The organism is Spirosoma panaciterrae DSM 21099 (assembly GCF_000374025.1).
In the GTDB taxonomy this organism is placed as follows: Bacteria; Bacteroidota; Bacteroidia; order Cytophagales; family Spirosomataceae; genus Spirosoma; species Spirosoma panaciterrae.
In genome coordinates this window covers 1-57,671 of record NZ_KB893192.1, presented here as the reverse complement: position 1 = coordinate 57,671, position 57,671 = coordinate 1, and the positions used below count along the sequence as shown (strand labels likewise).

Genomic DNA, 57,671 nt, shown 5'->3' with positions numbered 1-57,671 from the left:
CGACAATGGTATCGAAGGCTTTGTACGACAGACGTTCGGTAGGACTGATGAAATTGCCCGCCGAATTGTTGAGCAGCCCATCAATTGTACCAAACTTCTCAATCGTTTGTGCAAGAACGGCTTCAATGTCGGCCGTATTACGAACATCGCAGGGAACCGCCAGAACCTGACCGCCTGTCTCGTTCATTAATTCCTTTGCGGTTTCGTCGATAACCGACTGCCGACGGCTGCAAATAGTAACATTAGCACCAAGCTGGAGCAGATAGCGGCTAATGGACTTCCCAAGCCCTGTTCCTCCGCCCGTGACAATAATTGTTTTTCCTTTGAGCGCATCATCGCGCAGCATGCCTGTTGTCATAATGGTTGAATGAGTGAATGGTTGAATGAGTGAATGATAGAATAACTGATGCGAATAATTCAATCATTCAGTCATTCTATCATTCAATCATTAAACTAATAACCTCGGTCTATTTTTTTATTGAATTCGGCTTTCCTTTTTTCGTGGGTGGCTTGCATGGCTTCGGAAAAATCCGTCGACTGGAGCTGGCTGGAGTTCCAGACGGCCACATATTGTAAGCCGTCTTCGATGGATTTGTTGGCGCTGTAATTCAGTACCTGTTTGGCTCCCTGAACGGCCGACGCCGGATTGTCGGCTATTTGATGAGCCAGCTTGTCGGCGGCTTCAAAAAGCTGATCGGGCGTATCGTAAACATGATTGACCAGACCAATTCGTTCGGCAAAGGCCGAATCATAGTCGGCTCCGGTAAACGCCATTTCGCGGGTAAACCCCTGACCGATGATATGGGGAAGAAACTGTAGGCCACCGATGTCGGGCGTTATCGCCAGCTTAACTTCACGCAGGCTGAATTTGGCATTGCGGGCGCATAGCCGGATATCGGCCGCTGCAATCATATTTAGACCACCACCAATACACCAGCCATGCACAGCCGCAATAACGGGTTTGGGCGACTCGTACATTTTCTGAAAACCCGATTGCATTTGACGAATCTGCGCCATCAGGTCGGCACGTTGATGAGCCAGCACAGTCCCCGTAGTCATTTTGCCGATACGTGGAAGCATCTGGGTCACATTGAGGCCATAACTGAAATGGTCGCCACTGCCCCGGAAAAGTAGACAACGAACGGCGGGATTTCGGTTAAGTTCGTCCATGGCTTTGGGAAGCTCATCCCAAAACTCAGGGCCCATGGCATTGCCTTTGCCGGGGCCAAGTAAGGAAACGGTCATGACCCCATCGTTCTGGGCAAAGGATAACGACTGATACGGTTGTTCCATAGGGGTAAGGCTAAAGGGCTACTGCTGCGTTTACGACTGTCGCCATAAAAAGACTGAAAGTACCCATATTGAATTTAGTATGCACGCATACCGTTGGTGTAAAGGTAGTAGAAATCCTGAATGTAACGCAACGGTAATCCGTATTCGGTAAGCTACAATTTTGTTGATAAATCTCAGGACTGCCGTGAATCTTGTTGCCAGAAGAAGGCGCTTCCTTTTTGACTACCCGTTGCATGTTCTGTTTGCATACCTTTGCCGAATGAAATCAGTGGTTCATCTGTTTATGAGCGTTTACCTGTTGCTGCTATCGGTGCTACCCTGCGCCGATGCCTGCCAGTTGCTGCGCCCATTGAACACGACTACCCAGATTAGTGCTGATTCGCATGCGCATGACAGCGACCGGGCCGATGGGGATTTATGTTCCCCGTTCTGTAGCTGCGCCTGTTGTGGTACCCTGATGCATCAGCCACCCCAGTTTACGTTTAGCTTTACCCCTCCGCAGGCCGTTGCCCAAACCTGGCTAAGTCTGGAAACCCCCGCGCTGCCGACGGCCCCCCGTTCGACCTGGCAACCCCCTCAGCTCGACTAAAATAGGATTCGTATGTCCTTTTTTTTCGGTGCAACCCTGTTGCATCCGAATGCTTCTTCTCTGAGTTTTCCTCTTAGTCATGTATGCTTATGCTGGATGCTGTCATCCGCTTTTCTATTCAGAACAAGCTTATTATTGGCCTGTTTACACTGGCCTTAATCGTCTGGGGCGGTTACTCACTAAACCGACTCCCCATTGACGCCTTGCCTGATATTACCAACAATCAGGTCCAGATTATCACCCAAAGCCCTGCGCTGTCGGCCCTCGATGTGGAACGGCTTATCAGTTTTCCGATCGAGCAAACGATGGCTACAATTCCTGACCTTCTGGAAGTCCGTTCAATTTCCCGGTTTGGCTTATCAGTCGTCACTATCGTGCTTAACGATGACGTCGATATATACCTGGCCCGCCAGCAGGTATTTGAACGATTACAGCAGGCCCGCGCTCAGATTCCGCCCGGATCGGGTGAGCCGGAACTGGCTCCGGTAACTACGGGCCTGGGCGAGATCTATCAATATGTGCTACAGGCAAAACCCGGCTACGAAAACCGCTACCCGGCCATGGAACTCCGATCTATTCAGGACTGGATTGTGCGTCGACAATTATTAGGAACGCCAGGGGTTGCCGATGTCAGTAGTTTTGGGGGGCTGCTAAAACAGTATGAAGTGGCCATTGATCTTCAGCGGCTTCGGGCGGCTGGCGTAACGATGGATGAACTTTTCTCGGCCCTGGAAAAGAATAATCAGAACGCAGGTGGAGCCTATATCGACCGCCGGCCCAATGCCTATTTTATTCGGTCCGAAGGGCTGATCAATACCCTCCAGGACATAGGCAAGATTGTCGTTCGACGAACACCGACGGGCATTCCAATTCGGGTTCGGGATGTGGCCACCGTACAACTTGGCAGTGCTGTCCGTTACGGGGCTATGACCCGAACCGGATGGTCGGCACCTGAAAAGCCGGATCAGGATGGGGGGGAGGTTGTTGGGGCCATTGTGATGATGCTCAAGGGGGCCAATGCTTCAGAAGTGATTGCCAATGTAAAACAACGCATCGGGCAGATTAAAAAAACGTTGCCTGAGGGCGTCGAGATTCATGCCTTTCTGGATCGGACCAAGCTAGTGAAACGCGCTATCGGCACGGTAGAACGCAACCTGATCGAAGGCGCGTTGATCGTTGTTTTCGTGCTGGTATTGCTGCTGGGCAATTGGCGGGCGGGGCTGATCGTGGCATCCGTTATTCCGCTGGCGATGCTGTTTGCCGTTGCGCTCATGAATCTATTTGTTGTGTCGGGCAATCTGATGAGCCTGGGGGCTATTGATTTCGGGCTCATTGTGGATGGCGCTGTTATCATTGTCGAAGCGACGTTGCACCATCTGGCCAGGCGGGGTGGGAGAAGCGAGGTGTTGCTAACGCAAAAAAAAGCAGGTACTGAACTGCCTGCTCGCTCCCAAAAAGAGATGGATGAAGATGTATTCGAGTCGGCCAGCCGTATTCGTTCTTCTGCCGCTTTCGGAGAAATCATTATTCTGATTGTTTACCTCCCCATTCTGGCCCTGGTGGGCATTGAAGGTAAAATGTTCAGGCCGATGGCCCAGACTGTTGCTTTTGCCATTCTGGGAGCGTTTATCCTCTCGCTTACCTATGTGCCCATGATGTCGGCCCTGCTACTGAGCAAGAAGCTCGTTCGAAACAAAACCCGAACCATTTCGGATCGAATTATCGCCTTTTTTCAGCAATGGTATGAACCCGCTATCCGATGGACCCTCGGCCACAAAGGACTGGTCGTTGGCCTATCTGTGGGACTTTTTGTGGGCGCTTTGGTTGTCTTTAGTCAGTTGGGCGGTGAATTTATTCCGCAACTGGATGAAGGCGATTTTGCCGTAGAAACCCGGGTAATGACGGGTTCGTCGCTTGCTCAATCCAGCGATGCCGCACTACAGGCAGGGCGTATCTTAACCAGAAAATTCCCGGAAGTTGTAGAAGTGATCGGGAAAACCGGAGCTGGAGAAATTCCCACTGATCCGATGCCCATTGAAGCTACCGACCTGATGGTTATCCTCAAAGACCGGGATGAGTGGACGTCGGCCGAGAGCCGGGAGGAACTAGCCGATAAAATGAGCGATCAGTTGAAGCAGATTCCCGGTGTGAGTTTTGGTTTCCTGCAACCCATTCAGATGCGCTTTAGCGAATTGATTTCGGGCGTGAAGCAGGATGTGGCCCTTAAGCTCTATGGGGAAGACCTGCGTGTACTGGCTGATTACGCAGCTCGCATTGGGCGGGTAGTCAGTACCGTAAACGGCGTCAAAGATGTGTATGTTGAGCAGGTATCGGGTTTGCCGCAGATCGTGGTTCGCTATGACCGCGATGCACTTGCCCAGTTTGGTATTTCGGTAGAGGAAGCCAATCGGTGTCTGCAAGCGGCATTCGCTGGGGCTACAGCGGGGCAGGTGTATGAGGGCGAACGGCGTTATGATCTGGTGGTCCGTTTGCAACAGGCCAGTCGGCAGCGCTTGGAGGATGTACAGAACCTGCTGGTCACGTCGGTTGATGGCCAGGCCATTCCGCTCAGTCAACTGGCCAACGTACAATTTCAGAACAGTATCAACCAGGTTCAGCGTGAAGATGCCAAACGTCGGATTGTCGTTGCCTTCAATGTACGGGAGCGCGATGTCGAAAGTGTGGTCACGGAACTGCAACAAAAGCTCGATCAGCAGGTGACCCTTCCGCCCGGTTATTACCTCACCTACGGTGGTCAGTTTCAGAATCTTCAGGAGGCCAAAGATCGGCTTGGTATTGCCGTGCCGGTAGCGTTAGGCCTCATAGGGCTGCTGCTGTTCTTTACCTTCGGCTCCATTCGACAAAGTCTGTTGGTCTTCTCGGCCATTCCCTTAGCAGCTATTGGCGGTGTGTTTGCGCTGGCCTTGCGGGGCATGCCCTTTAGTATTTCGGCGGGGGTAGGGTTTATTGCGCTTTTCGGGGTGGCCGTTCTCAATGGTATCGTGCTCATTGGTGAGTTTAATCACCTGAAAGCAGAAACCGATTTGTCGTTGCAGGAGCGTATTGTGCAGGGAACGGCGACCCGATTGCGTCCGGTGTTGATGACGGCCCTGGTCGCTTCGCTGGGGTTCCTGCCGATGGCACTGGCTAAAACGGCTGGAGCCGAAGTGCAACGCCCTCTGGCAACCGTGGTTATTGGGGGCCTGGTTTCGGCTACATTATTGACTCTCTTGGTGCTACCCTGTCTGTATGGATGGGAGCAATCAGGGTTTAGGCAAAAAAAGAAAAAAGTACTGGTCACACCGACTGGTAAACTGGCCGGATGGCTGCTGGCCGGCACACTGGGTATGGCGGTATCTGGTGTGGCTCAGGCGCAGGTTCCTCAACGGCCAGTCCACGCACTGTCGCTGGAAGAGGCTCTGCGGCTGGCGACGGCCCAAAACGGAACCGCCCGGATCAATGCCCTCAACATTGCCCAACAGCAGACCGGCCGACGGGTCGCCCACGATATAGGTCCGACCAGCCTTTCCTGGATGGGTGGGCAATACAACGGGATCAACTTCGACAATAACGTTACGCTTTCTCAGAGTTTGCCTAATCCAAAACTCGTTCGTCAGCTCGGACGGCTGGCCGATGCCAACGTGGCGGGCAGCGAAAGTCTGGCCCGAGTGACCCAAAATGAACTGCGGGCTCAGGTGAAATCGGCCTATTACGATCTGTTGTATCTGGCTGAACGGCGACGGTTGCTCAGAACGCAGGATAGTCTGCTCATTGCCTTTCGGGCGGCAACAGAGTTGCGGTTGCGGACAGGTGAAGGCACTGCTGTAGAAGTGGCAACAGCCACCAACCAGTTAGGCGAAATCGAGAACGCATTGACACAGACCGAAGCCGATCAACAAATTGTGCTTAGTAGGCTCCAGACGCTGCTGAATACGAATGCGCCCATTCAGCTAGCGGACTCCCTGCTGACACGCCGATCGCTACCACCTCAACTCGATTCGTCTACGCTGGCTCAAACGCCGGAGCTAGCTCTGCTTCGCCAGCAGCTCAATATAGCTGCTCGCCAAACCGATGTAGAAAAAGCCCGGTTGCTGCCCAGTTTCTCGCTCGGCTATTTCAACCAGTCTCTGATTGGCACCTATGTAGTCGACAACCAGGAAGTGACGTATGGAGGGGGCAAACGATTTCAGGGCGTGACTGCCGGGATTGCCTATCCCCTGTTTAGTCGTCCTCAGCGGGCCCGAATTGAAGCGGCCCGGCTGGGGCAGCAGTTGGGCGAAGCGACGCTGGCCTTGACGCAGCGTAACCTGCAGGGCGAACTTCAGGCCACGATTCAGGATGTCCGCAAACGGCAAAGCAGTCTGACCTACTATGAGCAGACGGGGTTGCCGACTGCCCGACTGTTGGCAGAGAAAGCAAGTCTGGCTTTTCGGGCCGGTGAAATCGATTACCTCCAGTATTCGCAGGCACTTACCCAGTCGTATCAATCCCGGGCCAATTATGTCGTTGTGCTTGGTCAGTATAATCAATCCATCATTCGCCTGGAACAACTTCTGGGCTTACCATAACGCTAATCATGAGACAAATCGTGTGGAGTCTGGGTTTGCTTTGGCTGATAAATGCCTGTTCTGGTGACCCACAATCGGCTGACCAGCAAAAGGCAGAGGCTAAGAAACCCGCAGAAGCGGCTCACCAGGAAGCCCCAGCTGAACTGGTGGAGCTAACCAGCGACCAACTGCGGATTGGGGATGTGCAGGTAGGAACCATTGACTATCGGAATTTGGGTCAGGAACTCCTGGTGAATGGACGACTGGTTGCACCAGCGCAAAGCCAGGTCGCTATTACAGGGCTTCAGGGCGGATTTATTCGGAAGTTGCCTTTATTACCTGGTCAGCCTGTTCGCAAAGGACAACTACTGGCCCGAATCGAAAATCCCGACCTGGTAGGAGTTCAGCAGGAGTATGCCGAAAACCAGAGCCGCCTGACGTACCTTGATGCTGAATACATCCGCCAGAAAGAGCTAAGTGAGCAGAACGTGAGCGCGTTGAAGGTCTTTCAGCAAATAACTGCCGAACGGGCCCAGGTACGCGCCCGACTAAATGGCCTGACCGAACGGCTGCGGCTGGTTGGTCTTTCGCCCCAGGCGGCCCTAAACGGCACCTTTACCGCTTCTTACGCCGTGACGGCTCCCATTACGGGGGTTGTGACCGATATATCGGCAACCATCGGTCAGTATGTACAACCCACCGACGTGATTGCCCGGATTATCAGTACCCAGGGAATTTATGCCGAACTAACGGTTTTTGAAAAGGATTTGCCTCAGCTTCGGGTAGGTCAGTCGGTTAGTTTACGGCTGACCAGCGAAGCCTCCAGAGAGCATACAGCGAAAATCAGTTACATCAATCCCACCATTGATGCCGACCGCTCTGTACGGGTCATTGCCCAACTTGGGCAGACGGATAGTCGGCTGGTTCCCAATACGTTTCTGAAGGCAACGCTCGACCTGGGGGATAGCCGGGTCCCGGCCTTGCCCGAGGAGGCCATTGTATCGACGGAAGGGAAAGACTACATTTTTGTGGTCACGACGGAAAAGATGCCCGACCATCACGGACAACATCCAGATGAAACGGAACAGGTCGGCACCACGTTTCGGCGTATTCCTGTTCGGCGGGGTGTGAGCGAGGGTGGATATTCGCAGGTGACTCTACCGAACCAAATCAATCTTCGACAGGCACGGGTTGTTGTTAAAGGGGCTTACGCTGTTCTGTCGCAGTTAACTGCAGCTAGCGGGGAAGAAGAAGGCCATGCCCATTGACCCACATCTACTAAAAAGTTTGCCTTTCTGAAGTGTAAATAGTTACCTACAAATGGATTAGCACAACGATTTTATGCAAAAACTTCAAATCGATTTAAACATTGTCCTGCCTGAAGTCCCGGATGAGAAAGACCAGTGCGTGGAACGCTTGATGGGACTGCTGGAGGACCGGCCGGGTATTGAGAAAGTTCATGTACGAGCGGCTACCCAAACGCATCCCGACCAGCTTTGTATTCATTATGATTCACAGACGATTAGTCTGAATAGAGTACAGCAATTTGCTAAACAGGCCGGCGCCAGAATTACCAGCCAATACGGGCATTTTGTGGGAACACTACAAGGTGTTCGCCATGCGCGGCACGCTCGAATCGTAACAGGCCAAATCCAGCGCTGGCCCGGTGTTGTAGAGGTGTCTGTCTCCGCATCGGGAGCGATTCATCTGGAATTTGACCGGAAGAAGACCCAACTGGCGACCATTCTGAATAAACTTGGGGAAAACAAAACGCCCGCATCACCTGGATCGGAGACTGAACCAGACATCGACGCGCAACCTGAATCCTCAATCGATAAAGCCCATACCTCGTCAGCTCACAATACTGAACCTGCCCATGACCATAGGGAAGGAGAGGAGCATAAGCGTCATCAACATGCTGAAGGCGATGGACACGATCATGAGCATGGCGGCATCTTTGGCCCAAATACCGAACTGATCTTTGCCATTCTGTGTGCCGTATTCCTCGGAGTGGGGTTCGGGCTTTCCTTTGTGAGCGGGATTCCGGGCTGGGTGAGTCTGACGTTGTACGGATTTGCCTATTTCTGCGGAGGTTTCTTTACGGCTAAAGAAGCAGTTGAAGCGATTCGGAATGGCCAGTTCGAGATCGACTTTCTGATGCTGGTGGCGGCCGCTGGGGCGGGTGTGCTGGGCGAATGGGCCGAAGGGGCCTTGTTGCTGGCCTTGTTTAGCCTGGGACACGCTCTGGAGCACTATGCCATGAACCGCGCTCGTAAGTCGATTTCTGCTCTGGCCGATTTAAGTGCCAAAACAGCGACCGTTCGGCGGGGTAATTCGACGGAAGAAGTAGACGTAGCCGAGCTAAAGATAGGGGACGTAATCCTTGTTAAGCCAAACAGTAAAATTGCTGCTGATGGTGTCGTCATCAAAGGGGGCGGCCCTGTGAATCAGGCGCCCATTACGGGCGAAAGTGTACCCGTGGATAAGCAGCCAATGGCTGACCCAGATGCCGATCCCAGTCGGGCCAAGCCCGAAAATAAAGTGTTTGCGGGAACCATCAACGGGACGTCGGTGCTGGAAATCAAAGTCACTAAAGCGGCCAGTGATTCAACTCTGGCCCGGCTGATCAAACTGGTGAACGAAGCCGAGTCCCAGCAATCGCCTACTCAGCAATTTACAGATCGTTTCGAACGGTGGTTCGTTCCGGCGGTATTGATTTTGGTGGTGACTCTTTGTTTTGCTTACTTGGTGATTGATGAGCCGTTTGCCAAAAGTTTCTACCGGGCTATGGCTGTGCTGGTTGCCGCCAGTCCCTGTGCGTTGGCCATTTCAACCCCATCGGCGGTACTGAGTGGGGTTGCACGGGCAGCCCGCGATGGGGTGTTGGTAAAAGGTGGGCGACCGCTCGAAGATCTGGGGGAACTGACAGCCGTGGCGTTTGACAAAACGGGTACGTTGACCGAGGGTAAGCCCAGACTGGCTCAGGTGGTTACGCTGGAGGCTTCTGAGGCCGAACTACTACCCGTGGCCATTGCTGTCGAACGACTTAGTGATCACCCGCTGGCACAGGCCATCGTTAAGGATGGCACCGATCGGTTGGGCCAGAAAAGTATACCGGAAGCCACGGATCTGAAAGCTCTGACGGGGCGGGGAGTACAGGCGACTGTCGATGGGAAACCCGTGTACATAGGCAATAAAGCTCTGTTCGACGAGCAGAACACATTGACCGATGCTGTTCGTCAGAAAGCCGATGAACTGGAAGCAAACGGACATACAGCCATGATCGTTCGGCAGGGTAAGTCGTTTCTGGGTATTCTGGGCGTGATGGATACTCCACGAAAGGAGGCCCGGCAGACACTGAGCGAACTAAAAGAACTGGGTATCCAGCGCATGATTATGCTGACAGGCGATAACCAGCGGGTAGCCGATGCCATTGCCAGCGAAGTCGGGCTGACGGATGCACTGGGCGATTTGTTGCCCGAAGCCAAAGTGCAGGCTGTTCAGAAACTTCGTCAGGGCGAAGGTAAAGTCGCTATGGTGGGCGATGGCGTGAATGATGCCCCCGCTATGGCCAAGAGCACGGTCGGTATCGCTATGGGGGCCGCCGGTTCGGATGTGGCCCTGGAAACGGCCGACATTGCCCTGATGGGCGATCAGTTGGATAAACTTCCCTTCGCGATTGGACTGAGCCGGGCAGCCCGGCGCATCATTCGCCAGAATCTGTACATCAGCCTGGGCATGGTGGCCATACTGATTCCACTGACTATTCTGGGTATCGCCCGGATCGGTCCTGCCGTGATCGCCCACGAAGGTTCCACACTGCTGGTCGTCTTCAACGCGCTGCGACTGTTGGCTTATACCCGTAAAACCCACAGTTAGTAGCATTGACCAGACAGAAGTTGATCTGCCCGGTGCCTTGTGAAGAATCTAGCCAGTAACCTGAATGGAATAAGGGCCATTGTAAATCAGTTTGCCATCCAGACGAATGTTTTTGACGGAGGTATTCTGGCTAATGGTGACCGTATGGCCAGCGTTTACTTTTACATACTCATTGGCAAACGGAACCCGCCCAACGGTCCATATCGATTTGTCCTGCCAGTTGCCCGAAGCCACGGTTTCAACAGTATCTGAGAAAAGCGAGATAGTGGGAAACGGATGGAACAGTAACGAGTTTGTGGTGGCAGAAGCGGTGCCAAACCAGTCGTTGAGAATGTCGGTATATACCCGCCGGAAGTCGATCTGCATCGTGATTTCCTTGTTGCCAGCCTGCCCTGTCAGGTTGGCAAGGTCGGGATTCTGGCCAAAGGTGCGGTGCTTGAGGTTGCTGCCGAAAACGAACATCGGAGCCGCCACACCGTGATCGGTTCCCCGTGAGTTGTTGGAATTGGCGCGTCGGCCGAACTCAGAAAACGTCATGCCCACCACTTTGTCTTCAGTGCCCTGCAACTTTAGATCCTGCTGAAAGGCACTGATGGCCGTCGACACTTTGCCCAGTAAGTCGGCATGGGTGCCGATGAGCACATTGGTGGGGTCTACCTGCGTTGAATGGGTATCGAATCCACTGAGCGAAACAAAATAGATTTTCGTTTTCAGGCCACCGTGGATCAGCCGGGCTACGATTTTTAACTGGTCGGCCAGCGAGTTTTTGGCTGATGCATCCGGGTACGTGGCCATATTCTGACCCGCATCGGCGGCTGCCTTGATTTCGGTGGCATAGCCCACTGACAAAATCTGTTGCTGCCGAATAAAGGCAATCAACTCACCGGCATCGCAGCAGGGTAAATCGCCCGGTGATGTGGCACTCCCTGAGCCGACCAACTGGTAAAAACTGTTTGGATCGCTGAGGGCAATACCCATGGACTGCTGACTGCCCAGCAGGGCCGTTGAGGTCAGATAGCCGATCTGAATAGCCAACGGATCTTCCATCTGTGGGTTTGGATAACCGACCGGGTAGCCTGGATAACGATTTTCGAGATAACGACCCGCCCAGCCCGAATCCGACGTCGCATTGGCGTCGACGGCAGTCATCCAGATGTCGGTAGCGCGGTAATGCGACTGATCGGGATTAGGGTACGAAACCGAGTGGATGATGGACAGTTTACCGTTGTTGTATAGATCGCGCATGCCCGTCATGGCCGGATGAAGGCCCGTAGCCGGATTACCATCCAGAGCCAGCACTGCATTTTCGGGGATGGCGATATTACTGCGAAGACCTGTGTAGAGCGAATACTGATCCCGTGGAATCACGGTATTCAGCCCATCATTTCCGCCGTTAAGGTAAACGATCACCAGCACCCGGTCGGTAGCCAGCGCGGCTGTATTCAATAGGGATTGAACTAGGGCCGATTGGCTGGTCATGGCTTTCAGCCCAAATCCATCCAGCATTACTGGCACCAGGCTCGCTGAGGCTGCTGCCAAAAAATCTCTACGTTTCATTCGCTAAAGAGTGAAAGGGCAGATGCGTGCAAGAGTGGCTGATGCGTTTTGTTCGCTCATTCACTCGTTCTCGCATTCGCTCTTTAAAACAGTTGATATTCAGCCATGCGGAGCATGTATTTCATTAGGTTCTGTAATCGGTATAGCACTGCATTTTTTCGGTTGGTATTCGTTGGGGTTGAGCGATAGTTATTCCACTCAACCGTCCAGGATGTACGCGGAATGCCTTGCATCATAATCGTGTCGATCAAGAAGCTGGTCTGTGACGGAAAAAGGTCAATGGCAAACAGGTTTTTGGAAAAAGCGGCCTGGACATCTACGCAGGGAATAGCGGGGCTTCCGGCCACATCCGAAAAATTGGGTTGGAGTGACGTGACCCAACCCAACAGGTCGATGCCCATTTTATAGTTCGGTTTTACCTGAAGCCAGCGCCAGATATACGCATCGGTGTAATCACTCCGGAGCGCCAGTGTGGTCGTATTGATCCAGATTCGCGAATACCCCGTTTGATAGTATGCGTCATAGCCAAAAACGGAGGGTTGATCGACCAGAGCCATCTGCATATCCCGCATCCGCCAGAACATGAAATCGCAATACACCTTGAAGGCCGCGTAATCGGTGGTCATGTCCGGTACGGGCTGGTTGAAAAACCGCATGGCTCCAATGGCCAGATCGACGGGCGATTTCACCAGGGCTCCCCGGTTGGCATCGTCGAAAAAGATCTGACTGGTTAGCAACTTGACGATGACGGGTTGAATGGCATAGTTGTTGGAGGGGCTGGCAAAAAACTGCGCCAGCGGAATAACGACGTTATCCTCGATGGCTTGGGTAACGTTGGGATTGACATACCACCGATACAATTTCCGACAGATGAACCGGGACGTTTGAGGATGATTGAGCAGCATCGTTACCAGATCGGCCAGTTCATCGTCGCCCGCCGATGTTGTCGATCGACCCGAAATGGTGGTATTGTTGTAAGAAGCCGAAAAGGTTTTGTTGGTTTTGTCGTGTTTCGAGAGGGTAAACGTAGTACCGAAACTGGTCGAGCCATTTACCCAATAATTGGTGTATTTCCAGCCAGTGAGCACCCGGGCGGCAGCCTTTACATCGTCTTCGGTATAATTTTTATTCCCGGCGAAATCAAATGCGCCTACCGTAAACAGTTCCTGAAGTTCTCGGGCATAGTTTTCGTTGGGCTTACCAACTTCGTTTTCATTGCCGTTGAGGTAGCGCAGCATGGCGGGGTCTTTACTGATCTGGGTGACCAGCGTACGGAAGTTTCCCAAAGCATTATTGCGCAGCAGCAGCATATACTGATTGACAAAGCGGTAGTCGTCGACAACTTCGCGGGTCGTAACAAAATGGTTTTGCCAGAACAGGGTTAGTTTATCAAGCAGACTCGGTGGCGCTGTTTGGGAAGCCATCAGGCCCAGCCACCAATACCGTAAATAATGGCCAAAATCGAAGTTCCGGTCACCGTTGAACGGCTTATCGAGATACGTCTGACCAGCGGTTGCCTGATTACTATCCAGATCGACGGGGGGCGGTGGCGAGTAGTTTGCGTTGCTGATAAGCTGCTGAACCGCCTGCGTAGCCGTTAAGCCCGTAAAACTGGTTATTTCAGTTTGCGTTGGCCCGAAGGTTGCCCGCCGAAGCAAGTGGGCAGCCGTTCCGGCGGTAAGCAGTGTGGTATAGATATCCAAATAAGGCATTCAATACGAGTACGTTACGGTCAAAGACAATTTGAACAAGACTTTAAGCGAGTTTTTCATTGTCTGGCAAACATCAAGTTTACTGATTTGTTGATAAATAAACAATACATCAGAGGGTTGAAACGAGGTCTGCCTTAACAGATATGGTACTCGGCCATCCGAAGCATATATTTCATTAAATTTTCTAAACGGGAACGAACCTCATACCGGGCTCCTCCGTCGTTAGGATTGGTTCGGTACGCATTCCACTGGAATGTCCAGGATGTACGTGGCAGTCCCTGCATCATAATGGTATCGATCAAAAAGTCGATTTGGGTTTGTAGTAAGTCAATGGCGAACAGGTTTTTAGAAAAGCCAGCCTGTACATCGGCACAGGAAATGGCGGGGGTTCCGGCCACATCCGCAAAGTTGGGCTGTAGCGACGTGGCCCAGGCCAGTACATCGATTCCCATCAGATAGGTTGGTTCGACCTGAAGATACCTCAATACATACGCATCGGTGTACTCATAGCGATAGCCGATGGTAGTGGTGTTGATCCAGATTCTGGTATAGCCCGTATCGTAATAAGGTTCATAGCCAAACACCGAGGGTTGGTCGAGCAAGGGCATCAGCATGTCCTGCATCCGGTAGAACATAAAATCAGTGTAGTTCCGAAAACCGACATAATGCGTTGGTAGCGCCGGAACAGGCTGATTGAACAGACGCATTGACCCAACAGCCAGATCGACCGGAGATTTTACCAGCGCACCGATGTTGGCCGTATCGAAAAAGACCTGACTCGTCAGTAACTTCTCGATGACGGGTTGTATCGCAAAATTATTGGTGACAAAAAGCTGGGCGAGCGGAATAATGACATCATCTTCAATCGTTTGTGTGACGTTCGGGTTGACGTACCACCGATATAGTTTTCGGCAAATGAACCGGGCGGAGGCCGGATGGCTCAACAGCATGGTGACCAGATCACTGAGTTCGGCATCCCCTGCCGTAACTGTAGGGGATGGATTGGTCGATCGACCGACAATGACCGTATTGTTATAACTGGCCGAAAAGGTTTTGTTCGTAGTGTCGTGGTTAGTCAGATTGAAGAGGGTGGTAAAGCTGGTCGAATTGTCGACTTCGTAGTTGGTGTACTCCCAGCCAGTCAATACCTTCGCGGCAGCTTTTACATCGTCTTCAGTGTAGTTTTTATTCCCGGCGAAATCAAAAACGCCAACGGTAAACAGTTCCTGAAGCTCGCGGGCATAGTTCTCATTGGGATGACCTACGATGTTCTCGTTTCCATTGAGGTAGCGCAACATGGCAGGGTCTTTGGTAACCTGAACGACCAGATTCTGAAAGTTGCCTAGGGCATTATTGCGCAGCAACAGCAAATACTGATTTAGAAACCGATAATCGCCAACGGTCGACCGGGTGGTTACGAAATGATTTTGCCAGAACAGAGTCAGCTTGTCGAGCAGGCTGAGTGGGGCCGTTTGGGAGGCCATCAGCCCTAGCCACCAGCAGCTCAGATAGTGACCAAAATCGAAATTTCGGTTGTGGTTAAACGGTTTGTCCAGATACGTTTGTCCGGCAGTAGGCTGATTCTCGTCCAGATCGACTGGCGGAGCGGGCGAATAGTTAGCATTGGCAATAAGCAACTGTACCGCCTGCGTAGCCGTCAGGCCGGTGAAGCTGGTAATTTCAGTCTGGGTTGGTCCAAAGGTTGCCCGTCGGAGCAAATGTGCGGCTGTTTTAGCCGTAAGCGGAGTTGTGTATGTCGCCAGAGAAGGCATCTAATCCATCTGTTCCAGTGAAAAACTAGCAAAGTGGGTTAGGAGGAAAAACAATTCAGAGGCCTATGGTAAAAGAACCAACGGAATCCAGCATTTTCGATAACAAAAAATGAGCCGTTTTTGCAGTTTGGTATCATTAGTCAACGGTATTCGTTTCACCGTTTACCGTTTATTTTAAAATAACCTGTTATGCATTTCGATACACTTGCCCTCCGCGCGACCCATCAGCCCGATTCAGTAACCGGGGTAGTGGTTCCCCCCATTCATTTGTCGACAACCTACGCCCGGAACGAAGCCAACGAGTTGCCCGCCAATTACATCTATACCCGCCCGAACAACCCGACTCGGGAAGCCCTGGAAAACGCGCTCGCGACGCTTGAGGGGGGCTCTGTCGGTATGGCGTTTGGATCGGGTCAGGCTGCCACAATGACCTTATTTCAGGCACTCAGCCCAGGCGATCATGTGCTGTTATCGACCGATGCGTATTATGGTACGCCAGCCCTGCTCGAGCAGGTATTCCATCCGTGGGGGCTTACCTATACGCGTGTGGACATGCGCGATCTGGAGTCGGTACGGGCTTGGATTCATCAAAATACCCGCCTGGTCTGGTGCGAAACCCCTTCCAATCCCATGCTCGATATTGCTGATTTACAGGCGATTAGTCAGTTGGCTCACGAAGCTGGGGCGATTTGTGTATGCGACAATACCTGGGCTACTCCTGTGCTGCAACGGCCGTTCGAGCAAGGCTGTGATGTCGTGATGCACTCGACCACCAAGTATCTGAGCGGTCATAGCGACGTGCTGGGGGGGGCGTTGATTTTTAAGGAAAATAACGAATTTACCCAGCGAGTACGGCTGTTGCAGGGGTTATCGGGAGCCGTACCATCCCCCTTCGATTGCTGGCTGGTTAGCCGGGGCATCAAAACCCTGGGTGTACGGGTGCGAGCCCAGAGCGCCACAGCGCAGCAGATCGCGGAATTTCTGGCCACGCATCCGGCTGTGGAGAAAGTACATTACCCCGGCCTGGCGACCCATCCGCAAAGGGCTGTTATTCAGCAGCAGATGAAAGGCTACGGGGCCATGCTATCGGTGCAGGTAAAAGGGGGGGCTGAAGAAGCACTTCGTTTTATAGGTAAGCTACATCTGTTCACACGGGCAACCAGCCTGGGTGGGGTCGAATCGCTGATCGAACATCGGGCTACGGCCGAAGGGCCCAACTCAATAACGCCTAAAAATCTATTGCGTATTTCGGTCGGTCTGGAACATGCCGACGATTTGATTGCCGATCTGGAGCAGGCGCTGAACTAACGCTTACCGGCGCTTTCTTGGAACGGGTTTGCTCTCAGGATTCCAATAATACATTCGGTTTTTAGGGTTCAGGTTTTTGAGCTGGATGGTGTAGTTGGCCGACGAATCCGGCACTTTTATCGGCATATTATCCAGCGTGGCCCGTACTACATTTTTGGGGTCCATGGGGTGTCTGTAAAAGGAATTATTCGGCTGTACATTGGGCATGAGATCTGGTGGAAATACCGACGGTACCGAATCGTTTCGAATGCTTGTAGAAGGAACCTGAGCTACCGCACAGGTTAGGGTGAACAGGGTGAAGAGGCAGACCAGTTTCATAGTCGATATCCTTTTGATTGATAAGCTATTGAACAGACTCATCTTGTAACAAAAACGTTGCAATGTATTACAAAAAAAGACGACGAACTAAAGAAACAGTGTCGGGGTTCTCATAGCGAATTGTATCCGTTTACAACGATGAAAATAGCACTTATAGCTACCTCATCGCGCAAGAACAGTAACTCATTGCGCTTTGTGACCTACCTTCGCCATCTGTTGGCCGAAGAAGGGCATCATGAGGTTTCGATTATAGATTTTGTGGAGTACGACATACCATTTGTAGGCCAGGGCGCTGTCAGAAAAGATGCGCTGACACCCTTTCAGGACGAATTGATTAGCAACTGGGAAGCGGCCGATCTGGTGATTTTTGCCATGCCTGAATACAACTGGACGGCACCGCCACAGGCAACCAACACGATTCATCAGTTGGGTGGGCCGGCTTTTAAGCACCTGTTCGACAATAAAGTGTTTGCGATGGCAGGCGTTTCGAACGGACGTGGAGGCCGACAACCAGCGCTGGACATGACCACGGTGGTGAACAAGATCATCAGCTTCACCAACAGCTATTCGATTGTATCGCCCAAGTTATACGAGTCGCATGAAACAGCGATCAACCTGGACGAACACGGCCATTTTGTCGGGCATGAGGTATATGAGCGGACGGTGCGGGCCTTTGTCGATTATACGCTGAATGTAGCCCAACGATGGACGAGTCCGAGTTTAATTGAGAAATAAAACGACGAGCCGCTGAGATAATCCCAGCGGCTCGTTTGCTGAATAGCCGTTCCCATTACCAGGAAGGCATTTTTGAGACCACTTCACTCTACGGCTACCCGCATCAGCGATTGGCGTGATTCCGCCATTGCCTTCAGCATATAAGTGCCCGTCGAAAGGCCATCGATGGGCCATTCGACCCATTTTTTACCAGTGAAAGCCGGTATTTGATACGCCCGAACCGCTCGCCCTGCTGCATCGAGCAGATGAACCTGAATAGCGGATCGTTCCAACTGCTCAATCTCCAGACGCAAAACATTGACGACAGGATTAGGCACTATGCGTATCGTGAATCCAGGATTTGGTTCGTCCACGGCCGTTAATACGAAATTGAAGGATTCGGATGGTGGAGAAGCACAACCATTGACCGTAACAATTACGGTATATAAACCACTCGCATAAGGAACCAGGGTAGCACTGGTGGCATTGGAAATGGCTGTGGCCGAATTCGTTCCCGTTTGCAGATACCATTGTATCCCACTCGTTTGATTGACAACTAGGCTGCTATTGGCAATCTGGCTAATGATCGGTTTGGCAGGCGTCGGATTCTGTGATTTTATCGTGACAAATAACGTCGACGTTGTGCAGCGGTTGCTATCCCGTACGCTGACGGTATAAGTCCCTTCGGGTAAATTTAGCTGGGTTGCCGTATAGGGCTTTAAGGTGTCCAGGCGTTCCGTTGTCCAGAAATACGTAAACGGTTTGGTTCCTCCGGCCACCTGTACAGTGGCTTCGCCGTTTCGCAGGCCGGGACAACTTACGTTTTTAAGCGTACCTGTCGATAGGGTCAAGGCTCCACCATCGGTAACAATGGCCGTCGTAGTATCACTACAGCCACCATCGTCCACTACCCGAACCCGATAGGGGCTGGGTGTAAGGTTGTTAATCTGACTGCTGGCCTGGAAAGCCTGGCCGAGTATCTGGAAGCGTAGTCCCGTTCCCGTTCCACCTGTAGCGGCTAGTTTAACCCCTCCTGTAGGGCAGGTGCAGCACGTAGCGGGGATAGGGGTAGCCTGAATTTTTAGCGGGGTAACATTGCCAATCGTTACCGATACGATACCTGTACAGCCATTCGCGTCGGTGCCTACCACCGTATACGTACCAACTGTAAGCCCCGTCAGGACACTCGTATTCTGAGGGACCGAATTGCTGGTGGCCTGGTAAAGAACGGTTCCGGTACCCCCTGATGGGGTTATGGCAATAGCGCCCGTATTGGGGCCTGAACAGAGCACGGGTCTCGCTGTGGCTTTCAGAACGAGCGGGGCGGGCTGGGGTACCGCTACACTTTGCTTACCCTTGCATCCATTAGCATCCATCACGGTTATTTCGTAGCTGGTGGCCGATAAACCTGTAAACTGGGTACCCGATTGAAATGCCCCGTTGCCAAGTTGATATTGGTAAGGCGACAGACCTCCCGTTGCCGAAACACTGATGGTGCCATCTGCTGAGCCGGTGCAGCGTGTGGGTATGGGTGTTATAGTGATGGAAAAAGGAGCAGGCTGGCCAATATAAACGGGCTTGTACAGTACACAGTTGTTTTTGTCCGATACGATCAGCGTATAGGTAGAGTCTGCTTTAAGCCCATAGAACGCATTGCTTTCCTGTGGGGGAGTGCCCTGGAGCGCGTAGCGATAATCGCCTACGCCCCCGGCTGCTACGGCTACCAGTTGACCATCCCGGCTACCGACACATTTGGCGTTGACCACCATAACGGTTGCCGTAATAGGCGGGGGCTGTGGCAATTCGGCGGTTGTTTTCAGCATACAGCCTGCCGAGTCCTTAACCACAACCGGATAACTCCCCGCTTTGAAGGGACCAAAGGCATTGAACGTCTGGAAAGGGAACTCACCAAGTTGATATTGCAAAAGCCCGACACCGCCACTGCCATTGATTACGATGCCTCCATCCAGCAGATTGTTGCAGGAGGGCGGACGGTAATCAAATGAAATGACGATAGGCCGATAAACCCGCACGGTTCCTACGGCACTGGTTGAGGTTACGGCGGTGGTACTGCCCGTACCTGCTACCTGACAAACGGCGGTGTATGACGTGGTTTGTTGGGGGGTAACGATGATCGTGCTCCCGGTTTGCGTTGTCGACCAGCGGATGGTACCTCCCGTAGGACAGCCTGATGCCGTGAGGGTAGTACTGGTACCCGCGCAAACCGATGCGGTTCCGCTTACCGTCACGACCAGATCGGTTGGAGCGTTTGTAGTGGTTAATTCATCGGCCCAGGCAGGCAGCCAGAAAATAAGGCCTATGAGCGTGCATAGGAGAATTTGGCCCGGACGTGCTAAAAAGGAGGAAAAAGGCTGTATAGAACGGATCATAACTAGGTAGTCATAGCCTGACAAACAAAGATAATCTGTTCAGTTACGAAACTCGTACCGAGGGACAAGTATTCAGAGGGAATTCAATGCAATTTATCCTGCTGAAGCTCCCCGATAATTTCAGTAGTTATAGAGTTGAAGACAATAGCGGCAGATACCACGTTGGGCATACTGTACGAATGCTAGTAAAAGAGTCCCCAATCATCGGGGGCATCATTATCCTTGTCAAAACTGTTTACCCATTCGACAAAAAGAATACGGAACTGCTCGATTTCATCCCGAAGCAGGTTTAAATAAGCGGTTGCGGCTAATTTTTCAGCTTTACAGTAAGAGGTCTGTGCCAATAGCTCGCGGGCGTGCATTTTGATGATGACGGCATTTTCCATGCGGAGCGTGTACAAATCGCCCCCTTCTGCCCCAACAATTTTAGGAGCCAGCATCATCGCATTGGCCAGCATCTGTTCATGCATCATCAGCACATCATCCTCTTTATTGATGGTTTCCACAATAGCCTGAGTGAGTTCCATCAACTCGTTGGCTTTCCGCAGAATCGGCAGATTCTTGATGCGTCGGTTTTCGGCTTCCATTTCGGCACGAGCCTCTTCCGGGTCATAATCCTCATCGAAGCCATCCCAGTCCAGAAAGCTATCGTCGTCGTCTTCGTCGTCAAAGTTCATTGCAAAATGGGCAAAGGGAATATCACCTTCCGCTTGCCAAAGTAACACAAACGTTTCCCAAAAACAAACCTTTTTTCCTAAAAACCCTTTGAACAACAGCCAATTTTCATGCGTAATCTACTGTATATATACATTCTACGAATTCAGTGCCTTTGGTTTATAAAGGGTTAATTTCTGGAAAATATAAGGCTGAACCGTGTCCACCAGATTGGGCGAAACAACAACGTACGTCGCCATTCTGCCTAATTTTAAAGAAAAACCAACGGCTAAATCGAACAAAAATTGGGGTAACCTGTATATTTGTCGGGTTTACGATTAGGTTTTCCCACTGTATAGAATGACGTATTGCTTAGGTGTTAAGGTGGCGTCGGGCCTGGTTGCCATCGCCGACAGACGATTGACTTCGGGTACGGAGGTCTCCTCGAACCGAAAAATCTCAGTTCATGAAGTTGAGAATCACTCCCTGTTTATCATGACTTCAGGACTGCGCTCTGTCCGAGATAAAGCCATTACCTACTTTAGTGAAGTCCTTACCGAACAGGACCGCTCATTCAATAAACTGTACAAAGCCGTTAATGCATTCGGTGAACAGGTGAAGCGTGTCGCTCAGGAGGATAAAGCGTCGATCATCGCCAATGGGTTGAATTTCAACCTGAATGCCATTGTGGGCGGTCAACTGGAAGACGATACTGAGCACAAGTTGTTTTTACTTTATCCTGAAGGCAACTGGGTGGAGGTGGATCAGGGATCGCCGTTCAAAATTATTGGTAACTCGGGCTATGGCAAGCCGTTGTTATTCCGAAACCTGTCGTACGAGTCCAGTATGCAGGATGCGCTTAAAATTGGCTTTCTGGCTTTCGATGCTACGCGGGTCAGTGCCAACGACGTAGATTACCCGCTGGATGTCGTGATCTATCCAAAAAACAGCTTCCATATGACCGAATATCGGCTCGACAAGGAAGATATGGACGAAATATCGCACCAGTGGAGCGCCCTGCTAAGCAATTCGGTTCGAAAACTGCCTTCTTACTGGATGGACCCCATCTTTGAAAAAGTTCGCGCCGTAAAAAATGTATGATGTGGGGAGTATGATATAGGATGTAAATTTTCGCCACCAGAATCATACACGATCCATCATCTATCATAGCTATAGTCCCATGCGTCTGCACGTTCGGCATGAATCTGAGTACACATACGATACGCCTGTCGCTTTAGGGCCACAAACGCTGTACCTGTATCCACGTATGTATCCGTATCAGCGGCTGCTAGCGTACACCTTGCAGATTGACCCTGAGCCAACTCAGCTTGTGCGTAATGTGGATGTAGAAGGGAATGTACAGCAGGTGGTTTATTTCAGTCATTTAACCTCGCATCTGCGCGTCAATGTCGAAATGGAACTGGAATCCGACGAATTTAATTCGTTTGATTTTGTGCTGTTTCCCTTTGATACCCAGCAGGTGCCTTTTCAGTACCCCAAAGCAGAAATAGAGCTCCTGCATCCGTATCTGGTCAAACTGGGTGTAACAGAGTCGGTTGAACACTGGGCAAAGGAGTTAGCCGCTCAGGCCAACTGGCAAACAACGGCCTTTCTGATGGCATTGAACCAGGCCATCTGGAAATTTACGTATGAAGTTCGGGAAGAGGGGCTTCCGCTGCCACCCGAACAAACGCTACAGCAACGGAAAGGGTCGTGCCGTGATTATACAACCCTGTTTATGGCGGCCTGCCGGAGTCTGGGAATAGCTTCCCGGTTTGTAAGTGGCTATCTGCTGGGCAACCCTCAGCAGGAACACCAGCTTCATGCCTGGGTTGAGGTGTATTTGCCCGGAGCTGGCTGGCGTGGGTTCGACCCAACCGAAGGGACGCTGGTGGTGAATCGACATGTCTTTTTGACCTCAACGGCCAAACCAGAGCTGGCTGCTCCAATCAGTGGCAAGTTTATGGGACGAGCCAATTCTACCTTACGCTCAGAATTGACCTTCATTTAAACCAGCCGAAAAGGCCTACTCGTTTATAGCTATACCTGATCAGAATAAAACAGAGGGTCTTTATCGGAAATTGACAACTTACCATTAAATAAGTAATGCCAATTGACCGACGACTGCCAATGATCAACTATTTTTACAATTTAACCAAAACAATTATCCAACCCGTCACGTGGCATTAATAAAGTCTATTTCCGGCATTCGAGGAACGATTGGAGGACAGAGTGGAGAAGGCCTGACACCTTTAGATGTAGTTAAATTTACAGCCGCCTTTGGGCAGTGGCTGCGACAACGTAACCCCGATCGCCAAACGGTGGTCATTGGCCGGGATGGTCGGCTGTCGGGCGAAATGATTTCTAAATTAGTGGCGGCCACGTTGCAGGGGCTTGGCCTCAATGTGGTTGATCTGGGCCTGTCTACGACCCCTACCGTCGAACTGGCTGTGCCTGGTGAAGGAGCTTCGGGAGGGATTATCCTGACCGCCAGTCATAATCCCATTCAGTGGAATGCCCTTAAACTACTCAATGAAGCAGGTGAGTTTATTTCGGCACAAGACGGAGCTGAGGTATTAGCTATTGCCGAAGCGGAGTCGTTCGATTTTGCTGAGGTGCGGAAATTAGGCCAATATCGTGCCGATTCGACCTGGCTTCAGAAACACATCGACCAGATCCTGGCGCTTCCCCTAGTCGATAAAGACGCCATTGCTGCCCGAAATTTTCGCATTGTGGTGGATGCCGTTAATTCGACGGGCGGTTTGGCCGTTCCGATGTTGCTGGAGGCACTTGGTGTTGAGCAGGTGACTAAACTCCATTGCGAACCGACCGGAAATTTTGCCCATAATCCCGAACCATTGCCTGAGAACCTCCGGGATATTATTAAAGAGATGCAGAAAGGCAAAGCCGATCTTGGGATTGTGGTCGATCCCGATGTTGATCGGCTGGCTCTGATTTGCGAAGACGGTTCACCATTCGGCGAAGAATATACGCTGGTAGCAGTGGCGGATTACGTACTGAAAAACAATCCAGCCGGAAGCCCCCGGTCGAGCAATACCGTATCGAATATGTCGAGCACAATTGCCTTGCGGGATGTGACTCAGAAATACAGTGGACAGCATTTTGCGTCGGCAGTTGGGGAGGTCAATGTAGTGGACATGATGAAGGAAAAAGATGCCGTGATTGGGGGAGAAGGTAATGGCGGAATCATTTACCCTGACCTGCACTATGGCCGCGATGCGCTGGTGGGCATTGCGTTGTTTCTGACCCATCTGGCTAAATCGGGCAAACTAGCTTCCATTCTTCGTCGGACTTACCCCAATTATTACATTTCGAAAAATAAAATTGAGCTTACCCCCGATATTAATGTCGATGCTGTTCTTGACCGTATCCAGGCCAAATACGCCCGGAATCCGATCAATACCATCGATGGGGTAAAAATCGAGTTTAATAAAGAATGGGTACACCTGCGTAAATCCAATACGGAGCCCATCATTCGAATCTATTCCGAATCGGATACGCTGGCTACAGCCGACTACCTGGCCGGGAAAATCATCAGCGACATTCGGGAAGTCATTGCTGAGAAGCGATGAACGGGTTAGGTATACCCAGAATTCCAGATACAAATACCCATATAGATTGCCGGGCCGCTATGAAAATAGTGGCCCTTTGTTTGCCCTATCCTGTAGAAAAAAATACTCACGGCTTGTAAAGAAGAACCGTTTCTGAAAATGATAAAAGGTGATCTTCTTATTGATAGACAGTGGTTTATCGTCTGTCCAGGTGAAATGGCATGCTTTTTTTAGGTAGTCAGCTAATCGTAAATCAAAACCGAAAACAAACACGATTATGAGCTTTCTAAGAGGAATACTAGCTGGTCTGGCCATTGGTTATCTGACAGCCCCCCGGAGCGGGAAAGAAACACGCGAAAAATTAACGCAGGGAATTGACGATTTACAACGGCAATGGGAAGAAGGGGTCGATCAGGTAAAATCTCAGGTCGACCGGGTGGTTGGGAAAGCAAGCCATTCCGCCAACCAATACGCGAACGAGGCCGAAGAAATTTTTGATAAATACAAAAACGAGGGTCAGGAAAAGGCAGATCAGAAGCTGAGTCAGGCCAAAAGATCCTATAACAATACGGTCGATAACGCAGCTAACTCAGCAGAAAGAGGGATCGATCGGGCTCAGGAAGCACTAAAGATTGATTAACATCTTCGATAGGAAACGAAAAGGGGCCGAGTTCATACTCGGCCCCTTTTCGTTTCATGACATCTGTTATTGTTACTTGATCGAAATAGGTACATCGACGGTATCCCATTTCAGGTTTACCCCTTTGCCATTAACTTCGTAAACGAGTTTCTCGGTCATAGCCGTTTTCTTTGGCTTGACATCTACCGTCAACACGTCGTTGGCTGGGTCCCGGTTGGCTTCACCGCCCCGCTTGATACCCCACTGACCCGTTTGTGAGTTGAAAATGATTTTCCACTCTTTTTCGCCAGGTGTGGCAAATAGGGTGTATTTACCAGCTGGCAGAGTTTTTCCTTCTACTTTGATGTCTTTATCCGTTTCGAAAACGGTAGCTTCATTGGCACCCGCCCGCCAAACTTTGCCATAAGGAGCGAGGGTTCCGGCAGGGTCCCATACATTCCGGCCTTTTACGGATGGACTGCTGTAATTGATGGTGATGGTAGCACCGCCAATTTTGCCACTGGCTGTGGCTGGCGGGCTGGGACGGCTGGCTTTGTCACCCTGGGCGAAACTGATCATGGTCATACATACACCGGCCAGCGTGAGGGCCAGAATCCGGCTCATTTTTAAGATTTTCATACAGAAACAAAAGGTTAGAATTGCGGACGAAAGTAGGGAATTTTTCGAAAACAAAACGCCCGATCAGTAAGTCGGGCGTTCGTAAAATTTGTTAATAATGAGCCTGTACTAAACCTCCAGGAGGCTACGGGATTTATTCCCACTCAATCGTAGCTGGGGGTTTGGACGAAATGTCATATACCACCCGATTGACGCCTTTCACCCGGTTGATGATTTCGTTCGATATATCCGCCAGAAATTCATAAGGCAAATGGGCCCAGTCGGCAGTCATCCCATCCACACTGGTTACGGCCCGTAGGGCCACCACACGCTCGTACGTACGTTCGTCGCCCATAACGCCAACCGATTGTACGGGTAGCAGAATCGCACCTGCCTGCCATACTTTATCGTAAAGTCCTTCGCGTTTCAGACCGTCGATAAATAGGGCATCTACCTGTTGCAGAATCGCTACCTTTTCGGGCGTAATATCACCCAGAATCCGAATGGCCAGCCCTGGACCGGGGAAGGGGTGGCGTCCCAGAATGAAATCGGGGAGGCCGAGTGTCCGACCAACGGCCCGCACTTCGTCTTTAAAAAGGGTATTCAGCGGCTCGACGACTTTAAGCTTCATAAAATCGGGGAGGCCGCCCACATTATGGTGCGATTTGATGGTGGCCGAAGGGCCTTTTACAGAAACAGACTCGATCACGTCGGGGTAGATGGTACCCTGCCCCAGCCACGAAACCCCTTCGATCAGGTGCGCTTCATGGTCGAATACATCGATGAACGTTTTGCCAATGGCTTTCCGCTTGGCTTCGGGATCGGTCAAACCCTCCAGAGCGGTGTAGAATCGGTCTTTGGCATTCACGCCTTTGACGTTTAGACCCAGCGTTTTGTACGATTCCAATACCGTTTCGAATTCGTCTTTTCGCAGCACGCCATTGTCAACGAAAATGCAATACAGATTACTGCCAATGGCCTGATGAATCAGCATGGCGGCAACGGATGAGTCGACTCCGCCCGACAGGCCCAGCACGACTTTATCATGACCAAGTTTTTGCTTCAGTTGGGCCACCGTGCTTTCGACAAACGACTCGGATGTCCAGTTCTGGGCACAGCCGCAAATGTCGACGACGAAGTTATGGAGCAGCGTTTTACCCTGTAAGGAATGGGTCACTTCGGGGTGGAACTGGATTCCATAGGTAGGCTCACCCTCAATGTGGAAAGCTGCTACGCGAACCGTGTCGGTCGAAGCGATAATGCTGAAATTCTCGGGAACGCTGGTAATTGTGTCGGCGTGCGACATCCAGACCTGCGAGTGCTGATCGATGCCTTTCAGCAACGGACTGCTCGTATCGACCGTGCCGAGTTTGGCCCGGCCATATTCTCGAATAGACGAAGGTTGTACTTCGCCCCCGCTGGTATGTGCCAGCAATTGAGCGCCATAACATACGCCTAAAATAGGCAGTTTATGCCGGAAGGCGGCCAAATGAACCTCGGGCGCATCGGCATCACGCACGGACGATGGACTCCCTGAAAGAATGATGCCCTTGACGTCAGCCGTGATTGTTGGGATGTGATTATACGGATGGATTTCGCAGTAAACGTTCAGTTCGCGTACCCGGCGGGCAATGAGTTGGGTGTATTGCGAACCAAAATCCAGAATCAGAATTTGTTCGGTGGCCATGAATTGGTCTCTAAAATGCAAAGTTAGAGCATTTTTCGTTTGACCAACTCAAATTTCACCACAAAAAGCGATTAAGCCTTGGCGTACTGTGGTATCGATACTACGGTTTGATCAGGTAATCGGTTCGGACGAACCGACTGCACGAGGTTTTCCAAAGCCTCATGATGGCAGATCAATAAATGTACATTTAAGGTTTGGCAGGTAGCCAGATGGTAAACGACGTTCCCTGATCGGGTACACTGTCGAAGGTTAATTGGCCAGAATGACCTTTCGTGATGATGTCGTAACTGAGCGATAAACCCAAGCCTGTTCCCTGACCCGTAGGTTTAGTGGTAAAAAACGGGTTGAAAACTTTTTCCCGAACGGTATCGGGTATGCCAGTGCCATTGTCCTGAATCGTAATCGTAACTCCCGTTGCCTCCTGCTGGGTGCTGACAACAACGGTCGGCTGATAGCCAGCGGAGTCGGTTCGGGAAGCCCGTTCACGAACGGCGTAGAAGGCGTTGTTGAATAAATTGAGCAATACCCGGCCCAGGTCCTGAGCAACAACCGATACCCGACTGAGGCCAGGGTCGAAATGGGTTTCCAGGTGAGCGTTAAACTGCTTGTCGGATGCGCGCAGACCGTGGTAAGACAAGCGGAGGTATTCATCACAGAGGGCATTCAGGTCGGTTGGCTCGCGCTGGCCGGTATTGATGCGGGCATGACCCAGCATACCTTTAATGATACTGGCCGCCCGGTTGCCATGTTGCCTGATCCTTTGCAGGTTACCAGCCAGATCATCCATTAGTTCTTCTTCCAGCGTCGGGTCACGATCGGCCCCCTTCTGTTGTTCGTCCCGTAGTTCGTCCAGTAATTCTTCCGACACTTCGGCAAAGTTGTTGACGAAATTGAGCGGGTTTTGGATTTCGTGGGCTATGCCCGCAGTCAGTTCGCCCAGGCTGGCCATTTTTTCGCGTTGAATCAGTTGTTGCTGGGTTTCGCGAAGGTCGGTCAGAGATTGTGTCAGCTCGGCCGTTCGTTGGGTTACCTGTTGTTCAAGGGTTTCGTTTTGCCGGGTCAGGATACTTTCTTTTTCGGCAGATAATTGTTGAACCTCTATCAGTCGTTCTTCCAGGTTTCGGTTCGTCTGGGCATGCTCGCGGGCCAGAATAGTCGCAAATGTGATTGGAAGGGTCAGGAAAAAGAGCAGGTTCGTAATGGCCGACAGGATCAGGTTATTGACCGGGAAATAAGTCGATAGCCACCAGCTCATAAATCCACCAACCAGCAGAATGACCAGCATAACCAGAATACTACCAAGCATAAACCGGGCATTTACGTGTTTGGCGCGAATGGCATTGATGCTGACCCGAATGCCATCGGCAAATAGACCCGTAATGGCCAGAATGGATAACACACTGGCGATCTGCCACGAAGAAAAGATCGACATAATAAATCGGGGAATAATGAGCAATACTCCCTCGATCAGCAAAAACCAGGATAAAGGCTGAAGCAGATAAACGTAGTACGTAACCAGCAGCATCAGCATAAATAGGGACATAAATAAGCCTTGGCCCAAAATAATCCACTCGCCGATGGATGGATCCGTAATGCTTCCCATCGACTCAACGAGGGTAATACAAAGCGCCCCGAAAAGCATGGTCAATCCAAATACCAGATTAACCCGTTTTCGACGGTAATAATAGTAGAGGAAGTGAATAACGCCCAGCATGAGAAAGATCCCTACCACCAGATAATTGCCAAGGGATTGGGTATACAGTCGGCGAAACTGACTCACTGCCAGATTCTGCGCTTCATACAATGTGATTCGAAATACCGGCAGGGTTAAATAAAGAAACTTAGGGGAATACCAGGGAGGCTGTTGCTGCGAGAGACGTACTGCCAGTACATGACGGCCAGGAGCCAGGGGAGGCAGCACATAGATTGCCTGATCAGATGGGGTATAGGCTTGTTGAGCCTGATACGTTGAACCGACCTGCCCCAGCCGTTGCCATAGAGAGCCGTCTATATAAATGGCCGAAGCGCCAGCCTGATTGAGGGTAGCTGCCAGCGAAATAGGGTGAGCGGTTGCCGTAATTGTGAACGTATGGCGTAACCAGCCCAATGGATAGTCTTTTACCGTTTCCAGACGAGAGATGGCCCGCCCAGGCCGGATGCTATCCCACCGACTGTCATCGAAGGAAGGGTTAGCCCAGGCCGGATTATCGCCGGGATGCCAGCGCCAACCCGTTGATAGGGGCAAACCATCGGTCAGCAGGCTGTCGATCTGACTTGCTGATTGCGCATAAACGGACAGCTTGCCCAGCATCGACAGCACCAGCAGCAGTCGGGCTGTCGAAGGAAAGCGTAGTCGAATCATCGACCAAATGGGCTGATGCGTAGAATCGGGAGTAATCATTGACCAGTTAATCCCTGTAAAACTCTTACTTTTACGTTGTAGAACAAAATAATAGTCGGACCGACTGACGACTCAACTTGAACGTTCCTGTTTTTTTAGCCCGCAAGGTTCGCCACGCGCCAGAGGGCAGTTTTTCGGCTACAGTTACCCGAATCGGCATTGGCAGTATTGCGCTGGGTTTAGCCATTCTGATTGTAGCCTTTGCGGTACTATACGGGTTTAAACACACCATTCAGCAGAAAATCTTTCTGTTTGGTGCGCATCTAGGGGTGAGCAAATTCACCAACAACATGTCGTATGAAGAAACCGCTTTACCGCTTCATTCCAGCCTCTACGATGACAGTACGAAGATTCCGGGCGTTCGGCACATTCAGGCGGTGGCGCTGAAAGCAGGCATTCTTAAAACCAAAGCCGAGCTGAGCGGGGTGATTCTGAAAGGAGTGGGCCGCGATTACGACTGGAACCTGTTCCGGGGCTCGCTGGTAGCTGGAAAATTTCCCGTGGTTGGTGCCGATACGGGTTCAGGGTCGACCCAACTGCTGCTGAGTCAGTATATGGCCAATCAGTTGGGCGTTGGTGTAGGCGAAAGTGTACCGTTGTATTTTCTGGGAAATGCGCCCCGTGCCCGAAAAATGACCATTGTCGGGATTTACGATACGGGGTTGGAGGAGGTCGATAAAACCATTGCGCTAGGCGACATTCGACTCATTCAGCGACTGAATCGCTGGGGGCCCGATTCGGTGGGGAGCTACGAAATTTTTGTCAGGGATTTTGCCCGGCTCGACCAGACAGCCGCGAGTGTTTTTCAGGCTCTATCGCCCGACATGCGCCTGACTCGTGTAACCGATCAGTATCGCCCCCTGTTCGACTGGATGCTCCTGCTCGACCGCAATATGGTTATCCTGCTGAGTCTGATTACGTTTATTGCGTCGTTCAACATGATTTCGGTCCTGCTGGTGCTCATGATGGAGCGAACGCCCATGATTGGTTTACTAAAAGCATTGGGGGCTGCCAATCCACTTATCCGACGCATGTTTGTGTTTGTGGGGCTCAACATGGTAAGCTGGGGTCTCTTGATTGGTAACGTGGTCGGTTTGGGGCTGTGTTACATTCAGGACCGTTTCAAGCTGATTCCGCTCGATCCTAAGAATTACTTCATGAATTACGTACCCATCGTATGGGACTGGCCGACGATCCTGGCCTTGAACGGAGGAACCGTTTTGCTGATTGCGCTGGTGCTTTGGTTCCCGACATTTATCATTAACCGGATTCAGCCGGTGAAGGCGCTGGCCTTTAAGAAGTAAGTCTACTCTAGTATTTGCCGATTGGCTGTAACCATTGCGACTCAAGGAAGTTTCCAGCGAAACTGAATTGAAATGAGCGTTAACAGATGTCGGGCTTTGGCGGCCATCGCGGCTTATGCAGTCGTACTCGTGTATACCCATTCCTTTGGCCAGCAGCCCCCAGCCACAGTATCAATGCATCAGGCCACAGGCCCGGTTGATGCGTTTCTGCAAAAACAGATAAGCGAACGGCAAATCACTGGGCTTCAGGTAGCGGTGGTTCAGCATGGTAAACTAGTACTGTCGAAGTCGTATGGCATGGCCAATGTGCAGGACAAAGTCCCAGTTACCAACCAGAGTATTTTTCCGATCAACTCCTGCACCAAAGCGTTTACGGGCGTAGCGATCATCCAACTCGTGGAAGAAGGGAAAGTGGACCTCTCGGCTCCGGTATCCCGCTATCTGGATGGTCTTCCACCAGCCTGGCAACCCGTCATGATCCGGCAGTTGTTGACGCATGTTTCGGGACTGCCCGACATCAACCGGATTCTGAATCCCGGTACCTACGGACTGGAAGGGATTGGCTCTGAAGAAGCGGCTTTTGCCAGGATTCAGACGTTTCCGATGGATTTTCCGACCGGAACCCAGTTCAGCTATAACCAGACCAACTACCTACTGCTCGGTAAAATCATCGACAAATTTCGGGCGAAACCGTTTGCTGAGGTGTTCAAAGAACGTCAGTTCGATGTAGTGGGCATGCCTGGTACGGGCTTTGGCGATTCGCGCGATGTGATTCCGGGTATGGTGCAGTCGTATCGGTACGTGACGAACCTGGATGGCAAAGTGTTGAGCGAGCAAAAACTGATTGTCAATTACGCGGAGTTTCCACCCATGCGCCGAACGGCTTCGGGCATGAACAGCACGGCAGAAGATATGGCTCGCTGGATTATGGCGTTGCAACGGGGCGATTTGTTGAAAACAAAGGAAGCGTTAAAAACGCTCTGGACGCCAGGTACATACAACAACGGAAGCCCTACTCAATGGGCACTCGGCTGGATGGTGAAGCCACGGCCTGGTCACGATGCCATTGTGATTACTGGGGGAGGCCGCTCAGCTATGTTTGTATATCCCACCGATGACCTGGCGATTGTGGTCCTGACGAATCTGGCAGGCTCGTACCCCGAAGAGTTTGTGGATGAGCTGGCGGGGTACTTTAATCCGGTCATTCCTGCATCCGATCCGATTACAGCCCTGCGTATGCCATTGGAGAAGCGGGGTTTCGATCAGGCATCAGCCGTCTTTGCAGACCTCAAAAAGATAAATCCGGGTTTTCTGCCGACCGAAACGGATCTGAATGATTGGGGGTATCGACTGCTGAATGGGCAGCGAAAACCGAAAGAGGCATTGGAAATTTTTAAACTTATTGTTAGCCAATATCCCGATAGCTGGAATGCCTATGACAGCCTGGGCGAAGCTCTGTTGAAGAATGGCCTGAAAGCAGAAGCCATCCGTATGTATCAGAAATCGGTCGCGCTCAATCCCGATAATCAGAACGGTAAAAAGATGCTGGAACGAATGATGAAGTAAGAATACAAAAAAACGCTGAGAACACAGAGGAATAGGAAAGCGCTGTGTTCTCAGCGTTTTAGCTACCCTATAATCGTTCCTCAAATAACTTCAGAATGCGCTTGTACTCATCCATCCAACTGGTCGGCTCCACAAAACCGTGATCCTCGACGGGGTAGGCGGCAACTTCCCAATTCTCTTTTCGCAGTTCGATCAGCCGCTGAATGAGCCGGACAGTATCCTGAAAATGAACGTTCACATCGACCATACCGTGGCAGATGAGCAGATAATTTTTTAGCCCTTCGGCAAAGTTGATCGGCGACGATAAACGGTACGAGAGCGAATCCAACTGCGGCTCATTCAGGATATTAGCTGTATAACCGTGATTATAGGCCGCCCAGTCGGTTACAGGACGAAGTGCCGCTCCGGCTTTGAATACATCAGGGGTCGTAAACATCGCCATCAGGGTGATAAACCCACCATAGGAACCACCGTAAATCCCAATCCGGTTCGCATCCACACCTTGTGTCTGCACCAGCCATTTGGCCGCATCGACATGGTCGTCTAAATCCTTACCGCCCATGTGCCGATAGATCCCCGTTCGCCAGTCGCGGCCGTAGCCAGCACTGGCCCGATAGTCGATGTCCAGTACAGTATAGCCCTTGTCGGTGAGGAGGTTATGGAACATGTATTCGCGGAAATACTGGCTCCACCATTTGTGGGCATTCTGTAAATAACCCGCTCCATGAACGAATACGACGGCTTTTCCACTTGCTTTAGCTGGTTTATAGAGTCGGGCATAAATCGTCTGTCCATCGCGGGCGGGGATGGTTACCATAGCCGGTTCGCGCCAGGGGTATTTTTTGAAATCAGCTGTAGGAGAGTCGGTGAGTTTAAGCGCATCTTTCCCGAGGTCTCCCTTTTTCGCATCGGCTTTGAGGTCGGTGACGTAAAGCTCCCAGGGCTGGTTGCTCGACGAGTAGCGAATCGCCATCCGGGTTTCGTTGGGGGCGAGGGTTACATCATTGGCTCCAGGCATTGTTGTGAGCCGAACCCGTTCCCCACCCGTAACCGCCATCCGGTAGTAGTGCTGTTCGCCAGGATGAACCTCATTAGTTTGCAGGAAAAAGAATTTTTTATCTTTCGACAACTGCACCTGCTGAACTTCAAACTTGCCCGATGTCAGTTGTTTTTTCTCGCCCGTCAACACATTAACTGTATAGATGTGCGAATAGCCATCTGCTTCCGACTGAAACCAGATCGTTTGATTATCGGCCAGAAAATTCATGTTACCCGCCGATGGTCCAAATCCCTGAATACCCGGTCCGCCAATCCAGGCATCGTCATGTTGTCGGTCAAGAACCGTTAGTTTTAAGGTTTCGGCCGGGCTTGCGTTCAAGTCGAGCCGCATGATCCAGCGGTCCTTGTTGTCGAACGACCGGGCGGTTACCACGGCCAGTTTACCATCGTCCGACCAAAGAACCGCGGTCATGGTGACTGGACGCATTTTTTTGGTCGTATCCGCTTTAGTTTTGGCTGTCGATTTCAGATAAGCGGGTTGGTCATAAATACCCGGAATCGCTTTCAGGCTGACGGTCCGTACGGTGTCTTTGACCCGATCATAGACAAAAAACTCCTGTACAGCGGCCGGAGCCCCTACTTTGGTACGGGCGGCAATTTCTTCGGTATAACCCGATTCGGTTACGTAATTGGGAACCTGAGCGGTTTTAGCATTCGACGCACTTTTGGAAAGCCGATACGTAATGAACCGACCATCGGGGCTGAGTTGTGGACTTTGTAACTGCCGCTCGTCCAGGTAAATTTCTTTCGGGCGTTTGGGGCGGTCGGCTTTGCTGATGCGTTCGCCTTCTTCCTTTTTCTCCTTCCGTTCGGTCAAAACCGTCGAAAGTCTTAGGGCATCCTGTTTCAGAAATTTCTCCTCATCGGTGGGTTTAGGGTCGGGCTTTTTGGAGCCGGGGCGGAAATCGGTAAGCTGCTCCAGTTGCCCGGTTTTCAGGTCGATACTGAATAAATTATTGCTACGGCGGAATATGACCCGTTGTTCGTCTCCCGAAAAATTCGGGTCATTTTCTACCTCAACGGTATTCGTCAGTTGCCGGATTCCCCCCGTTTTGACATCGAGTAGATACAGATCGCCCTGCTTGTCGAACAGTCGTTGTGTGTACGCCCGGTTGTAGGCGGCTACGGGGGGAGTTGGTAACGCCCGACGCTCGGCCGGGCTGACTTTTACAGGTTTTGATGCCGTAAGTGCTTTGCCTTTTGCAGTTGGCGAGAAGGTTACCTTATAGAGCGAATCGCTTTTGGCCTTTTCGGGGTTCCAGTTAAAATAGAGCGTTTGGGAGTCTTCGGACCAGAATGGATTCGATGGGGCTGTGCCGACCCAGTTTTTAGGGTCCTGCATGATGGTTTCGATGGTGAGTTGCGGAAGCTCCGGTGTTCCCGATGTTTTGGGCGCTGATTGGGCAAGCGCCGATGCCGTAAAAAGTGTGAGTGGCCAGTAAAAGAGGTGTTTCATGAAAAAATAGAGTAAGCAGATGAAGGGAAAGCCTGAAATTAGGAAGAAAAGGGCGAATCGCTTACTTTTCGGCGTGAAAACGCGCATTAATCCGGCCATAGAACCCATTGTGAGGGAGTTTAAAACCGCCCTGCAGACGCTTTACGGCGATCGTCTGCACGATGTGGTGCTGTATGGCTCCTATGCCAGGGGCGACTACGACGACGAATCGGATATTGACCTAATGGTGCTGCTGAATGACGAAAACGTAAATACTTATGCTGAGATTCGGAGTCTAATCGATATTGAAACCGATCTTTTGTTACGTTATAATATCGCTATTTCGCCTTTACCCGTCTCGTATCAAAAATATACTAAATCTTATGCCGGGGTTTATCAGGAAGCTCGCAAGGAAGGAATAATTGTATGAAAGAACAAGTGGAGCGTTTTCTTGAACATGCCCAGTTTGCTCTGGACGATGCTGATTATTTATACCATGGTGGGCGTATACTAGCTGTTGCTAATAGGGCCTATTATGCAATCTTTTATTGCGTTGGTGCTTTGCTGGCGTCACAAGGAGTCTATACAAAAAAACATCAGGCAGCCCGGGCAAAATTCAGCGAACTATTTATAAAAACGGGTCGATTCAATGTGCAAGCCAGCAAAATTGTTGGTAATAATTTCGCGGCCCGTCAGTCAGCAGACTATGATATGGAAGCTTTTCTAAGCGACGAAGAAGCAAAGCTTTTGTTAGACGATGCCCGAACATTCTACGAACTGACGATTACTTATTTTGAACAAAACCCTATAGTTTAAGCACATAGTAGCTGGAAAATAAAGTTAAAACGCTTATGCATTACGTTGTACACGCATACGACCACACCGATTCGGCCGCGCTGGATCGGCGGATGGCGGCCCGTCCGGCTCATTTTGAGTATGTCCGTCAGTTGAAAGAAAGAGGGGAGTTTATTTTAGGCGGTGCCCTGCTGGACCCCGATGGTAAAATGATTGGGTCTATGTTACTGCTTAATCTCGAATCGCAGGAGAGATTGGATGATTACTTGCAAAATGACCCGTATATTGTGCAGGGCGTTTGGGAAACTATTGATGTAAAGCCCTTCCGGCAGGCAAGTGTATAAACGAATAATGAAAAATGTAAAATGAACGATTGTTTGATGCTCAGTGCACTGTAATAAAAGCTTTTGTCGACAAAAAAATGCTAGAAAATTAAATTACACTGTATTCAGCAGGCTACATTGTTCATTTTACATTATCCATTTACTTAATGACCTACAACCTATTTTGATACAGGCAGCAATATTTGATATGGATGGCCTTCTGGTGGATTCGGAACCCCACTGGCGGGCTATGGAGCGCGAGGTATTTGCCACAGTTGGATTATACCTAACCGATGAAGAGTGCAAACAAACTACTGGATTACCCATTCTGGATGTCGTACATTACTGGTTTGCCCGTCGTCCGTGGGCAGATCCGGCAGTACCAGGGCGAGGGTTTCAGGAACTGGCCGACGCCATTACCGAAGGAGTGCATGAGCGAATTGCGCACAGGGCCGAACCAATGCCAGGGGCTATTGAAACGCTGAATTTTTTCGCCCGGCAGGGTATTCCAACCGCCATTGCTTCGGCATCGCCCATGAGTCTGATTGAAGTAGTGGTGGATCGACTTGGTATCCGGCAATCACTCGTACTCTGGCATTCGGCAACGCTGGAAGCGCGCAATAAACCGGCACCCGATGTATATTTAGGAACGGCTCGTAAACTTGGGCTACTACCTGCCGATTGCCTGGCTTTTGAAGACTCCGGAAACGGATTGAAGTCGGCGCATAGTGCGGGGATGCGAACAGTGGCTGTACCCGGTGCCTTTGAATTGAATGACCCAAAATTTTCTATAGCTGATGTAATTCTCCCTTCCTTGACCGAATTTTCGGCGACGTTATTCGATACCCTACAAACCACAGAAAACTATTCCTAACGTGTTAATAGTGCCTGGCACATCCTAAACCCTCATGCGTATTTACCAACTTGACGCGTTTACCGATCAATTGTTTGCCGGTAATCCGGCGGCTGTTATACCGTTGACCGATTGGCTTCCTGATGAACGGCTACAGCAAATCGCAACTGAAAATAATCTGGCCGAAACGGCATTCTATGTAAAAACCGACCAGAAAGACACCTATCATATCCGTTGGTTTACGCCTACCATCGAAGTCGATCTATGCGGGCATGCTACCCTCGCTACGGGGTATGTGTTGTTCTTTCTGGAAGATACGGGCCTGGGCGATCAGGTGTTTTTTACCTCCCGCTCGGGTATGCTGAAAGTGTGCCGTAGTGACGATGGCTGGCTGACACTCGATTTTCCGGCCGATGTGGTCAACAAAGCCAACTTACAACCACCGGCGTTAATCAGTAGTGTAAAGGAAAGACCCCTGGAAATTTATAAGGGTAAAACCGATTATATGCTGGTCTACAAAACGCAGGAGCAGATTGAGGGCCTGGAGCCTGATTTTCGGGAAATGAATACCGTTCCGGCGCGGGGCGTTATTGTGACCGCACCCGCCAAGGCGGATTCAGGCATTGATTTTGTTGCCCGGTTTTTCGGCCCACAGGCCGGTATTGACGAAGATCCCGTAACGGGCTCTGCCTATACTACGCTGATGCCTTATTGGTCCGAACGATTGGGAAAAACGGAGTTGTCGGCCCGCCAACTGTCAAAACGGGGAGGCTTTATTCGGTGTAAATTGAATGATGATGGAACCAACCCCGCTCGTGTCGATATTTCAGGACAGGTACAGTTATACATGACCGGCGAGATTCATCATTGAACCAACCGATTGTTCAGTAAGAATAGTTGGTACGGATATACAGGCCGGAAGCGTTGACGCTTCCGGCCTGTTACGTTTAAGAAGTATCAATTATTTTAATTTGTAATAAATCTAAACAAGCTTACCTTTGTGTCAGAAAACAACAAAGCTTCATGAGTACTGATTTGCTGGCCGCTGACTATACCGTTGTGTTGAACGATACCAAAACATTGATTCAGACCAATCCTTTCCTGGGGAATGAATGCATCCTGAAAAAGTGCTGCAAGAAGTACAAGAAAGGAAAGCGCTGTAAAAAGTGCCCGGATTGATCCGACGGGTTTTGCTCAGCGAACCCTTTTCTGCATCTTCGCCGGATGGAAATACAGTACACATCCGTTTCTGAGCTACCCCAGGAGCCGGTTCTCTCATCCCTGGTCGATCTGCTTACCGTTGTTTTTTTCAATCGATCCCGCTCCAAATTAATCGCCGAACTAACGTATCAGCAATCCCGTACGGGCCTGCAAATGCAATTGGCCCTGGTCGACGGTCGGGTGGTTGGCTGCAAATTAGGGTATGAACGGAAGAAGGGCCATTATTATAGCTGGCTTGGTGGAGTCCATCCCGACTTTAGAGGGCATGGAATTGCGTCGGAACTGATGCGCCGACAACACGACTGGTGCCGGACACAGAAGTATCATACCGTTCGGACGCAGACCTACAATCAGTGGCGTTCCATGCTTAGTCTGAACATTCGCTTTGGGTTTGATATCATTGGGGTTACGCAGGGAAAGCGTGGACTGGCCATTGTGCTGGAGAAAAAAGTATAAGCCAGTACAGGATTGTCGTTTGCTGATCGTCCTTATCCTTTCTCTCTTTTGAACCCAACGTTCCGTTTTCTTGTCTCTAGGCAGAGATGCACCTTTATTTGCACATACCGTTTTGTAAGCAGGCTTGCCACTATTGCGACTTTCATTTTAGTACGAGTATGCGCCTGAAACCGGCTTTAGTCGAGGCCATTTGTACTGAAATTCGTCTTCAGAAAGCGTACCTGTCTGCCACAGCCTTGGAAACGGTTTATCTGGGTGGCGGAACGCCCTCGATTCTGACGGAAAATGAACTGGCGCAGATTTTTGAGACAATCCGCAACCAGTTTGATCTGGTACCCCATGCGGAAATAACGCTGGAGGCTAACCCGGACGATCTGAGCCGGGAAAAACTGACGATGCTGCGTCGGTATGTCAATCGGTTGAGTATTGGTATTCAGACATTTGACGAGCCAACACTTCGCTGGATGAACCGCGCCCACTCTGCTACAGAAGCCGAAAATTGTGTTGGCCTGGCCCGAGAAGCAGGATTTGAGAACCTGAGCGTCGATCTGATTTATGGGATTCCAAATCGTGATAGTGCCTGCTGGCAACAGGATCTGGAAAAAATGCTGGCCCTGACCGTACCCCATCTTTCGGCGTATGCGCTGACCATTGAGCCCGACACCGCTTTCGGACGATGGCAACAAAAAGGGAAGCTACCCCCAGCCGATGAAGCCCTGGCCGCCGATCAGTTTGAGGAACTGACCCAGGCTTTGATTCAGAGCGGTTACGAGCACTATGAAATCTCAAATTTCGCCCGTGCCGATCAGAAGGGAGTGGTGCAGTATGCCCGGCATAATACGGCCTATTGGCAACGCAAACCCTATCTGGGTGTAGGCCCCAGTGCTCATTCCTACAATGGTTTTTCGCGGCAATACAATATTGCCAACAATGCACGTTATATCGCTGTCATTCAACAGGGCGAAGTACCCGCTGAACGCGAAGAATTAACCGTTGCCGATCAGGTGAATGACTATCTGCTAACCGGATTACGGACTCAGTGGGGCTGCTCACTAACTGAATTGAACAAATTGCTGGGAATGGATTTTACACACCAACAGGCGGAAGACCTGTCGGCCATGTTTGCATCAGGCTGGCTTGTCTGCGAGGGCGACTGGCTGCGTCTGACCAAGGCGGGCAAGCTGTTTGCCGACCGGGTTGCTGCAACTTTATTTGTGGAGTAGGAGGGGAGTGTGTTGTGCCGTAGGGCCCCGCTTTTTCGGGGATTTTGGTTTTATTCGCTAAAAGAACAGGTTTCCACCAGCCTTACTATTATTTTCGCGGAATGCGCCTACACCTATGAATCCTCAGCAACCTGTCAATAGATTCCGCGATAGTGGCCCTCGACCACCACGCCCTAAAATCAATCAATCTAGTCCACAACCGGAAATTCGTCGTTCCCGACGATCGAATCAGCAGGATTCGTCCCGGTGGGGACAAACTCGTCAGTTTATCCGTGAGCGCCCCATTCTCGAACGTGTATACTGGTTTTGCCTGAAAGCGTTTCTCTGGATTTTCTTCGGTTCACTAGGCTATGTGATTGCGTTGAAATATATCCCGGTGATGGTGACCCCCCTGATGGTGTCCCGCTGGATGGAGGGCGATAGTACCACGCATAGTAGTCATATCTACAAAAAATGGCGTTCTTACGACGAAATCAGCAAGGAGGCTGCACTGGCGGTTGTGTCGTCGGAAGACCAGGCATTCCCGACGCACTGGGGGTTTGATTTCGATGAAATTCAGGATGCCATCAAAGAGAATAAGACTCGTAAACGCCCACGGGGTGCCAGTACCATTTCGCAGCAGGTAGCTAAAAACGTGTTTCTCTGGAACGGCCGCAGCTATATCCGAAAAGGGCTGGAAGTCTATTTCACCGTGTTGATCGAGTTGATCTGGGGGAAGAAGCGGATTCTGGAAGTGTATCTGAATGTGGCCGAAACCGGACCGATGACGTTTGGTGTGGAAGCGGCCTCAGAACGCTTTTACGGACATTCGGCGGCTTCTTTATCGCGCGACGAAGCCGCCCGGATAGCCGCCGTATTGCCTAATCCACGTAAGTTTTCGATTGCTCATCCGTCCAGCTACGTTCAGCGACGAACCCGTCAGATTGCCCGCCAGATGCGCTATCTGGGTGGGCAGAAATACATTCGGAATTTGTAAACCCCTCACCCCAGGCGAAACGCTACTTGGGGTGAGGGGCTTTGTAGCTACTTCACTGAAAACCGATACACAGTTGTGCTGTTAAAGGTTTCGCCGGGGCGCAGAACGGTGCTGGGAAAATTCGAATGGTTGGGCGAATCGGGGAAATGCTGGGTTTCCAGACAAACCCCAAACCGACGGCTAAGCGGCACCCCATCCTTATTTTGTAGTTTGCCATTCAGATTATTAGCTGTATATACCTGTACAGCGGGCTCAGTCGTAAAGGTTTCCATAAACCGCCCGGTTGCTGGGTCGTACAGCGTGGCGCCCAATTTTAACTTTTTCGACTGATCGGTGAATACCCAGCAGTGGTCATACCCTTTGCCGTATTTGATCTGGACGTTGGTGGTATCGTTGATGCGTTCGCCCAGGGGAGTTGGCTTTGTGAAATCGAACGGGGTGCCCGCTACAGGTAAAATCTCACCCGTCGGAATCTGTTTGGGGTCAGTTGCCAGCACGGTATTGGCCGCTACCATCAGCACATGGTTCATCACATCGTGTTTCATACCACTCAGATTGAAATACGTATGATTTGTCGGGTTGAATACCGTAGGCTTATCAGTCGAAGCTTTATAGTCGATGCGTAGGCCGTTATCCTTTTGAAGTGTGTACGTCACCGTAACGGCCAGATTACCCGGATAGCCTTCTTCTCCATCCTTAGCCATATATTCCAGCCTAACGGCGGGTTCGGCTCCATCTTGGGGCGTCGCTTTCCAGAGTCGTTTATCGAAGCCGGTGGGGCCACCATGAATGTGGTTGCCGTTATTGTTCTGAGCCAGCGTATATTCCTGTCCATCCAGCGTAAATTTCCCGTTGGCAATTCGGTTGCCATACCGCCCGATAATCGGTCCCAGACTAGGCGTTCCTTTTATATAATCAGCGAAGGTCGGCACCCCCAGCGTCACATCATCCAGTTTGCCTGATTTATCCGGGGTAGCGATGGAAACGATGTAGCCGCCGTAATTGGTAATTTTTACGACCATTCCGGCCGCATTGCGAAGTGTAAACAGGTCGGCCTCACGCCCGTCGGGGAAAGTGCCAAACAGGGTTTTTTCAATACCGGCTTTGGGTGGAGTTGGCGATGGGTTGTTCGAAAATTCAGGAGTCATGCTGCTTAAAAAAAGCGTTCCAGCTAAAAGTGAGATAATGAGTTTCATTCGGACGAGCGGTTTAGGCAGGTTGGAGTAAAGATACTGGCCTTACGCCAATAAGTCGGGAAGGGGTTGGTTTTACCCGATAAAACGGCGGGGCGTACTGTATTCAGATAGGATGTATTGAGCATTTAGCCAGGGTAATTGCAGCATCTATGGCAGGAGTAAGCGTCTGTCAGAACATACTCGCCCAGCCATGCCAGATCTCGCAACAGACGTCAGACTCAACCAATACCCCGGAAACAGCCCATGAAAAAGACAGTCAACCTCTGTTGGTTGGTAGCTGCTATTGCCCTAACCTTTCCTACTTTTTGTCAGGAACCGTCGGGTAAATTGGATGCCGAAAAGGGCTTGTGCCCGTCGGGTAAATCTAAGAAAGAGGGTGCCCTAGTAAAGGTTTGTTGCGAAACAATCGCAGACGAGCGTAGTGTGTATGTGAAAGAATACGCGAAAAGCGCTATTTTGCAGGTAGACCACCGTATACAGAACATGCCCCTTCCCGAAGGAACGCCAGTAGATACCCTACCGACCACTGAGCCGGAGATTCAGAATCAACTTCGCGAATTAACAGCCCAAAGCTGGAACCTGGAACTGATTGTTTCGGGAGCCGCTATGTTTGCTACGCTCAGTCTGCCCGATCTACTGGAAAGTGCGCTGACCTATTATCGGTACAACCTGATGACCGATGCCGATTTAATTCATGAAATGATGCCCGCAGAAATGTTTGGGATCATGAAAGGGGCTTGCTATGTACTGTTTGGGGCGTTTCTGGCCAATTTTGTTATGCGGGCCTTCTGGATTGGGCTAGTGGGTCTGCTGGCTGTTTATCCGGATGGCATTCGGTATGATCGCGTCTATAAGTTGAGCCGATATGCCCAACAGCGATTGGCCGGCGAAATGGGGACGTTGTCTGATTACATCATCCGGCTGGATAAACGATGCAATGTTGTGTTTGCACTGGCCTTCAGTTTAGTGTTTTTCTTATTTGGTATTGCTGGCTTTTACGCACTGTTTGTCCTGATCGAGGCTAGTCTGCAATTGCTGGTACCCGATCACCTGTATGAAACCGTTCGTACAATAGTAGGCTGGGTACTGGTGTCTCTTGTGTCGGGATTTATCCTTGTATATACTATCCTTAATTTACCCCGGTTTCGTGATGATGATCGATTCGCCCCGATTGCCTTTCGCATGAGCGAAGGATTTTCAATCATATTTCTGGGTCTTTATCGGCCGGCGCAATACATCAGCCTTACATTTACCAGCCAGATTCCACAGAAAATACTCCAAAAACGATATGTATGGATAATCGGGCTGGGTTTAGCCATAGAAATCGTATTCATGACCGGCCAACTTGTTCAGATCAGGAATGCATCGGACTTGTTTGATAGTCGGTCGTTTATGTCGACGCGTGATCCGAACCAGATGGTTGATGTGAATGCATTCGATAATTTACGGACGCCGGATCAACTGATTGACAACGCCAGTATCCAGTCCGACGTAATTCGTGAGCCCTACATTCGGTTGTTTCTCAGCTACCCCAAAGTGCTGGATAGCGAACTGACAAAGCGATTTAAAGAGCCCCAATGGCCAGATAATCTATCGAAAAAAGAAAAACGCGAGAAGCGGGCCGCCTGGTATCTGAAATCACTGGAGTCGTATTTTGGCGTCTATGTGAACGACTCGCTTTACCGGGCGCCAGGTTTTCTGTTCACCCAACGGGCCGACAACGGGCAGCGGGGACTGGCCACCGTTTTGATGACCAATGGGTTGAAGGCTGGCCGAAATCTGCTTCGCATCACCGTGCCCGATTCGGCCAATAAACCCCAGCCGTACTACCAGATTCCGTTTTGGTACGTTCCTGAAAACTAAGATGAAATCAGGGCTCGTCTGCAATCTAATCTGGTGAAGATAAAGCCAACGCAACCTGCCACATTCCTTTTTCGTATTCGTAGTATCGTTCACCTCAAAATTGTACGCTACTATGAAACCGATTCTGTTTTCTCTGCTGCTGGTTGTGCTGTTCGTTATGGGTTGTAAGAAAAGCACGGACGACGTAGCACCCGCCACTACCGACACCACATTTCCTAAGCTACTGGCTCCGGGAACCTGGGTAATCAGTTCTTATGTACAGGGAACCGAAGATAAACTGAAGTCGCTGGGAAGTATTAGCATTAATTTCACTAGTGATGGAAAGGCTACTGCAACACAGGGTGGTCAGACGACTGTAGGCTCCTGGTCGTGGGGCGGAAACAGCTACTATGGGACACCCGCCGATTCGAAGACGGTAACACTAAGCTTTGGTATAAAAACACCTTACGACAAATTAAGCAAGACCTGGACCATTCTGGATGCCAGTTCATCGATCATTAAACTGGATAATAGCAATCCCGCTGAAAATGAGCATCTGACGCTTACGAAATAGCGAAGTTTGCGTAACTTTCCGAAGCCGTATGCGTTGTACAGACCAGGCCGCTTCGGGAAGTTCGCCAAACGTTATTGCTCGTTAAGATGAAAAACAAACTCATTTTTCTGCTCCTGATCGACCTGTATATGGGTCTTGGAAGTGCCTTCCCTCCGTCGATTCGGGGGCACTATGCCATCAAAAATGTTCAGACCGGGTTATTGTTACGGGTTCAGGATGCACGCAAAGCCGATGGAACGCCCATCGTGGCATATTCGCCCGTGAACTGGAAATGCGTTACCTGGGATTTTCTGCATGTAGAAGGCGACACCTATCAGCTTCGCAATCTGTTTACCAGCAAAACCTTGCAGCCCGAAAGTGGTAAGTCTTGTGAGGGGGCCAATCTGGAGCAACAGCCGCTGGTAACGTCGCAAGCTAATCAGGAATACGAATTCATTTCTGCCGGAAAGGATACTTACCGAATCAAACTCAAAGGATCGGATTTGTACATTACGCCCGTCGATGCTAAAGGGTCTGTCAACTCCCGAATCATACTGGCTAAAAAATCGAATTCGCAGGCTCAATTGTGGACTATCTACGAGCAGGACCCACAAATTTAAATTGCTCCCGGGGCATCCCCGTCTCGAACACGCCAACATCCGGCAAGACCCTGAGAAAAGAGCCTATTCTGTAGTGGTTTATTCCAATCCAGTTTTGAGGATTCCGCCGATACGGCCTGTTTGGATAGGCTTTACACGGAATGAAATCACCTCATAAAAGCTGTCTATATACCCAGCTTATCGGTTGTCAATACGTCTGGTTAGACTGTGGTGTTTGAACCTACCTGATGATACACCGGAAAATGCCCGTCGGTGGGTCCAGCTAACGCCCCCTACCGAATTCGATTGATCTGGCTGAATATCAGGATGAAAAGACGGGCGAGTGGCTGAAAGGGGATAATCCACGAAGTAAATTTTACAACCATTCAGGCTTTGCTGATTTGATCATCGATAATCTGATCAAACTAAAACCCCGTGTCGATAACGTATTGGCAATTCATTCCTTGATTCCTGATGCCAAATGGGGCTGGTTTTGTCTGAATAATGTGCCGTATCATGGCAAAATACTAACCATTCTGAATGATACAATCAGCCGACATTACGGAAAAGGCAAGGGGTTCATAGTCCTTTCAAAGGGAAAACAAGTATTTAAAGGGAATAAAGCAGGATATTTAGCGGCCCGGAAATTTTAGAATCCCCATATGAAAAATTTACCCTTGATCGACCTTGGCGTTATTGCTGCGTATCTCGTAGCGATGGTGCTGGTGGGCGTGTATTTCTCCCGAAAAAATAAAAATGCCGACCAGTTTACCACGGCTTCCGGGCTGATACCTGGCTGGGCAACGGGCTTGTCGATTTACGCGACGTTTTTGAGTAGCAACACATTTCTGGGGGTACCGGGCAAAGCGTTTGGGGGTAACTGGAATTCGTTTGTATTCAGTTTATCCATGCCGCTGGCTGCTTTTGTGGCTTCCCGGTATTTTATCCCGTTTTATCGGCGCTCGGGCGAAGTGTCGGCCTATACCCATTTCGAGCATCGGTTTGGCTCATGGGCGCGAACCTATGCCGTTGTCTGCTTTCTGCTGACCCAACTGGCCCGTATGGGATCGATCTTTCTGGGCATTGCGCTGAGCTTACAGGCGCTGACGGGGTATTCGATGCAAACGATTATGGTGGTGATGGGCGTTTGTATCATCATTTATACTGTGATGGGTGGCATGGAAGCCGTGATCTGGACCGAAGTGGTGCAAGGCGTTATCAAAACGTTTGGGGCACTGCTCATTATGTACCTGATTGTGCAGGCTATGCCAGGAGGTATTTCTTCCATCATCGAGATTGGTAAAGCACATGATAAATTCAGTCTGGGCAGCCTCTCGCCCGATTTTACTCAATCGACATTCTGGGTGGTGCTGTTCTATGGTTTCTTTATCAATCTGAACAACTTTGGTATGGACCAGAATTACATCCAGCGATACCATACAACGGCATCGGAAAAAGAAGCGTCGAAATCGCTCTGGCTATGTGTCTGGTTGTACGTACCAGCCTCGCTGCTGTTTTTTATAATTGGTTCGTGCCTGTTTGGGTATTATCAGCAATACCCGCAGTTTCTCGAAGCCATTCGGCACAGTGTCGCCCTCGAACGATTACCTGCCGGGGCATCTGCTGCTGAGGTAAACCAGTTGGCTTCGACCCTGCAACCCGCCGACTATGGCGATAAGGTGATGCCTAATTTCATGGTTACCAATGTGCCCGTTGGCCTGATGGGGCTCATTATTTCGGCCATTCTGTCGGCAGCTATGAGTACCATTAGTTCAGGTATGAACGCATCGGCTACAGTCTTTACCGAAGATATTTACAAGCGCTACATCAACCCGAATCCATCGAGTCGGAAACAGCTTCGGCTATTGCACCTGGCTACGGTGGTAGTAGGCGTGTTGGGGCTAACCGCCGGACTGGCGATGATTGGGGTAAAAAGCATTCTGGATACCTGGTGGACATTGTCCGGTATTTTTGCGGCTGGAATGCTGGGGCTCTTTCTGCTGGGGCTGATCAGTCGGCAAACGAGGAGTGCAGAAGCTTTAACTGCCGTCGTTATTGGCGTATTGGTTATTGTCTGGCTGACCTTTTCGCCTAAACTGCCCGACGAGTACGGATACCTCCGCAATCCATTACACAGCAACATGATTATCGTTGTCGGTACGCTTACTATCTTCCTGGTAGGGGTTGTTCTGACTAAACTTAAAGGCCGACCGTCTGAGCAAACCAAAGAGGCCGGTGTATTTACCAATGACTAACAAAATTTCCGAAAAAGGCTTCATCCCTGTGATGCTGACGCCATTCACCGAGACTGGCGCTATTGATTTCAACACGCTTACCCGACTGACCGAGCTGTATTTACAGGCGGGTGCCGCTGGGCTGTTTGCCAATTGCCTGTCGAGCGAAATGTTTGAACTGACTGAGGCCGAACGACTTCAGGTCATCGAGCACGTCATCAAAGTGACCAATGGCCGAGTGCCTGTTGTGGCTACGGGGACTTTCGGTGGACCTATTGCCCAACAGGCCGATTTTGTGAAACAGGTAGCCGATAAAGGTACGGATGCGGTTATCCTGATTACAGGTTTGCTGGCCGAACAGACTGATTCGAATGAGGTGTTCAATGAGCGCGTTTTTCAGTTGCTGGACCAAACAGCTACGGTTTCGGTAGGTTTTTACGAATGTCCGGTGCCTTACAAACGCCTGATTTCGCCCGAGCAGTTGAAACTGTTTGTCGATACAGGCCGGGTAATTTACCATAAGGATACCTGCCTCGACATCGACCAGATTCGTGAAAAGCTACGGCTGGCCAATCGGCCCGGTTTTGGATTGTACGACGCCTATATGGTTCATGCCGTTGAGTCGCTAAAAGCGGGTTCGGCGGGCCTGTCGTGTATTCAGGGTAACTTCTTTCCCGAACTGATTGTCTGGCTGTGTCAGAACTATAACCAGGCCGATTTACAACAGGAAGTAGGAGAGGTGCAGCAATTTCTGATCGACAGCATGGATGTGATTCATAATGTGTATCCGACCGTGTCGAAATACTTCCTGCAACTGCGCGGTTTCGATATATCGACCTATACCCGTCGGGATGTAGGGACATTTACCCCCGAAATCGCCAAAAATGTGGAAGGTTTACTGGCTGACTATTCCCAACTACAGGAGAAATTGTCGCTGACCGTATTGTAAAGATAGTTAGAAAAGAAGCGACGGTGTCAGGGGTACGTCATGGATACGGAGCGAATGAGGCTATGCGTATTCAGTGGCCCTGACACACTAATGCCGATACGAGGGGCGCGGTCCCAACGGGGCAGAAAAGAGCCACTGACGGGTTCGGTCGTTATGGGTTGCGGTTTTCCGCTTACGGTCTGCCAGCTAAATGCATAATACTGACCTACATGACTGCGTACCTGCAACGTAATCGCCGATGCTTTTTCGGGTAAGTGATGGTGTTTCAGCACCTGCCGAACCCCATCCTTCACCTGCCATAGTTCGAGCGAATCGCTGCGAATGCCGAAACCCAGTGCGTTGTTCGCATCCCCATACACACAAATGCTTTGCAGGACGTTCGCCTGGGGCGTTAGATCCGTAGAGAACGTGTAGGTTCCTTTATTGATAACTAATCCCAGAAAGCTTCCCGTCGGACTACCGGCTACGTTCGGGAACTGTAACTGACCCGCCTGAAGGGTTATCGGTGGTTCAGGCTGGCTTACGTCCCAGGTCCAGGGAATGGCGGGGATTTTGTCGGTGAACTGAACGGCTAGGCCCGGTGCTTTTTGCTGGGCAGTCCCCCCAAAAGCTTCGGCCTGTGCCGGAACGGAAGTTCCGTACCGAAACGTGGGCCACTGCGTTTGGTCGTTCCAGACCAGTTCACTCAACACACCCTGTCGGCCCGTAAAGGTGAAGTCCGTTCCACTGTAGGCGTGGTGCAAATAGACATACCGATTGTCGGGGGTGGTCACTACGGTGCCATGGCCGGGGCATTTCCAGGTGTCGTCGCTCACCAGAACCGGATTTCCGGAGAATTTCTCCCAAGGGCCGCGTAATTTTTCGGCACGAGCCAGGCCAACCTGATAATTACACCGAGGTCCGCAACAGGCATTCCCCGAATAGGTCATATAGTAATACTTGCCCCGCTTGAAAAGGGCTTGCCCTTCCATGCCCCCTGCTTCCCAGCCCGAACGGTCGGCGGTCAATAACGTAAAGTGCTGACCAACCACCTTCAGGCCGTCGGCTGATAACTCAGCACCCAGAAGCTCAATCGATTTGCCCTTATCAAGACCGTAGGCTTTCCATGTAATGTACGGTTTGCCGCCGTCGTCAATAATAAACGGGTCTATCGCTTCGCTTGTCCACTCCAAGAGCAGACCATGATCCGTGAAACCGCTACGTAGGTCGCGGGAGGTAGCTACGCCAATGAACGAGTGTTGATCCGATTTTCGGCGGGCCGTGTAATAAACGTAGTAGGTACCCTGGCGATAAACCAGTTCGGGTGCCCAGAAACTGCCCATGGTCCAGGCTGGGAGTTTATGAAAAACGGGACCGACATACGTCCAGTTGACCAGGTCTTTTGAGGTATAAATTGGGAAAACTGGTCCCCACTCCGACGACGTTCCGACGGCATAATAGGTATCGCCAACCCGTAGGAGGGAAGGGTCAGCAAAATCACCCGGAATAACCGGGTTGCGGTAGGTAGTCGTTACACCCGTGGAGTTTACAGGCTGAGCCATCGCCTGTACCGAGATCAGTATACACAGCAGGATTTTTACGAGAGAAGAGGGCATAGATGGATTCGTGAACTTCTGCGTTGGTTGTTAGGCGACCGCCATACGGCCTTTTTTCAAATACTGACGCTTATACTCCAGGGGCGTCAGGCCAGTAACTTTTTTGAAGTGCCGGTAAAAATTCGATACGTTGTTAAAGCCACAGTCAAAGCAGATTACGTCGGTGGGTATCTGATCGTCGACCAGTGCGCGGCAGGCATGACTGATGCGTATTTCGATCAGAAAATCGTAATACGTTTTATGGGTCATCAGCTTGAAATAGCGACAGAATGAGGTGACACTCAGTTTACTGAGCGCCGAAATTTCATCCAGTGTAATGTCTTTTTTGTAGTTGGTAAACGTGTAGTCGCACACCTTATTGAGCCGAAGCGTGTCGGTTTCATTCGCCTGGTAAAATGCCGCCTGAACATTCACAATTGGTTCGTACTCTTCGGTTTCGGCCAGCGTTTTCAGAATGGAAAACAGGATCAGGATTTTGTCCAGATTTGTGGCATCGACAGCCCGCTGCATGAGTTCGGCTAGCCTAGTGTTGGACTTCCCGTTGACGACCATCCCACTTTTGGCTTTTTCGAAGAGTCGGGGCAGAAGATATGCCTCTGGTAATTTGAGTAGGTGCTCACCCAGAGAATTGGGTAAAAAGTGAATAACAATGACCTCCGTGTTTAGGTCGGGATCGTTTTGGTAGTACTCGTCGCTGCTTCGCCAGCTATGCGGTAAATTTTCGCCGACCAGCACAATCTCTCCCGGCGAAAAATTGCTGATTTTATCTCCAATAAATCGTACTCCTTCCCCCTTAATGATGTAGTGTAGCTCTAGTTCGGGGTGGTAATGCCAGATGGTCTTGACATGGGGTAAAACCTCGTGCCGAACCGTGTATGAGGTTTCGAGATTAGCCGTTACGTTTCGAAATAAGGGTTTCATGGCAAAAGAATCGTTACGATAGATCGACACGGTTTTGGGAGTAGCAGACTACAAACCTATACGAAATAACCCAAATTATTCATGTTTCCTCCATGATAATTTCCTACAAGGAAATGGCAAGTTGTGCCGTTGCTTCCCCTGGTCGTAGGCTTTTTTTGGGATTGTGTGATAGAAAAGTATTGTTTAATGGTGCTGGTACCGATTTTACAGCCTATTCTGTGAAGGATTTTGCCTAGATGGCGAACCGCCCTTTTGCGTCTATACCAGGATCGAAAACCTGTTTTCTACCTTTGATTTGGCCTGAAAAATGCCTTCGTGGGTGCTCCGGGCGATTTTGCTACCACTGAAATACGTACTCTGAGTGTTGTATTCACCCAGCTTACCTTATGTAGTTCTTGCCAGATAGGCAGGGTTAATTTTAATCGGGACTGAAACCGTAACCGACTGCTTATACCACACAAAAATGCCCATAGGCCAACTGACCTACGGGCATCTTTGTGGGAAGTTCTATCAAATTTACGCTACCTGAGCGGGATTGTTGCGTTGAAAATCGTGCTGAGTCGTTGTCGAATTGTGGATCGCAGTTGCTTTCCACTTTTTGTGATAGAAATAATACGACCCAAAGCCCAGCGCCACAAAAATAAAAATCGGCGCCCACTGGACGAACTCTTTACCACTATTTGCGACGGAATACGTAGCACCCAGCAGATCGAAGATAAGCCCGGCATAGGCCCATTCTTTAAGCCTTGGAAAGCCAGGAACCAGAATCGCCACCACGCCCAATAGTTTGGCCCAGCCCAGAAACGGAATGATGTAGGTAGGATAGCCCATTTCGTGAAAGCCCTGTACCGACATGGGGTTAACCATGATGTTCGGAATGGCCGAGCCTGTCATTACAAAAGCAAATAAACCCGTCAGTACCCAGTACAGGATGTTGGTTTTTTTGGCGGCTTTCCGATTCGCGGTGTCAACTTGGATGTGTGTCATTGGTCGTTGTTGTTTGGGTGATTTGATAAGTCAAATTTACCGCTTTTCGGGCGAAACGAGGGGGGGCGAAAACGGCAATAAACAGGGGCTTTACGCCATTATTTGAGCCTTAATTTCGAGTAGAAAACGGCTAATTGATAGCCCTAATTCAAAGCGAAATGGAAACAGTCGGACGCGTAGAAAACAGGACTGGCATGAGGAGTTTATCGGGCTGGCCCGCTTATATAGATTCAATCCCAACCACTATGTTTTTGAAACGATCTGTTTTCAGTTTGCTCATGGGTCTGGCTTTTGCCGGAGTGCAGGCTCAGCCGCTCAATACCTTATCGGCCCAGGAAAAAAAAGAAGGATGGAAATTGCTGTTTGATGGGCAGGACCTCAAAGGATGGCATAAATACAACGGCAAAGGTGTGCCTTCGTCCTGGAAAGTTGAGCAGGGCGTACTGCACCTGGATGTGCCCCAAACAGCGGGTGGTGCGGTTCGCGACGGGGGCGATTTAGTCACAGACGCTGTCTTCTCCGGCGATTTTGCGTTTAAGGCGGAGTTCAAAATTGAAAAATACACCAACAGTGGTTTCTTTTTCTTTGTGGACGAAGCCCCTAAGAATGAGAAGGTTTATACGACAGGTTTGGAAGTTCAGGTGGGCGATGATGTGCTGTATCAGAAAGTCGTAGAGCATCCGCACAACTCCGGCGACCTGTTTGGTATCGCTGACGTTCGTATTCAGGAACCACAGCCACTTGGTAGCTGGAACAAAGTGGAAGTTATGCTGAAAAAGAACAAACTGACGGTCACGATCAATGGCTATGTAGTACAGGAACATGATGTTACCAGCGCCGACTGGAAAAAGCGCATTGGAGCCAGTAAGCTAAAAGATGCACCGGTTGGGAAAGGAAAATACAGTGGTCGCATCGGCTTACAGGACTGGAACACGAGCGTCTGGTTCCGAAACATTAAGTTGAGAGCACTTTAAGAGTAGTCTGTCTAACTTTTTGTGGTACAGGTTTTTGTCATTGCGACGAAGGAGCAATGACAAACCATTCAACTCTTATTCCTTTTTCAAAATCCTAAACAGGTTCAATGTTACAAGACGTTCAAATCGCCATCCAGGTGGTACGTTTTTCCTTTTTCAGTAGTTAGGTTTAGCTGTTTGTCGCCGTAGCGAAGCAGGCAGGGCTGACCAGCTTTGGACATAACGTCGACACTATTCAGGCGGCCACTCTGCCAGCGGATATTCAGGACAAAACTGCCCTGCGCACAGATTCCGTTGATGTGGCCCGTTGGCAGTTCGGCAGGTAGTGCCGGAAGCAGATCAATTTTTTTACCCTGACTTTGCAGGATCATCTCGGCAATCCCGCTGGCTCCCCCAAAATTACCATCGATCTGAAACGGCGGGTGGGCATCGAACAGGTTGGGGTAGGAGCCGCCACCCGTCATGCCTTCGGCTGAGATGGCTGGCCGAAACAGCAGTTTGAGCATGGTATAGGCATGATGGCCATCGCGAAACCTCGCCCAGAAATTTATCTTCCAGGCCAGGCTCCAGCCCGTACCTTCGTCGCCCCGTTCCAGAAGCGACTGCTGGGCCGCTTTCATGAGATCGGGCGTTTCGTCCCACGTAATATCGGTGCCGGGATGGACGCCCCATAAGTGCGATACGTGGCGATGCGTGTCTTTGGGGTCATCGACATCCTGCAACCACTCCTGCAACTGCCCGTGTTTACCAATCTGGTTGGGGGCAATCTGGCCGTACATCGTTTTGAGCGTATCGCGAAAGGTGGCATCGGTTGCCAGTACTTCGCTGGCTGCTATGCAGTTTTTGAACAGATCGCGGATAATCTGGTGGTCCATCGTCGGGCCTGCTACTAGTCCACCATGTTCGGGTGAGTTCGAGGGGGTGCTGATCAGCCAGCCGGTTTTAGGGTCTTTCACCAGAAAATCGACAAAGAAACGAGCGGCTTCTTTCAGGATGGGGTACGCCCGATTTTGCAGGAATTCCCGGTCCTGCGTATACCGATAATGTTCCCACAGGTGATGCGATACCCAGGCTCCACCACTCACCCAGATACCATGATTCGACGCGTTGATGGGGGCCGTACCGCGCCACTGGTCGGTATTATGGTGCAACACCCAGCCACGGGCGTTGTAGTGCGCTTTCGCTGTTTTTCGGCCTTCATTCGCCAGTTCGTCAATGGCCTTGAACAGGGGTTCGTGGCAGGCCGACAGATTGAGCATTTCGGCAGGCCAGTAGTTCATTTCGAGGTTGATATTGGTGGTGTACTTACTGCCCCAGGGCGGTGTGAGCAAGTCGTTCCAGATCCCCTGTAAGTTGGCCGGGCCTGAAGGTATACCCGGTCGACTGGGCCGCGAGCTGGAAATCAGCAGATACCGGGCATATTGTACGTAGAGAGCTATCAGTGCGGGGTCGGTCGACTGGTCAAATTGTTGTATTCGTTTGTTGGTCGGTAATTGTTCATTGGGAGAATGCCCCAAATCCAGCGACAGGCTGTTGAAAAGCGATTGGTACTCCTGCACATGAGTGGTTCGGACAGCCGCAAATGGTTTGTTCCGAAGCGCCTGTAAGGGTTGTTGACTCAGGGTAGCCGGATCGCCGAAAACGTCTTTGTAGGTTTTGAAATTGGTTCCGGCGGTGAGGTACAACGTGGCTTCGTCGGCTCCCGACACAACGAGTTTAGTGCCCGACACGCTGATCTGGCCTTTCTGGGTTTGGATGCGTAAACAACTTTCGCCCCGCAACGCCCCGTTTTTAACCTGAACGGATAACGCAATGGTCTGATTGTCAATTTTTCGGACCGATGCACCTGAGTGTGGACTATTCAGCGAGGCTTCGAAACTAAGTTTCCCCAATTTGCTGGCGGTAAGATGGATCGCGATAACCTGATCGGGCGCACTAGCCAGATACGCGCGGGTGAAACGTACGCCATTGGCCTCATACGTGACACGAGACAGTGCGGTTGTCAGGTCCAGTTCCCGGCGGTAGTTGGTAGCCTGCGTCTGACCGTTGAACCTAATCCATAAATCGCCAAAGGGCTGGTAATCGGCCTGATAGCGGGGCATAGCCGGTGGACTGTCGTTTTGAATCCAGTAGCGGAACGGGCGACGGAGGGGGACGCCATCGGTCGGTTGCTGACCAACGGGATAGACCACAAACGTTGGCTGACTGGTTTTAACGCCAATAAAGCCCCCTTTGTCAAAAAGATTGATGACTTGAATAGCCAGTTGATTTTTACCAGCGTGCAGCTTTGCTGCTGGTAATGTGTACTGTCGATTTTTGGCAATGCCTTCGTCGGTACCGATCAGTTCACCATTCAGATAGGTAAAGTCCTGATCACGAATGCGGCCCAGATCGAGTACCAAATCCTTACCCACCCAGGCTGCGGGTAACTCAAACGAGGTACGAAACCAGACTGCTCCGTCTAACCCCTCGTGTCCCATTTTCTCCCAGCCATCGGGTGTATTAAGGTCCATTGTTTTCCAGGAGCGATCATCGAAAGCAACCGTTGCCGGACTTGCCTTACCATCGGCCAGTGCCCGAACACGGGTGAACCAATCCGCCTTTTTCTGCGGATAATCGACTTCGTTGCGTTGGCGGCCCATAAAATGCTCCTGCGCCAGTTTTTCGGCTTCGGCCTGTTTGCCATCGGCCAGTAGCTGACGAATCTGGGGTAGGTATTGCGCGGCCCCTTCACGCTGATAATCGCGTGGTTCGCCGGTCCAGAGGGTAGCTTCGTTGAACTGAATATGTTCCGTTGCGATGCCCCCGAATACCATGCCACCTAATCGACCGTTGCCAATCGGCAGTGCTTCGACCCACTGACTGGCTGGCTTCGTATACCAGAGCGTAAGGGGGAATTTGGCCGGTGTCTGGGCCTGTATGGATAAGGATAAGAAAAGGGTAGGGAGCAGGAGGTGGGTACGTTTCATACCTGTAAAGAAAATACTTATTTCGCTTCCTTCCACTTCACCCAAGCGTCTCCCGGTCTCGTACCGGAAATGCTTTCCTGGTATAGCTTCATGCGGCTATTCCACGCATCGACACGCGGATTGTTTAAAGAATTTAGTTGGCATAAATGTCTGAGAATAGTTTGTGATGGTAGAGTACATCCGGTGGTTGGATTTTATCAATGGAATAACCTGTACACTATCGGGCTAAAGCGGGAGCACTATACTATGTAGCTCTTTGAAGAAATCAGAAGGTGTTTACCTGGCATTGGCTGAAGGCGTAACCAATCGTGCTGACAGAAAGGATTCTTTTCTTTACTTTTGATTGTTTTCGAAATGAAGTTAGTATGCTGCCGAATCAACGCCGGGATAAAATACTCGAACTGTTAAAGGAAGATGGATCGGCTAAGGTCATCGACCTGGCCCGAATCTTTAAAGTGACCGAAGTAACGATTCGTCAGGATCTGGAAAAGCTGGAGAAAGACGGTCTGGTCATCAAAGAGCATGGCGGTGCATACCTGAAAAACGTTGAAGATCAGGTGCGTACGTTTTCGCTCGGCAATCAGGAGAATATCGATAAGAAAGAAGTTATTGCCAACAAGTGCCTGGAGTTTATCGAAAGTGGTGACAGCATCATCCTGGATTCCGGCTCGACAACGACCGAAATCGCAAAAAAGCTGCGGGGCTATAAAAACCTGACTGTCATCACCAACGCTCTGAATATTGCGCTGATACTTGGGGCCGAGCCGGGGATTGAGGTGATTATGACCGGGGGGGAATTCAAACCACCCACCTTGTCGCTAACGGGTCAGAAAGCCGCCGATTTCTTCAAGGGAATCAACGTGCAGAAGTTGTTTCTGGCTACGGCGGGCATCTCGCTCAAATCGGGCCTGACCTATCCGAGTATCAGCGATCTGGTCGTCAAAAAAGCGATGATCGATGCGGCCGACACCACCTATTTAGTCGCTGATTCGACCAAGATCGGTAAAAGCGCCTTTGCCAGTCTGGGCGCTCTGTCGCTAATCGATTACATCATTACCGATGCGGGCATTGAAGAGAAACACAAGCAAGTGTTTCACGACAACGAAATTGAACTGATTATTGCGACGTAGGGAGTAAAAAAGTATTGCTCAAACAGCCAGTCGATATTCTTTTTATTCCCTGCCAGACCTGCATCAAAAACAGGTACTTCCTGATTGCCATCCATGAAACCGAGGAGCAGGCAGCCACCCTTACCTAAATTTACTAGCCAAAATAAGATGGTATCAAAGCTTAAACGTAGATTGGTTCTATTGACGCCGGCCTACTTGGCTTGTCTGGTCGATGAAACGGTGACGATTCTTAATCAACCAGCGGCTTATTGGAATGGTAATTTGCAGGCAGGTGACGAAGCGAATCCAATAGGGGCAGCCTTAATGCGAAGTCACGTATCAGGTATATTCCTGGTTTCGTTTGCCTGGCTGATTGCCATTGGGGTAATTGGTTATTTGGTGCCTGAGCGATTAGTGAAACTATTTACCCTGGTTATTCTAATTGCGCATACCAGCGGGGCAATTAGCTGGATTACTCCCCATTATGGATTTTGGTATTCTATCGCATTTATTATTGTTAATTCGGCATTGTTTATCCAGTTAGAAACGATTTTTGCACAAAGCACTGGTCGCATTTCGCTTTGAAAATTTAACACCTGTTTACCAGTTTAGCTGCGTTTAAGAGTATGTTGGGAAATCATCTTTGGCAATAAGTCTCGATTCGTTGTAACATGATCTGGCTATTGGCCAGATACAGCCAACTGACCGAAGAAGATGCTGTATGCTCATAGTCTTTGACGATTCTCCGAAAATAGTTCGTCCAGGCAATGCTTCGTTCCACTACCCATCGTTTGGCCACCGGTACAAAACCTTGGGCTGATTCAGGCCGCGACGCTTTCTCAAAATCGATACTCCAACGGTCAAGCTCTTGAGCAAACACGCCGTTGTAGGCTTGATCGCCG

Annotated in this window: 46 protein-coding genes and 1 pseudogene (1 of these 47 running past the window's edge); 29 read left to right on the top strand and 18 right to left on the bottom strand. The window is 50.5% G+C overall.

Translation table 11 applies throughout. The annotated features are described in order from the left end of the window. Both B153_RS0119840 and B153_RS0119835 read right to left on the bottom strand, forming a co-directional pair. Positions 1–358: the beginning of an SDR family oxidoreductase gene (locus tag B153_RS0119840; protein ID WP_020598491.1), read on the bottom strand. 530 nt of this gene lie to the left of the window's left edge; the window shows 358 of its 888 coding nt (coding positions 1–358); its start codon is at positions 356–358; its stop codon lies off the left edge, out of view. Positions 359–453: 95 nt separating this feature from the next. Further along, positions 454–1,293, bottom strand: coding sequence for a crotonase/enoyl-CoA hydratase family protein (locus tag B153_RS0119835; protein WP_020598490.1), 840 nt, complete (start codon positions 1,291–1,293; stop codon positions 454–456). A gap of 259 nt (positions 1,294–1,552) precedes the next feature. Between B153_RS0119835 and B153_RS36790 the strand changes: the two genes are divergently transcribed. The 4 genes from B153_RS36790 to B153_RS0119815 all read left to right on the top strand — a co-directional run bounded on the left by B153_RS36790 (position 1,553) and on the right by B153_RS0119815 (position 10,308). Further along, entirely contained in the window at positions 1,553–1,882 is a 330-nt protein-coding gene (locus B153_RS36790; protein WP_051097318.1) for a DUF6660 family protein, read from the top strand. 89 nt (positions 1,883–1,971) lie between these two features. Then, a complete protein-coding gene (locus tag B153_RS0119825) occupies positions 1,972–6,450 on the top strand; it encodes a CusA/CzcA family heavy metal efflux RND transporter (protein ID WP_020598488.1) in 4,479 nt (1,492 codons plus the stop codon). Between the two features lie 8 nt (positions 6,451–6,458). Continuing rightward, positions 6,459–7,697: an efflux RND transporter periplasmic adaptor subunit gene (locus B153_RS0119820; protein WP_026262293.1), complete on the top strand. Its 1,239-nt coding sequence runs from the start codon at positions 6,459–6,461 to the stop codon at positions 7,695–7,697. 73 nt (positions 7,698–7,770) lie between these two features. Continuing rightward, a complete protein-coding gene (locus B153_RS0119815; RefSeq protein ID WP_020598486.1) occupies positions 7,771–10,308 on the top strand; it encodes a heavy metal translocating P-type ATPase in 2,538 nt (845 codons plus the stop codon). Positions 10,309–10,356: 48 nt separating this feature from the next. Here the strand turns inward: B153_RS0119815 and B153_RS0119810 are convergent, their stop codons facing one another. The 3 genes from B153_RS0119810 to B153_RS0119800 all read right to left on the bottom strand — a co-directional run bounded on the left by B153_RS0119810 (position 10,357) and on the right by B153_RS0119800 (position 15,349). Then, positions 10,357–11,865: a DUF1501 domain-containing protein gene (locus B153_RS0119810; RefSeq protein WP_026262292.1), complete on the bottom strand. Its 1,509-nt coding sequence runs from the start codon at positions 11,863–11,865 to the stop codon at positions 10,357–10,359. Between the two features lie 83 nt (positions 11,866–11,948). Next, on the bottom strand, positions 11,949–13,577 hold the full coding sequence (locus tag B153_RS0119805; RefSeq protein WP_020598484.1) for a DUF1800 domain-containing protein: 1,629 nt from the start codon (positions 13,575–13,577) through the stop codon (positions 11,949–11,951). A gap of 134 nt (positions 13,578–13,711) precedes the next feature. Further along, a complete protein-coding gene (locus tag B153_RS0119800; protein ID WP_026262291.1) occupies positions 13,712–15,349 on the bottom strand; it encodes a DUF1800 domain-containing protein in 1,638 nt (545 codons plus the stop codon). Positions 15,350–15,538: 189 nt separating this feature from the next. Here B153_RS0119800 and B153_RS0119795 point away from each other — a divergent pair, with 189 nt between their 5' ends. Continuing rightward, positions 15,539–16,657 carry a trans-sulfuration enzyme family protein gene (locus tag B153_RS0119795; RefSeq protein WP_020598482.1) on the top strand — a complete coding sequence of 373 codons (1,119 nt, stop codon included), beginning with the start codon at positions 15,539–15,541 and terminating at the stop codon, positions 16,655–16,657. 3 nt (positions 16,658–16,660) lie between these two features. Here the strand turns inward: B153_RS0119795 and B153_RS0119790 are convergent, their stop codons facing one another. Beyond that, a complete protein-coding gene (locus B153_RS0119790; RefSeq protein ID WP_020598481.1) occupies positions 16,661–16,975 on the bottom strand; it encodes a hypothetical protein in 315 nt (104 codons plus the stop codon). 138 nt (positions 16,976–17,113) lie between these two features. Between B153_RS0119790 and B153_RS0119785 the strand changes: the two genes are divergently transcribed. Continuing rightward, a complete protein-coding gene (locus tag B153_RS0119785; RefSeq protein ID WP_020598480.1) occupies positions 17,114–17,710 on the top strand; it encodes an NAD(P)H-dependent oxidoreductase in 597 nt (198 codons plus the stop codon). A gap of 83 nt (positions 17,711–17,793) precedes the next feature. On the opposite strand, the gene B153_RS0119780 is transcribed toward B153_RS0119785, so the two are convergent. Continuing rightward, a complete protein-coding gene (locus tag B153_RS0119780; protein WP_020598479.1) occupies positions 17,794–20,079 on the bottom strand; it encodes a SprB repeat-containing protein in 2,286 nt (761 codons plus the stop codon). Positions 20,080–20,261: 182 nt separating this feature from the next. Further along, the gene (locus B153_RS0119775) at positions 20,262–20,756 is read right to left on the bottom strand and encodes a hypothetical protein (protein WP_026262290.1); all 495 of its coding nucleotides are present in this window, start codon (positions 20,754–20,756) and stop codon (positions 20,262–20,264) included. A gap of 337 nt (positions 20,757–21,093) precedes the next feature. Between B153_RS0119775 and B153_RS0119765 the strand changes: the two genes are divergently transcribed. The 4 genes from B153_RS0119765 (at position 21,094) to B153_RS0119750 (ending at position 24,945) form a co-directional block, all read left to right on the top strand. Then, the gene (locus B153_RS0119765) at positions 21,094–21,834 is read left to right on the top strand and encodes a proteasome-type protease (protein WP_026262289.1); all 741 of its coding nucleotides are present in this window, start codon (positions 21,094–21,096) and stop codon (positions 21,832–21,834) included. A gap of 79 nt (positions 21,835–21,913) precedes the next feature. After that, positions 21,914–22,744 carry a transglutaminase family protein gene (locus B153_RS0119760; RefSeq protein ID WP_020598475.1) on the top strand — a complete coding sequence of 277 codons (831 nt, stop codon included), beginning with the start codon at positions 21,914–21,916 and terminating at the stop codon, positions 22,742–22,744. 169 nt (positions 22,745–22,913) lie between these two features. After that, positions 22,914–24,326 (top strand): phosphoglucosamine mutase, encoded by a 1,413-nt coding sequence (gene glmM / locus B153_RS0119755; protein ID WP_020598474.1) that lies wholly within the window; start codon positions 22,914–22,916, stop codon positions 24,324–24,326. Between the two features lie 256 nt (positions 24,327–24,582). Beyond that, complete coding sequence (locus B153_RS0119750; RefSeq protein ID WP_020598473.1) at positions 24,583–24,945, top strand: YtxH domain-containing protein; 363 nt, start codon at positions 24,583–24,585, stop codon at positions 24,943–24,945. A 72-nt stretch (positions 24,946–25,017) separates the two neighbouring features. On the opposite strand, the gene B153_RS0119745 is transcribed toward B153_RS0119750, so the two are convergent. From B153_RS0119745 to B153_RS36785, 3 genes are all read right to left on the bottom strand, one after another. Then, a complete protein-coding gene (locus B153_RS0119745; RefSeq protein ID WP_020598472.1) occupies positions 25,018–25,563 on the bottom strand; it encodes a DUF2911 domain-containing protein in 546 nt (181 codons plus the stop codon). A 133-nt stretch (positions 25,564–25,696) separates the two neighbouring features. Beyond that, the gene (gene guaA / locus B153_RS0119740) at positions 25,697–27,229 is read right to left on the bottom strand and encodes a glutamine-hydrolyzing GMP synthase (protein ID WP_020598471.1); all 1,533 of its coding nucleotides are present in this window, start codon (positions 27,227–27,229) and stop codon (positions 25,697–25,699) included. Positions 27,230–27,416: 187 nt separating this feature from the next. Continuing rightward, on the bottom strand, positions 27,417–29,630 hold the full coding sequence (locus B153_RS36785; RefSeq protein ID WP_020598470.1) for an ATP-binding protein: 2,214 nt from the start codon (positions 29,628–29,630) through the stop codon (positions 27,417–27,419). Between the two features lie 77 nt (positions 29,631–29,707). Between B153_RS36785 and B153_RS0119730 the strand changes: the two genes are divergently transcribed. Continuing rightward, positions 29,708–30,934 carry an ABC transporter permease gene (locus tag B153_RS0119730; RefSeq protein ID WP_020598469.1) on the top strand — a complete coding sequence of 409 codons (1,227 nt, stop codon included), beginning with the start codon at positions 29,708–29,710 and terminating at the stop codon, positions 30,932–30,934. A 72-nt stretch (positions 30,935–31,006) separates the two neighbouring features. Then, entirely contained in the window at positions 31,007–32,500 is a 1,494-nt protein-coding gene (locus B153_RS0119725) for a serine hydrolase domain-containing protein (protein WP_026262288.1), read from the top strand. Positions 32,501–32,567: 67 nt separating this feature from the next. On the opposite strand, the gene B153_RS0119720 is transcribed toward B153_RS0119725, so the two are convergent. Next, on the bottom strand, positions 32,568–35,015 hold the full coding sequence (locus B153_RS0119720) for a prolyl oligopeptidase family serine peptidase (RefSeq protein WP_020598467.1): 2,448 nt from the start codon (positions 35,013–35,015) through the stop codon (positions 32,568–32,570). 73 nt (positions 35,016–35,088) lie between these two features. On the opposite strand from B153_RS0119720, the gene B153_RS0119715 reads away from it, so the two are divergent. The 9 genes from B153_RS0119715 to mtgA all read left to right on the top strand — a co-directional run bounded on the left by B153_RS0119715 (position 35,089) and on the right by mtgA (position 40,841). Beyond that, positions 35,089–35,424, top strand: coding sequence for a nucleotidyltransferase domain-containing protein (locus B153_RS0119715; RefSeq protein ID WP_026262287.1), 336 nt, complete (start codon positions 35,089–35,091; stop codon positions 35,422–35,424). Continuing rightward, on the top strand, positions 35,421–35,810 hold the full coding sequence (locus B153_RS0119710; RefSeq protein WP_020598465.1) for a HEPN domain-containing protein: 390 nt from the start codon (positions 35,421–35,423) through the stop codon (positions 35,808–35,810). The genes B153_RS0119715 and B153_RS0119710 overlap by 4 nt, the downstream gene beginning before the upstream one ends. Positions 35,811–35,845: 35 nt before the next feature. Next, the gene (locus B153_RS0119705; RefSeq protein ID WP_020598464.1) at positions 35,846–36,133 is read left to right on the top strand and encodes a YciI family protein; all 288 of its coding nucleotides are present in this window, start codon (positions 35,846–35,848) and stop codon (positions 36,131–36,133) included. A gap of 163 nt (positions 36,134–36,296) precedes the next feature. Then, a complete protein-coding gene (gene hxpB / locus B153_RS0119700; protein WP_083928227.1) occupies positions 36,297–36,986 on the top strand; it encodes a hexitol phosphatase HxpB in 690 nt (229 codons plus the stop codon). Positions 36,987–37,020: 34 nt separating this feature from the next. Next, complete coding sequence (locus tag B153_RS0119695; RefSeq protein ID WP_020598462.1) at positions 37,021–37,836, top strand: PhzF family phenazine biosynthesis protein; 816 nt, start codon at positions 37,021–37,023, stop codon at positions 37,834–37,836. 152 nt (positions 37,837–37,988) lie between these two features. Further along, entirely contained in the window at positions 37,989–38,144 is a 156-nt protein-coding gene (locus B153_RS38035; protein WP_020598461.1) for a hypothetical protein, read from the top strand. A 45-nt stretch (positions 38,145–38,189) separates the two neighbouring features. Continuing rightward, positions 38,190–38,642, top strand: coding sequence for a GNAT family N-acetyltransferase (locus tag B153_RS0119685; RefSeq protein ID WP_020598460.1), 453 nt, complete (start codon positions 38,190–38,192; stop codon positions 38,640–38,642). Positions 38,643–38,728: 86 nt separating this feature from the next. Beyond that, positions 38,729–39,865 carry a radical SAM family heme chaperone HemW gene (hemW, locus tag B153_RS0119680; protein ID WP_026262286.1) on the top strand — a complete coding sequence of 379 codons (1,137 nt, stop codon included), beginning with the start codon at positions 38,729–38,731 and terminating at the stop codon, positions 39,863–39,865. Between the two features lie 115 nt (positions 39,866–39,980). Then, entirely contained in the window at positions 39,981–40,841 is an 861-nt protein-coding gene (gene mtgA / locus B153_RS0119675; protein WP_020598458.1) for a monofunctional biosynthetic peptidoglycan transglycosylase, read from the top strand. 47 nt (positions 40,842–40,888) lie between these two features. Here the strand turns inward: mtgA and B153_RS0119670 are convergent, their stop codons facing one another. Beyond that, positions 40,889–42,037, bottom strand: coding sequence for an aldose epimerase family protein (locus tag B153_RS0119670; protein WP_020598457.1), 1,149 nt, complete (start codon positions 42,035–42,037; stop codon positions 40,889–40,891). 243 nt (positions 42,038–42,280) lie between these two features. On the opposite strand from B153_RS0119670, the gene B153_RS0119665 reads away from it, so the two are divergent. The 5 genes from B153_RS0119665 (at position 42,281) to B153_RS0119640 (ending at position 48,214) form a co-directional block, all read left to right on the top strand. Further along, a complete protein-coding gene (locus tag B153_RS0119665; RefSeq protein WP_020598456.1) occupies positions 42,281–43,900 on the top strand; it encodes a hypothetical protein in 1,620 nt (539 codons plus the stop codon). Between the two features lie 112 nt (positions 43,901–44,012). Then, positions 44,013–44,453, top strand: a complete 441-nt coding sequence (locus B153_RS0119660; protein ID WP_020598455.1) for a hypothetical protein — start codon at positions 44,013–44,015, stop codon at positions 44,451–44,453. Positions 44,454–44,539: 86 nt separating this feature from the next. After that, complete coding sequence (locus B153_RS0119655; protein WP_020598454.1) at positions 44,540–45,052, top strand: RICIN domain-containing protein; 513 nt, start codon at positions 44,540–44,542, stop codon at positions 45,050–45,052. Between the two features lie 641 nt (positions 45,053–45,693). Beyond that, a complete protein-coding gene (locus tag B153_RS0119645) occupies positions 45,694–47,286 on the top strand; it encodes a sodium:solute symporter family protein (protein ID WP_020598451.1) in 1,593 nt (530 codons plus the stop codon). Continuing rightward, the gene (locus tag B153_RS0119640) at positions 47,279–48,214 is read left to right on the top strand and encodes a dihydrodipicolinate synthase family protein (RefSeq protein ID WP_020598450.1); all 936 of its coding nucleotides are present in this window, start codon (positions 47,279–47,281) and stop codon (positions 48,212–48,214) included. Before B153_RS0119645 ends, B153_RS0119640 begins: the two co-directional genes overlap by 8 nt. Before the next feature lie 26 nt (positions 48,215–48,240). On the opposite strand, the gene B153_RS0119635 is transcribed toward B153_RS0119640, so the two are convergent. From B153_RS0119635 to B153_RS0119625, 3 genes are all read right to left on the bottom strand, one after another. Next, the gene (locus B153_RS0119635; protein WP_020598449.1) at positions 48,241–49,809 is read right to left on the bottom strand and encodes a glycoside hydrolase family 43 protein; all 1,569 of its coding nucleotides are present in this window, start codon (positions 49,807–49,809) and stop codon (positions 48,241–48,243) included. A 30-nt stretch (positions 49,810–49,839) separates the two neighbouring features. After that, the gene (locus tag B153_RS0119630) at positions 49,840–50,730 is read right to left on the bottom strand and encodes an AraC family transcriptional regulator (RefSeq protein WP_020598448.1); all 891 of its coding nucleotides are present in this window, start codon (positions 50,728–50,730) and stop codon (positions 49,840–49,842) included. Between the two features lie 516 nt (positions 50,731–51,246). Then, entirely contained in the window at positions 51,247–51,717 is a 471-nt protein-coding gene (locus tag B153_RS0119625) for a DoxX family protein (RefSeq protein WP_020598447.1), read from the bottom strand. A gap of 245 nt (positions 51,718–51,962) precedes the next feature. Between B153_RS0119625 and B153_RS0119620 the strand changes: the two genes are divergently transcribed. Then, positions 51,963–52,691, top strand: coding sequence for a 3-keto-disaccharide hydrolase (locus tag B153_RS0119620; protein WP_020598446.1), 729 nt, complete (start codon positions 51,963–51,965; stop codon positions 52,689–52,691). A gap of 110 nt (positions 52,692–52,801) precedes the next feature. Here the strand turns inward: B153_RS0119620 and B153_RS0119615 are convergent, their stop codons facing one another. Next, positions 52,802–55,660 (bottom strand): glycoside hydrolase family 95 protein, encoded by a 2,859-nt coding sequence (locus B153_RS0119615; protein ID WP_020598445.1) that lies wholly within the window; start codon positions 55,658–55,660, stop codon positions 52,802–52,804. Between the two features lie 365 nt (positions 55,661–56,025). Between B153_RS0119615 and B153_RS0119610 the strand changes: the two genes are divergently transcribed. Together B153_RS0119610 and B153_RS0119600 are read left to right on the top strand one after the other, a co-directional pair. Continuing rightward, on the top strand, positions 56,026–56,790 hold the full coding sequence (locus B153_RS0119610) for a DeoR/GlpR family DNA-binding transcription regulator (RefSeq protein ID WP_020598444.1): 765 nt from the start codon (positions 56,026–56,028) through the stop codon (positions 56,788–56,790). 147 nt (positions 56,791–56,937) lie between these two features. After that, the gene (locus B153_RS0119600; protein WP_157634758.1) at positions 56,938–57,354 is read left to right on the top strand and encodes a hypothetical protein; all 417 of its coding nucleotides are present in this window, start codon (positions 56,938–56,940) and stop codon (positions 57,352–57,354) included. 52 nt (positions 57,355–57,406) lie between these two features. On the opposite strand, the pseudogene B153_RS0119595 reads toward B153_RS0119600, so the two are convergent. After that, a pseudogene (locus B153_RS0119595) lies at positions 57,407–57,671 on the bottom strand (IS5 family transposase); the annotation flags it as partial.

Bases quoted from the DNA above. Each gene is read 5' to 3' on its own strand.
- B153_RS0119670 (WP_020598457.1), bottom strand. From the start codon at position 42,037: ATGAAACTCATTATCTCACTTTTAGCTGGAACGCTTTTTTTAAGCAGC.
- guaA (WP_020598471.1), bottom strand. From the start codon at position 27,229: ATGGCCACCGAACAAATTCTGATTCTGGATTTTGGTTCGCAATACACC.
- B153_RS0119620 (WP_020598446.1), top strand. From the start codon at position 51,963: ATGTTTTTGAAACGATCTGTTTTCAGTTTGCTCATGGGTCTGGCTTTT.
- B153_RS36790 (WP_051097318.1), top strand. From the start codon at position 1,553: ATGAAATCAGTGGTTCATCTGTTTATGAGCGTTTACCTGTTGCTGCTA.
- B153_RS0119810 (WP_026262292.1), bottom strand. From the start codon at position 11,865: ATGAAACGTAGAGATTTTTTGGCAGCAGCCTCAGCGAGCCTGGTGCCA.
- B153_RS0119665 (WP_020598456.1), top strand. From the start codon at position 42,281: ATGAAAAAGACAGTCAACCTCTGTTGGTTGGTAGCTGCTATTGCCCTA.
- B153_RS0119765 (WP_026262289.1), top strand. From the start codon at position 21,094: ATGACGTATTGCTTAGGTGTTAAGGTGGCGTCGGGCCTGGTTGCCATC.
- B153_RS0119790 (WP_020598481.1), bottom strand. From the start codon at position 16,975: ATGAAACTGGTCTGCCTCTTCACCCTGTTCACCCTAACCTGTGCGGTA.
- B153_RS0119785 (WP_020598480.1), top strand. From the start codon at position 17,114: ATGAAAATAGCACTTATAGCTACCTCATCGCGCAAGAACAGTAACTCA.
- B153_RS0119655 (WP_020598454.1), top strand. From the start codon at position 44,540: ATGAAAAACAAACTCATTTTTCTGCTCCTGATCGACCTGTATATGGGT.
- B153_RS0119635 (WP_020598449.1), bottom strand. From the start codon at position 49,809: ATGCCCTCTTCTCTCGTAAAAATCCTGCTGTGTATACTGATCTCGGTA.
- B153_RS0119805 (WP_020598484.1), bottom strand. From the start codon at position 13,577: ATGCCTTATTTGGATATCTATACCACACTGCTTACCGCCGGAACGGCT.
- B153_RS0119645 (WP_020598451.1), top strand. From the start codon at position 45,694: ATGAAAAATTTACCCTTGATCGACCTTGGCGTTATTGCTGCGTATCTC.
- B153_RS36785 (WP_020598470.1), bottom strand. From the start codon at position 29,630: ATGATTACTCCCGATTCTACGCATCAGCCCATTTGGTCGATGATTCGA.
- B153_RS0119600 (WP_157634758.1), top strand. From the start codon at position 56,938: ATGGTATCAAAGCTTAAACGTAGATTGGTTCTATTGACGCCGGCCTAC.
- B153_RS0119630 (WP_020598448.1), bottom strand. From the start codon at position 50,730: ATGAAACCCTTATTTCGAAACGTAACGGCTAATCTCGAAACCTCATAC.
- B153_RS0119625 (WP_020598447.1), bottom strand. From the start codon at position 51,717: ATGACACACATCCAAGTTGACACCGCGAATCGGAAAGCCGCCAAAAAA.
- B153_RS0119725 (WP_026262288.1), top strand. From the start codon at position 31,007: ATGAGCGTTAACAGATGTCGGGCTTTGGCGGCCATCGCGGCTTATGCA.
- B153_RS0119640 (WP_020598450.1), top strand. From the start codon at position 47,279: ATGACTAACAAAATTTCCGAAAAAGGCTTCATCCCTGTGATGCTGACG.
- B153_RS0119695 (WP_020598462.1), top strand. From the start codon at position 37,021: ATGCGTATTTACCAACTTGACGCGTTTACCGATCAATTGTTTGCCGGT.
- B153_RS0119835 (WP_020598490.1), bottom strand. From the start codon at position 1,293: ATGGAACAACCGTATCAGTCGTTATCCTTTGCCCAGAACGATGGGGTC.
- B153_RS0119750 (WP_020598473.1), top strand. From the start codon at position 24,583: ATGAGCTTTCTAAGAGGAATACTAGCTGGTCTGGCCATTGGTTATCTG.
- B153_RS38035 (WP_020598461.1), top strand. From the start codon at position 37,989: ATGAGTACTGATTTGCTGGCCGCTGACTATACCGTTGTGTTGAACGAT.
- B153_RS0119800 (WP_026262291.1), bottom strand. From the start codon at position 15,349: ATGCCTTCTCTGGCGACATACACAACTCCGCTTACGGCTAAAACAGCC.
- B153_RS0119610 (WP_020598444.1), top strand. From the start codon at position 56,026: ATGCTGCCGAATCAACGCCGGGATAAAATACTCGAACTGTTAAAGGAA.
- B153_RS0119685 (WP_020598460.1), top strand. From the start codon at position 38,190: ATGGAAATACAGTACACATCCGTTTCTGAGCTACCCCAGGAGCCGGTT.
- hemW (WP_026262286.1), top strand. From the start codon at position 38,729: ATGCACCTTTATTTGCACATACCGTTTTGTAAGCAGGCTTGCCACTAT.
- B153_RS0119720 (WP_020598467.1), bottom strand. From the start codon at position 35,015: ATGAAACACCTCTTTTACTGGCCACTCACACTTTTTACGGCATCGGCG.
- B153_RS0119825 (WP_020598488.1), top strand. From the start codon at position 1,972: ATGCTGGATGCTGTCATCCGCTTTTCTATTCAGAACAAGCTTATTATT.
- mtgA (WP_020598458.1), top strand. From the start codon at position 39,981: ATGAATCCTCAGCAACCTGTCAATAGATTCCGCGATAGTGGCCCTCGA.
- B153_RS0119660 (WP_020598455.1), top strand. From the start codon at position 44,013: ATGAAACCGATTCTGTTTTCTCTGCTGCTGGTTGTGCTGTTCGTTATG.
- B153_RS0119795 (WP_020598482.1), top strand. From the start codon at position 15,539: ATGCATTTCGATACACTTGCCCTCCGCGCGACCCATCAGCCCGATTCA.
- B153_RS0119745 (WP_020598472.1), bottom strand. From the start codon at position 25,563: ATGAAAATCTTAAAAATGAGCCGGATTCTGGCCCTCACGCTGGCCGGT.
- B153_RS0119760 (WP_020598475.1), top strand. From the start codon at position 21,914: ATGCGTCTGCACGTTCGGCATGAATCTGAGTACACATACGATACGCCT.
- B153_RS0119710 (WP_020598465.1), top strand. From the start codon at position 35,421: ATGAAAGAACAAGTGGAGCGTTTTCTTGAACATGCCCAGTTTGCTCTG.
- B153_RS0119775 (WP_026262290.1), bottom strand. From the start codon at position 20,756: ATGAACTTTGACGACGAAGACGACGACGATAGCTTTCTGGACTGGGAT.
- B153_RS0119705 (WP_020598464.1), top strand. From the start codon at position 35,846: ATGCATTACGTTGTACACGCATACGACCACACCGATTCGGCCGCGCTG.
- B153_RS0119815 (WP_020598486.1), top strand. From the start codon at position 7,771: ATGCAAAAACTTCAAATCGATTTAAACATTGTCCTGCCTGAAGTCCCG.
- B153_RS0119780 (WP_020598479.1), bottom strand. From the start codon at position 20,079: ATGATCCGTTCTATACAGCCTTTTTCCTCCTTTTTAGCACGTCCGGGC.
- B153_RS0119615 (WP_020598445.1), bottom strand. From the start codon at position 55,660: ATGAAACGTACCCACCTCCTGCTCCCTACCCTTTTCTTATCCTTATCC.
- B153_RS0119820 (WP_026262293.1), top strand. From the start codon at position 6,459: ATGAGACAAATCGTGTGGAGTCTGGGTTTGCTTTGGCTGATAAATGCC.